This is a genomic window from Aliidiomarina sanyensis, from assembly GCF_003987175.1.
Classification (GTDB): domain Bacteria; phylum Pseudomonadota; class Gammaproteobacteria; order Enterobacterales; family Alteromonadaceae; genus Aliidiomarina; species Aliidiomarina sanyensis.
In genome coordinates, this window is sequence record NZ_PIPM01000003.1 from 115,343 (window position 1) to 173,013 (window position 57,671).

Below are 57,671 nucleotides of genomic sequence, written 5' to 3' on the forward strand. Positions count from 1 at the left end.
CCGTGCACAGCGCAACTCAAGACAAGATCGAGTGACGTATCGTTCAGCGGTGTGAACACGATAACACCGCTATCCCACACTTCGACCGTGACACCATTGGGAAGGATTTGTTTCGCGTGGATCGCCACACCCCATTCATGGGTTCGCGTGAACGCTAAAAAATTACCCGCAGGCACTTCTGTCATCACTTCAGACACACCATAAACCTCGTATACGTTATAAATCGCCTTTTTGCTTCGGCCCTGGCTCGTAGCCGTGTGTGGCAAGAAGCGCACGCAAAACGCGCGAATTGTACTCGCGGCGATACAGGACAGCCACGACAATCACACTCGAAAGCATCAGCAGCCAAGGACTCACAAACCAACACAAATAGGCGAGTGCAAAATAATAGGCTCTCAACCCATAGTTATATTCGTGACCCGCCTGATCCAACACTTTCGCTGCATTCAGCGAGAACGCCTCACGTTGTTCTTTTTCAACGGTTGGTCGGGAGATAGACGGTGCCATCCCTAAAAGAATGGAAACAAAACCAAATTGTCGAACGGCCCAGGTAAATTTGAAGAAAGCAAACACCATGATGCCCGCGATTCCCGCTAATTTGAGAAGCACCAAGCCATGCGATTGCTCCGCCGTAAACGGAATTTGTTCCAAGACGCGAACGAATGCGTCGTTCGATGCAATCACAGTCAAAACACCCGCGAGCACGAAAATTGTCGAGGAGGCAAAGAAAGTTACGGTTCGTTCCACATTCCCAACGAGCGCAGCGTCTGCAATGTGATGCTCTTTATGTACGACCGCATTCATCCACTCAACCCGAAGCGTGCAAAGAATACTGGAGAGGCTGTGTTGCGTTTTGGCTTTTCGCCGCGCAAACAAGGAGTATCCGATCCAAAAAAATAGGAACCAGATAAAAGCGACGATATCCAACAGGGGAATGTTTAGCATGGTTGAACACCTTCAAGTGCGCCAAGAAGAATAGTTAAGTAGGCGTTTAGTGTAGCTTTTTTCCACCAAGAAAAAAGGGGCAACGCCCCTTTCTTCACGAAAGATTCACGTCGAATCTACCCATTGTTCCCTTGCGCTTTGAGTTCCGCGAACTCTTCCTTCGACAAGACCTCTTTGCGACCCAATCCAAATAACTGTTTGAAGTCATTTTGAACGAGGTACAAACACGGAATGAGAAGCAAGGTAATCACGGTCGCAAACAAGATCCCAAAGGCCAATGAAACCGCCATAGGAATCACCATCTGAGCTTGCAAGCTACGTTCGAGAACGATCGGCGTGAGGCCTAAGAAAGTCGTTAAAGAGGTCAACACAATTGCCCTAAAACGAGCAGCTCCCGCATTGACCACGGCCTCTCGTAGGTCTTTAAATTCCGATTTAGTTTTATTGACGTAATCCACCAAAATTAGACTGTCATTCACCACCACACCAGCGAGCGCAATGATACCGAAGAGACTCAAGAGACTGAGTGGCATGCCCAGCACGAAGTGTCCGAAAATCGCACCGATCACCCCAAACGGAATCACCGACATAATCAGCAACGGTTGCAAATACGATTTCAACGGAATCGCCATCAGTACATAAATACCAACCAGTGCAGCGAGAGCTCCCCATGCTAACGCGACCAATGCTTGCGCTTGCTCAAGACTAGCCCCCTCAAGACCAAACCGGACGTTTGGATAATTCTCAAGAATCTCAGGTAAGTAGTTATCGCGAATATCGCGGACAATCACACCCGGTTCGACTCGGTCTTTGTCAACACGGGCTCGCACGGTGACCGCCCGGACGCCATTAATTCGGTTGATGGTCCCAAAACCTTCGCCCATTTGGGCCACAGCCACTTCCCGGAACGGCACCTCACGACCATCCGCTGTTCGGATCATCATGCTTTCCAAGTTACCGATAGAGCGCCGCTCTTCGAGCGGGTAGCGGATCATGACCCGAACTTCTTCATCATTGCGCGGTAATCGCTGCGCCTCGGCCCCAAAGAAGGCTTGGCGCACTTGAAGCGCAACATCTTGCAGGGAGAGACCGAGGGCATCGGCTTGCGGTAATAGGTTCAGTTGGACCTCTTCCCGCGCAATCCCGAAGGTGTCGGTAATATCAAATACCCCACCATATTGCGCTAGTTCAGTTCGTAGCGCTCGTGCTGCACCTGCTAGCTCCTCAAGGTTCGTTCCACTCAGCAAAAATTCGACGTCATATCCACCGCCTGGGCCGAAGTTTGCCGAGAAATTGAGATCCCGTGCACCGGGTATCTCCGGGGTGCGTTCCCGCCACTCATTAATGACCGCAAAGCCATCAATCTCGCGGCGTTCACTCTTTTCTAATTCGATAAAAATGGTTCCAGTCTCGGGTGAGTTCAGGAATACGTTGACGTGGCGAACAAGACTTGAACCATACTGCGCTTCATATTCCTCATTCATCGCCAACATGACTTCGCGAATGGAGCGGAGATTTTGGATGGTCCGTTCTTCGTTGGTTCCCGGCTGCATCTCAAGATTCGCCTGGATAAAGTCACTTGGGAGATTCGGGAAGAACACAAATCGAACCAAACCACCGCCCAACAAACCAAACATAATAATCATTAACGCGATAAACGCGGAAATCGTCGTGTAGCGATGACGTAAGCAGAGCTCCGCAAAGGGTTTGTAGCGGTTTTCGACAAAACCTTTTAAGCCTTCTGCAAACGTATTCCGGAACCGTTGGAATCGATTTTGTTTAGCGTCCGGAGTTTTGGAATACTTCATCCCATTGATGTGGGCCGGCAGAATCCACTTTGATTCAATGAGTGAGAAAATAAGACAGAAAATGACCACATAGGCGATGGATTCCCAGATAGGAGCCTGGGTTCCCCCGACAAACAGCATCGGCATGAACGCAACTATGGTTGTCAAAACGCCAAAGGTCGCAGGCACTGCTACGCGTTTGGCCCCTCGGATCACGTTCTCTTCAGATTTTCCATACTTCTCTATTTCGGAGTAGGCACTCTCCCCAATGATAATCGCATCATCGACCACGATCCCCAGCACCAATATAAAACCAAAGAGTGAAATCATATTGATGGAAACATCAAACATGTTGAGGTTCATCATGGCCAATGCGCCAAGGAAACACACCGGTAGACCGATCATGACCCAGAAAGCGAGCCGTAATTGCAAGAACAACGTCAGCGCAATAAAAACCAACGCAATCCCGAAATACATGTTTTTCAACATGAGATCGAGTCGTCCCTGCAAGTAAAACGACCGGTCGCCCCAATAAGCAATGTTCACACCTTGCGGCATCGTGTCCTGCCGTGCGTCGACATATTCCTTCACAGCTCGAGCCACTGCGAGCTCGTCCTGATCACCGACCACGTCAACCCGAACGAAAGTCGCCCGACTGCCATCAAATTCAGCAAACGCGCGGCTTTCGACAAAGCCATCGTTGACCACCGCGATATCCCCAAGTCGCAACCGCGTTCCGTCGTCACGACGCAGCAGGATGATATCCTCGAAATCACGGCCGGTATAACCTTGCCCTTTGGCACGCAAAAGAATGTCGCCATTTGGCGTCCGAATGGATCCACCGGGAACATCAATCGAGGTGCCGCGGACCGCTTGCACCACATCATTGAAGGTCAGACCAAACTGACGCAAATCATGCTCAGAAATTTCAATCGCAATCTCATCGTTGCGCGCACCAACCACAGTCGCGCGACTAATGCCCCGTAAACTGCGAATGTCATCGCGTACCGATTTCGCCAAGTTCTTCCGAGAACGCTCATCAATGTCACCAAAAATTGAAACCCAAATTACCGCTTGTTGTGGTCGCATGCGGTAGACCAATGGCGGTTCAATTTGTGCAGGGAAACTCGCGATGCTGTCCACGTTCATACGAACTTCATCCATCACCTCTTGAGTTTCATATCCCGAAGCGACTTCAATTGTGACCGTGCCCATTCCCTCCCGAGAGGTACTGCGAATTGCCCGAATTCCCTCGATCTCGTCGATGGCATCTTCAATGCGGACAATGACGCCCTGCTCCACTTCCTGCGGAGCCGCTCCCGGGTAAATCACTCGAACCATAATGGTATTTGGTTCAATGGTCGGGAACATTTGTTTGCGAATCGTAAAAATAGATACAACGCCCGCAATGATAATGAGGAACATCAATAAATTGGCGGCTACTCGGTTGCGGGTGAACCAAGCAATAATACCGGTCTCACGGGCTTCCATTAGGAATCGCCTCCAGCATCAACCGCAATGGCCTCATTGTTCTCTGTCCGTGAACGCTCACGGTCACGCGGTTCAATATCATCAGGGATACGCACTGACATGCCCGGTAACGGAGTGTCTAGTTGTGTCAGCAGCACACGTTCACCCGTCTCGAGACCAGCTTGGATGTAGGCGTGATCTCGGTCGAGTCGGTAAAGCTCAACGGAGCGCAGCTCGAGCACGCGATCGTCCGTGATAACCCACACTTGGCGATTCGAGTTCACAGCGTAGCGCGGCACTTGGGCTAACTTGGCCACTTCAATGCCTTGCACGAAAGCCCGAACAAAGCGACCAAATGTAAGAGGAACCGGATGCAAGTCAGCACGGCGGTTATATGGATCATCCACGCGCACGACAGCAAATGTCACTCGGGTTCCCATATCGACCATTCCTTCGGTCCGCACGAGAGAACCTTCCCACTCGTGGGTGCGCCCAGCAACTTCAGCCCGCAGACGAACGCGCGGACCAGGGAACTCCTCCGCTGTCGCAACGGGAACATCGAGTAACGAGAGATCGAAATCCGTCAATGGAAGGCGAATTTCCGCCACATCTGTCCCCATCAGTGTGCCAATATTTGCATTCACGGACACGAATTGTCCTAGATTGACATGACGGTTTTGGAGTACGCCAGAGAACGGCGCCCTCACCTCAGTGCGCTCAACATTGCGACGCGCTTGAGCTAGACGCGCTTCTGCGCTCTGTAAATTGGCCAACTCACTCGCTAATTGTGGACGACGCAAACCAAGCTCAGGAACTTCACCAGCTTGAATGGAGCGCCACTCAGCTTCTGCAACCTGACCACGTGCGCGCTCTTCAGCGACCATCGCCTGGGCACGAGCCACATTCGCTTTCGCTTCTTCCAATGCAGTTTGGTAATCGAAATCCTCAATGCGTAACATGACTTCACCCGCATCGAAAAAGCCGCCTGCGACTAATTTTGGCGAGAGCCAAGCAATACGACCGCTGATCTCAGTCGTGATTTGTGTCGTGTACCGAGGGCTAACATTCCCTTGTGCAGGCACTTCAAATTGCACGGTATCAAATTGGACCGGAATATATTCCACCAGAGGTGGAAGACGCTGCATGGGCGTTCGATCAGGCGCAGGCCGCATCATTACAAGCGCCACAACAATTAAAATTGCTCCAAGGATTAACGCAATGGGAAGAAAAATACTTCTGGATCTGCTCGCCATGAAGGTGTCCTGCAAGTAACTAATTATTGTTATGGGAATAACATGCCGTTGAATACCTTATTATCCCGCGTTTAGATCCGTCCGTCATCGTACTAATTGCAGAATATTTGTGCATTCTTGTCACGAAAGTGTAAGCGTATGTGTCCGAGTGTGCGAATAAAGCTTACTTTTGTTACGTTATTCGTTACTCAAAGGCAGCATTCGCAGCCATTTTTGTTGACGAATGACTTCAACCGCACCCCAACGAATCCGCACACGGCGACCGCCTTTACTCCGCTGAACTTGTTGTTGAAGTTCTAAAAGGATGCGGTGGGACGGCAGCTGAACGCCTTGGATTTCAAACCAGCCGCGCAACAGCGCACGTTGCAGCATCGGCTCAACATCCCACCAGTCGGTCCCTAAATAAAAACCTTCCGGTAACACGCGCCGCTCAAGAAAGGGCCGCAATAAACGCTCGAGAAGTGCATCCTGCTCCGCACAGAGCGCGGCAGAGCGCGCAATCGTTGATTGTACCGTCGGCCAACGCTTCTCAAGCACGGGAAGGATTTCATGACGCATAAAATTGCGATCAATTTGCGTATCCGTATTGGTCTCATCTTCAATCCAACGCAAACCGCGCGCATTCGCATAATGATAAATCTCTGCCTTGGTGTGTGCCAGCAGTGGGCGGACCAACCGACGTTCACAGGCGGATGAAGCTTGCGGTAGTCGAGTACGCAGCTCGGAGACGGAAGCCATTGCAGCAAGGCCCTTAGGCCCCGCACCACGACGCATTTGGAGCAAGAACGTCTCAACTTGATCTGTTCGATGTTGCCCCAACAGAATGACTGCATCCGGTTCGGTTAACTCGGCCATGCGTTGATAACGCGCTAGCCGCCCTTGCTCTTCTTTGCTCTGTCGTGCGCCCTGCGGAACTTTCAAAGGCTCGACAATCGCATCGATCGATACGCGTTCGCATTCGTGGCGAAGGAATTCAGCCCACTCAGGCGAGTCTGGATGGAAAAAATGGTCTAAATGGATGGCAAGAAAGCGATACTGCGGATGGTCTTCTCGAAACCGCAGGGTGAGATCGAGGACGGACTGAGAGTCTGCTCCGCCACCGAGTGCAACGACAATTTGCTGACCCGCCTGCAATGCAAGCGAGTCCAGCAAATGAGTGTACGAGGCATAAAAATCCTCGACCACGGAGGATAGATTCAACAGGGATTGCCTTAGCAGTATCCAAACGACATCAGTTTCTTATATCGCTTATCCAATAGCTCTTGTTTGGACAGCGATGACAATGATTCCAAATCATCCACGAGACGACGCTTTAGACGCGCAGCCATTTCTTCGTAGTCACGATGCGCGCCACCAAGCGGCTCTGGGATGATTTCATCAATGAGGCCGAGAGCTTGCGAACTTTGTGCCGTCACGCCCATCGCCTCAGCTGCGAGTTCCGCCTTCGTTGCACTCTTCCATAGAATCGAGGCACAACCTTCCGGTGAAATAACCGAATAGGTGCTGTATTGCAGCATATTCACGCGATCACCGACCCCAATGGCCAAGGCTCCACCCGAGCCACCCTCACCAATCACGGTGCAGATCGTAGGTACTTTGAGGCGCGACATCACTTTCAAGTTGCGTGCGATGGCTTCACTTTGCCCGCGCTCTTCAGCGCCAATCCCTGGATAGGCTCCCGGAGTATCGATAAAAGTGATAATCGGCATATTAAACCGCTCGGCCATTTCCATTAAACGCAGCGCTTTACGATACCCTTCCGGTTTTGGCATACCAAAGTTACGACGCACCTTTTCTTTGGTTTCTCGGCCTTTTTGCTGACCGATAATCATCACAGGCTGCCCATTTAAACGGGCGATTCCACCTACGATTGCTTTGTCATCGGCAAACGCACGGTCACCCGCGAGCTCATCAAATTCAGTGAAGATCAACTTGATATAGTCGAGAGTGTATGGACGCAGAGGATGCCGTGCGAGCTGTGCGACTTGCCATGCACCTAAATCCGAGAAAATCTTCTCAGTTAATTCAGTTTTCTTCTTCTGTAGCTGTTTGATTTCTGACTCGAGATCGATATCAAGGCCACCTTTTGCGCCCACGGCTTTCAGCTCGTCGATCTGCGCTTGCAGTTCCGCAATGGGTTGTTCGAACTCTAAAAAATTCAAATTCATCAGTGCTTCCAGATGTTAGTTAAAGTTCAGTTGGACACCTTCCTCGCCCACCTGAATTCGTAATTGATAAATCAATTCATCACTTGGTTCGACATACCAGTCGACACCGGACTCGAGTGTAACGTTCGCTCCATCGATCGCACATAAAAAGCGTACCGGGCATGTGCCTTTCGGCGCATCCCGTAATGTGTTGACCAGTGCCTGCACCGGCGCGCGGCGTGACGCATCACTAGCTTGGATGGCGGTCCGAAGATTCAACGTCACATCCAATGAACTCACATATTGCGCCCGAGCTTGCTCTAGGGTCATGATTTCATTGATGGTCATTGTATTGCCACCGCTGAAAGAATCAAAGCGGACCTCTCCTTTTACCCACAGAATTTGATCTTTCTCGAGTAAGGGAGCATACCGCTCATACTCTTGATTAAACAAGCGTACATCTATCCGCGCACTTTTGTCGTCTAGGGTAACAAGCGCCCAACGTTGGCCCTTTTTGTTCACCATGCTTCGAACATCCAGCACCAAGCCAGCGACCGAGACATTATCGGCCTTGCGCATATCTTTGATATCAGCAATTCGACCGCTGGTGTATTTCGACAGTTCTTTCCGATAACGGTTCAGAGGGTGTCCCGTCAAATACAACCCAAGGGTCTCACGCTCGCCATCGAGCCAAACCCCCTCTGGCCATTCAGGAACATGTTCAAATTCATGTTCAATCGCATCCGGCTCTGCCGTTAGCACACCAAATAAATCATGCTGGCCCACAGCCTCCGCATGGGCATGCTGTTCCGCTTGCCGCATCGCTTTCTCTAAGCTGGCCATGAGTGTTGCCCGATGCGGGCCGAGCGAATCCATAGCACCCGCTTTAATCAACCTTTCCATCACGCGTCGATTAAGTTTCTTCAAGTCCACACGACAACAAAAATCGAATAAGTCACTGAATGGACCGCCCGCTTCCCGAGCAGCAATAATGGATTCAATCGGGCCCTCACCAACACCTTTGATCGCGCCAATGCCGTAAACCACCCGTTGTTCATCATCCACTGTAAACTTATAACGGCCCACATTGACATCCGGCGGAAGAATCGTCAGCCCCATCCGCTCACACTCATCCACGAGCGTCACAATCTTATCGGTATTATCCATATCGGCCGACATCACTGCCGCCATAAACTCAGCGGGATAATGGACCTTCATCCAAAGTGTCTGATAGCTCACCAATGCATAAGCAGCAGAATGCGATTTATTGAATCCGTAGCCCGCGAATTTCTCCACTAGATCAAAGATCTTCATCGCCAATTCAGGATCAATGTTATTTTGCGCCGCACCTTCACGGAAGACTTCCCGCTGCTTGGCCATTTCCTCAGGTTTTTTCTTACCCATTGCGCGTCGCAGCAAATCCGCACCACCCAAGGTGTAACCGGCGAGCACCTGAGCAATCTGCATCACCTGTTCTTGGTATAGAATGACGCCATAAGTCGGCTCAAGAATTGGTTTTAAGCTCTCATGCTGCCAAGTGACATCTGGGTAGGAGATTTCCTCTCGACCATGCTTGCGATCAATGAAGTTATCGACCATCCCTGATTGCAGCGGTCCGGGACGAAAAAGTGCCACCAGTGCGATAATATCTTCAAAGCTATCCGGCAACAGCCGCTTTATAAGCTCTTTCATCCCACGGGATTCAAGCTGGAAAACCGCAGTGGTTTCACCCGACTTGAGCAATTTAAAACAGGTTTTATCGGTTAGTGGAATCGATTCAATGCGAATCGGTTTTTCGTTACGCACCGAGCGGCGCGCATTGACCATATCAAGCGCCCACTGAATAATGGTCAACGTCCGCAAACCAAGGAAATCGAACTTCACCAAACCCGCGGTTTCTACATCATTTTTGTCAAACTGCGTAACCGGGTAACGCCCCTCGGAATCACAATAAAGTGGCGTGAAGTCGGTGATCTGGGTCGGTGCAATCACGACTCCACCCGCGTGCTTGCCAGCATTTCGTGTGACACCTTCTAAACGACGTGCCATATCAATGACTTCACGAACTTCGTCATCATCGTCATACAGCTCTTGCAGACGAGGTTCTTGCTCGAACGCCAAGTCTAACGTCATCCCAGGCGTGGGTGGAATCAGTTTAGAAATTCGATCCACAAACCCATAGGGATGCCCAAGAACCCGACCGACATCACGAACCACGGCTTTCGCAGCCATGGTTCCGAAGGTGATAATTTGTGAGACCGCCTCGCGGCCATACAGCTCGGCAACGTGGTCAATCACCTCATCGCGTCGGTCCATACAAAAATCGACGTCAAAGTCGGGCATCGAGACCCGCTCTGGATTCAAAAAGCGTTCGAAAAGCAAATCAAACTCAAGCGGGTCAAGATCAGTGATTTTCAACGCATAAGCCACTAACGAACCAGCGCCTGAACCACGCCCCGGTCCGACGGGAATCCCGTTGTCTTTACTCCACTGGATAAACTCCATCACAATTAAGAAGTAACCGGGAAAGCCCATGTTGTTAATGACCTCGAGCTCGATTCTTAATCGCTCGTCATATTCAGGGCGGCGTTGCGCTCGAATTTCAGGATCAGGGAACAAGAACGCAAGGCGCTCCTCAAGACCTTCTTGCGACTTTTGTACCAAAAACTCGTCTTCTGTTAGTCCACCCGTGGGAAAGTTAGGCAAGAAATATTCATGCAAACGAACAGAAACATTGCACCGCCGTGCAATTTCAACCGTGTTTGCCAGTGCCTCGGGAATATCCGCAAACAGCGCCACCATTTCATCGGCTGTTCTCAGATATTGCTGATCACTGTAATGCTTGGGTCGGCGGGGATCCGCCAGTGTGTATCCGTCATGAATCGCCACACGAATTTCATGGGCTTCATGATCTTCAGCCTGCAAGAACACTACATCATTGGTCGCAACGACCGGCAAATTCTGCTCGGTGGCCAACTCAACGGCTGCATGCAAGTAGCGCTCCTCATCCGGCCGCCCCGTTCGAATCAACTCAAGGTAAAACCGGTCAGGGAAGTGCTCTTGATAAAAGCCCACCGATTGCTCGAGCGCTTTCCGATTATTCCGCAGTAGCGCACGACCAACATCGCCTTGCCGCGCCCCTGAGAGCAGCAAAATACCCGCTCCATGTTCTGCAAGCCAGGCTTGATCAATACAGGGTTTATCGCAGCGATGCCCTCGGAGATACGCTTCAGAAATCAATACCGTTAAGTTCTTGTAGCCGGTATCGTTCATGCATAGGGCAGTTAATCGGAATGGTTCGTCTGGAAAGTCTTCGCTGAGAACATTGAGATCACACCCAATCAGTGGCTTAATCCCAAGACCTCGCGCAGTCTGATAATACCGCACCAAACCACAGAAATTCATTTCATCGGTGAGCGCCATCGCTGGCATTTCAAGATCAGCCACGCGATTGCACAACGGCTTCACTTTCTGCAAACCATCCACCATGGAGAAATCACTGTGGATTCGTAGGTGAACAAACGCCGGTGCCGTCATAAATTCCGCTCAACTCTTCTTGTTCTTCGAGCCGTTTATTGTGCCCATTCCTTCCGCCCAAAGCAATGCGTTGATGCCCTCAATCTCGGAGTCAATGTATGGTACCCAACGGTGCGTTGGAAAACGGGAATAGAGTCTGCTGATTGCCTAGCGTGGGTCAATCCCCGCTTAGCCTTCGGGGAGGATAGAACAAACAAAAAAATCCCACTCAAGGGATGCGAAATATCAGAACTGAAGGGAAAGTGGCGGAGCGGACGGGACTCGAACCCGCGACCCCCGGCGTGACAGGCCGGTATTCTAACCAACTGAACTACCGCTCCGCAGCAAAAATGCTGTTGAACACCGCTGCGCGAGGTAGTTCATCGTGCGCAGTGATGTGATTCAGGTCGGGTGCATTTCACGCTTTACTTCACTCGAGAATAAAGCAGAAATGGCGGAGCGGACGGGACTCGAACCCGCGACCCCCGGCGTGACAGGCCGGTATTCTAACCAACTGAACTACCGCTCCTGACCGTGAATCTGGTTGAAGGCGTTACAGCGACGTGGCGGAGCGGACGGGACTCGAACCCGCGACCCCCGGCGTGACAGGCCGGTATTCTAACCAACTGAACTACCGCTCCACGTGTCTCGCTTTGTAACGCGATTGAATGCTTAGGCATCCCCTCAACGCGGCGAGGATAATACGAGGCCGAATGCGCGGAGTCAACCCCTTTTTTTACACTTTTCCGCTCGATTGCTCAGCTTTAAACCAATTGCCGATTTCCCATCCAATCTCTGCCGAACAAATGCACAACTGCGTTGGCTACGATGCGTTGGCTACGATGCGTTGGGCGTGAGGGTTGGAGTCTGTGCCGTCGCCGGGTGTCTGCCGCAGGGATGCGGCAGCCAAGCCTACATGGATGTATACACGGCGTCCCGGTGAGGGCATGACTCCCTCCCGAGCAAAACCCAACGCATTGCGTTGGCTACGATGCGTTGGGTGTGAGGGTTGGAGTCTGTGCCGTCGCCGGGTGTCTGCCGCAGGGATGCGGCAGCCAAGCCTACATGGATGTATCCACGGCGTCCCGGTGAGGGCATGACTCCCTCCCGAGCAAAGCCCAACGCATTGCGTTGGCTACGATGCGTTGGCTACGATGCGTTGGCTACGATGCGTTGGGTGTGAGGGTTGGAGTCTGTGCCGTCGCCGGGTGTCTGCCGCATGGATGCGGCAGCCAAGCCTACATGGATGTATACACGGCGTCCCGGTGAGGGCATGACTCCCTCCCGAGCAAAGCCCAACGCCCCGTTACGGAACATGCGTTGGCTACGAGGAGCCTTGTGGCCATTTGACCTGAACGCCTTGAGCGGCGATCGCTTCGAGGTAGGCTTGATGTGCAGCCGCTTCCTCGCTGCTCGCTTTGATCACCCGAAGTTCAGGACGCTCACTCGAGAGCCGTTTAATACCCTGTTCTTGCGTTTGTCCTTTCTTTTTATTCGGGACGAATAGCTTGCGCTGCCCGCCCGTCATCATCAAATAGACGTCCGCCAAAATCTCGGCATCGAGCAACGCACCATGCAACGTTCGATGCGCATTCTCCACATCAAATCGCTTACATAGTGCATCAAGGCTATTACGTTGCCCTGGGAAACGCTCGCGCGCATAGGTCAAGGTGTCAAAAACCGTCGAGTAATCGGAAATTTGCCCCTTGTGAGAACCAAGCAAGCGTAACTCGTGATTCAAGAAACCCACATCAAAGGGCGCGTTGTGAATAACCAGCTCCGCCCCACGAATGTATTCAATAAAATCATCGGCTACTTGAGCAAATACCGGCTTATCTTGCAAAAACTCGTTAGTGATTCCATGCACGCGAATGGCTTCTTCTTCAACCAAGCGTTCCGGATTGAGGTAAACATGGAAGTGATTACCGGTCAGTTTCCGACCGATCATCTCAACGCATCCAATCTCGATCACCCGATGTCCTTTCTCAGGATCGATCCCAGTCGTCTCTGTATCCAAGATAACCTGTCGCTTGTGCGCATCTGCGTTCGTCTGATCCAATTCTTTACCCTACCCTCGTTTGTGTCCGTCCCCGTGCCCACGTATACTCGCATCACCTCGACGGTTTTCAGCCGTCAATTTGTATCATAAAGCGAACCACACGACAGAACAAATGACGAAAAAAAAAGAAGTGGTGATTTACACGGATGGTTCCTGCTTGGGCAACCCAGGTCCTGGCGGCTATGGAATTGTCATGAAATATGGCAAACATCGAAAAGAACTCGCGGAAGGCTACCAGCGAACCACCAATAACCGGATGGAACTTCTTGCGGCCGCAGTTGCGCTTGAAGCGCTTCTACGTCCCTGTGCAATTCAGCTATATACTGATAGCGAATATGTACGCCAAGGTATTACCCAATGGTTGGCTGGCTGGAAACAAAAGGGTTGGCGTACCAGTCAGAAGAAACCCGTGAAGAATGTGGACCTATGGCAGCGACTTGATGCTGCTCAAGCACGTCATACCATTGAATGGCATTGGGTCAAAGGTCACTCTGGTCATCCGGAGAACGATCGATGTGACGAGCTCGCAAGACAGGCGGCTACGCACGACGCCCATCGCGAAGATACCGGCTACATACCGGACTAAGGCATTTTATCCCTTTGCTGTACAAGATGGGCTGAGCGTGCGCTTGGGATCCGAGCACTTGCAGTCGCAATCTCCGTGCTCTGTCGTCGGGCCCGCTGCAAACGAACCGGTGTAATCGGCCACTCACGTTTGCGTGCAATTAAATAATATCCCCCGCTCAAACGAGGCCATGAGCGGAGCAGCCATCCCCACCCCCGCTCCGGATCGCGGACCGTTGGAATAGGAGCTCCTGCGGCGAAATATCCATCGTGAATGACCTCATAGTGCATTAAATCTAGCCAGTCCGTTACACGGTTTTTGCTAAATAAACGACTATTCATTAGCCCCGATTCACGCCAACTCGGCCACAGCCGAGGCAAAATCGTTGGACTCCACGGATTGGTCAGGGCAAGAATCAGATGCCCGTCCGCTCGCAACATCCGATCCACCTCACGAAGAATTTCATGGGGGTCTTCGGCGTATTCTAAAACATGCGCCATTAAGACAGCGTCAACCGTATTTTCCTGAAACGGCAATGCGCTCAAGCGCGCTTGAATATCTGCTGAGTCAAAGGTACCAACCGTGTATTGTTCCCGAATTCTGCAATCGTTCGGGAGTTTGGCACTTAATGAGCCTAGCTTTATAAGATAGTGACCGAACAAGGTTTCCCAATGAGGTTCGAGCGCTCGCGCTAACGAATCACGCCACCACGCACCGTGGGGCATCGAATGCCACCCTTTCGGCGGTTCCGGAGCATGTTCAATACGAGCGGGTTTAAACCACATAGGATTTCCTTTTATACTGACCAAAACAGCATAACAGGTCGAGGTGAGAAATGCGTATTCATCCAGTCGCTGCTTTTCAAGATAATTATATCTGGATCATCGACACCGCTGCCAAGGGTTCGGACCATGAACCCTGTGTGATCGTCGACCCCGGCGATGCCGAACCCGTTCTTGCCTACCTCGAACAAGAGAGACTGCGCCCAGAGGCGATTCTCCTTACCCACCATCATTGGGATCATACGGGCGGCGTTAATAGTATTTTGGAACACTTCCCGTGCCCCGTATACGGTCCTTACAGCGATAAAATCCCACAAGTAAGCCATCGATTAACTGAAGGTGACCGGATTAGCCTGCTTGCCGGAGCATTAAATCTCGAGGTAATCGCATGTCCGGGACACACCCTCGATCACATCGCATTTTACGGTGATGAGCGCTTGTTTTGCGGGGATACTTTATTTGCTGGGGGATGCGGTCGTATGTTCGAGGGGCACCCTGCGCAATTTTGGGAATCTTTGCAAAAACTAGCAGTACTTCCCGAGAAAACCAAGGTATATTGTGCCCACGAATACACGGCTGCAAACTTACGCTTCGCGGCTCGCGTTGAGCCCAACAATGAAGCAATTCAGGCCCGCTTAGCGCAGGTTGAACAGTTACGAGCCGATGGTCAGGTGACACTTCCGTCGGTTCTTGCCGATGAGCATGCCACCAACCCTTTTTTACGAGCAGAAAAAAGTTCTGTTCGTAACGCTGCAGAAACAAAAGAAAAACACCCTTTGGCCACGCCAACCGAGGTGTTCGCAGCAATTCGGCGCTGGAAAGATAGCGCTTGAGTGATTAAAATGTGCGCAATTTAGGTTTACCTGCCCCTTTGCAGGGATGCCGATAAATAATTAAGAACTAACGTTAGGGGACTTCATGAAGCGAGTGCTTATCGCCGCCTCTGCTTTGTTTGTTTTGAGTGGCTGTCAATTGACCGGCTCGGATACTGACCAAGCAGCAACACCCACAAAAGAATATCCACTTCAGGAAGGATTACACCGCTATGCATTGGTGCATCCGGTACTGGTTGAATCTACTAGCCGTGATGAAGAACTTCCTGCACAGTTACAAGCCGACATCTGGGACCGCATCCGTTTGCAGATGAGTCTTGAGGTGCCTGATCATCCATTGGTTCAAACGCACCGAGATTGGTATTTGCGTCATCCCGGTTACATTGATCGCGTGGCGCAACGTGCAGCGCCGTTCCTACATATGATCGTGGAAGAAATCGAAAAGCGGGATTTGCCTGTTGAATTGGTCTTAGTGCCCGTGATTGAAAGCGCTTTTGATACCTTCGCGTATTCCCATGGTCGAGCGAGCGGGATTTGGCAGTTTATTCCTAGCACAGCCCGTTTTTATGGCCTAGACATTAACTGGTGGTACGACGGTCGCCGTGACGTTATGGCTGCTACCACAACAGCATTAGACTACTTTGACCGCCTTGGACAAACGTTTGATGGCGATTGGCTCCTGGCGTTAGCTGCCTACAACGGTGGGCAAGGTCGCGTGCTCGGTGCCGTCCGTCGGAACGAACAAGCAGGCCGGGGCACAGATTTCTGGTCATTGGATAGTTTGCCGCGCGAAACGCGCAACTATGTCCCTAAAATTTTAGCCCTCGCCAGTCTTTTAAAAGATAGCGAAACCTACGCCGTGACTTGGCCCTACATTCCAAATCAGCCCGTGATGGAAATGGTCGATGTCGGTCAACAGATCGACTTAGCACTCGCAGCCGAGATGGCTGGGCTCAGCCTGGAAGAATTGCATCGCTATAATTCAGGGTACAATCGTTGGGCGACCGCTCCCGATGGTCCGCACACACTCCTCCTCCCGATCGAGCGTGCGCGCCAATTTCAAGATGCGCTCCAGAACACCGACCCGGCGGAGTGGCTTGCGTGGGAGCGCCATCAAGTTCGTTCCGGTGAAAGCCTGATTACCATCGCACGACGCTACAACACAACCCCAACGGCCATTCAGCAGTTTAATAACTTGAGTGGCACCATAATTCGTCAGGGGCAATACCTCTTGATCCCGGTCGCCAGTCAAGACCTCGAGCGGTACACGTTAAGCGCTGAACAGCGATTGGCGAGCACGCAAAATCGCCAGCAAGGCACCCGAGTTGAACATCGCGTAACGCGCGGTGATACCTTGTGGGATCTCTCGCGCACCTACGGAGTGACAGTGGCAAATTTAGCGCGTTGGAATAATATGGCCCCAGGCGACATGCTGCGGCCTGGCCAAACCTTGGTCATTTGGCAGAATCAACAGACCGCGACAACGGCAAGCACGAGTGGCAGCACGCCTGTCATGCGCACTATTCAATATCAAGTCCGCTCGGGTGATTCATTAGCGCGTATCGCCTCGCGCTTTCGTGTCACGGTTGCTGACATCGAGCGCTGGAATTCCATCAGCCGCGATCGGTTTTTGCAACCCGGTCAACGGCTCACCCTGCATGTCGATGTCACACAAGTGAATATTTAATTCCTGAGTTTGAACCGACAAAAAAGAGCGCTTTTTAAGCGCTCTTTTTGTTTGCCGAGGTGCTGGCATTCTTACTGGTAGGAAGCAAGGAGCGCCTGAAGTTCGTCTTCAGACAGAATGGGGACCCCCAGACTTTCCGCTTTCGCGAGCTTTGATCCTGCGGCTTCACCTGCAACAACTGCTGTCGTTTTCTTCGACACGCTACCGGCCACTTTCGCACCCAATGCTTGCAACGCAGCTTTCGCTTCGTCCCGCGTCATTGTGGATAAAGTACCGGTCAATACGTAGGTGGTACCCGCAAGGGGCTGCTCCTCCGCCGATTTAACTTCAATATCAGGCCAGTGAACCGGCTTTTCGCCCTGAGTAAGCGCGGCAATCACATCACGATTATGCGGTTCACGGAAGAAGTTAAAAATATGCTCAGCGACCACCACGCCAACATCAGGAACCCCTTGCAAGGATTCCTCAGTGGCATCCATCAGTGCTTGTAGACTACCGAAGTGCTGCGCGAGATTCTGAGCTGTCGCTTCACCTACCTCACGAATACCCAAACTATAAAGAAACTTCGGTAACGTCGTTGCACGTGATTTCTCAAGGGCCTGGACAAGATTCTCTGCAGATTTCTCCCCCATGCGCGGGAGGGAGGCTAATTCACGCACGGTGAGTTGAAAGAGGTCCGCTGGGTGCTTAACCCATTCACGCTCGACCAGCATATCAACGAGCTTGTCCCCCAAGCCCTCCACATCGAGAGCTTTACGTGATGCAAAGTGTTTGATCGCCTCTTTGCGTTGCGCGGCGCAGAACAGACCACCAGTACACCGCGCGACCGCCTCGCCCTCGACCCGTTCGATCGCAGAATCACAGACCGGACAGGTTTCTGGAAATTGGACAGGTTGGGTTTGTTCTGGTCGATCATCGAGCACGACCCCAACAATCTGCGGAATCACATCGCCCGCACGACGAACGATCACGCGATCGCCAATTCGCACCCCAAGACGCTCGATTTCGTCCGCGTTATGCAAGGTCGCATTTGACACCACCACACCGGCAACCTCCACCGGCTCAAGCCGTGCAACCGGTGTCACTGCGCCGGTCCGACCGACTTGAAAGTCTACACCACGGAGCCAGGTGAGCTGTTCTTGGGCAGGAAACTTGAAAGCAATTGCCCAGCGCGGCGCACGCGAAACAAAACCAAGATCCTCCTGCAACCCTATGGAGTCGAGCTTAAAGACCACTCCGTCGATCTCATAAGGCAACTGATCCCGTTTCTCGCCGATACGCGCGTAGTAATCAAAACACGCTTCACTTGAGTTGAGCCGCTGAACTTCAGGGCAGACGGGCAGGCCCCATTCTCTTAATTGTTGAAGCCGTTGATAATGACTGTCATCGTCCAAACGACGCTCCGGCACCACGGTTCCCATGGCATATGCGTAAAAACTTAATGGCCTTTTCGCGGTGACTCGCGAGTCTAATTGCCGCAAACTCCCCGCTGCCGCATTTCGTGGGTTGGCAAACACTTTTTCACCATGAGCCCGTGCGTGTTCATTCATCGCTTCAAAGCCCGCACGAGTCATAAATACCTCACCACGCACTTCCACACGCTCAGGAAAGTGACCACGAAGCCGCAAGGGAATAGCGCGGATCGTTCGCACGTTCGCGCTGATGTCCTCGCCTTGATAACCATCTCCTCGCGTGGCTGCGCGCACCAATTTGCCCTGCTCATACAATAAGCTGACCGCGAGACCATCTAGCTTTGGTTCGGCGCACCAGGCCAGTGCCTCTGGAGACTCCCCCGACCGTTCACTCACGCGGCGGATAAAAGCGCGCATCTCATCGGCATCAAAGGCGTTATCGAGGGATAGCATGGGGACTTCGTGGAGCACTTCAGCGAAAGCCCCTGCTGGGGGTGCACCAACCCGTTGGGTCGGTGATGTATCCGATTGCAACTCCGGATGTTCCGCTTCGATGCGCTGCACTTCCCGAAACAGCCGGTCATATTCCGCATCGGGAACGCTCGGCTGAGCGAGAACATAATACTCGTAGTTATACTGATCGAGTCGCTCACGCAGCGACTCAAGACGCTGTGCCACGTCCGCGTGATCTGTCTCTGTCATGACTTCATTCGCTTATTCTATTGGGACGAGCGCAATCCGGCGAGTCGCGCTTTGCGTTCAAACTCACGAATTCGTTGATACGTGTGCTGGACCGACTGTTTGGTCATTGGGTTGCGGTTGTGATCCAAGACTGCAGCCCGCGGCATGGCATCCGCAATCTTATTTGCGGCGTTATACATCATGGTAAATGCTTTGTGCCCGTCATATTTAATGGGTAATGCCATAAATAACACCACGCCTCGGGTACGGAAGCTGTCGATGTCATCGAGATCGAAAGTACCTGGGTTGTACATGTTGGCCATACGAAATAACAGAGGGCCACGACCAGAAGGCTGCTCGTACCGATGGAAAATATCCATATCCCCAAACTTGAGGCCTAGTTCAGTCACAGTTTGGAGCAATAAAGGCCCCTGAATGTCACCTGAAACGTAAAGTGTAATGACTTCTTCTTTTGGTGGTTCCTCTGATACGTCTTCGAGGTGATCTTCCGGAAGACCAATCGCAAGCTGTTCAACCTCGCGGGGATCCTGATTTGCAGTCATGGCAGCAGATTCCGCTTCACCGCTTTCCCGTTCCGCGCGCATGGGTTGGGCTGGTACATCACTTGGTTTGCTATTTTCTACAGAACCACGGTCCGCCCGTAACGATGGCAACTCCGGTTCATCATCCAATGCTTTCGCGCGCACCGGCGCGTCCGCACCATCCACCTCATGCAGGTTTTGATTCGAAATCGTTTGAACTTGCGACTCACCTTCTGGCTGCTCGGGCGCAGCTGCGCTCTTTTTCTTTAACCGAACTTTGCTCAACCCCAGTTCGTCGAAACTATCTGGCGCCTCTCGCTCATCCGCGTGCGGATCATCGGCTCCCGAGAGCAGGTCCGCTTGTGCTCCTTTTTGGCGTTTATTCGCGCCCTGATGTTTATCAACTTTACCTTGAGCACGTTGCTGATTACTCCGCAACGTCCAGAGGCCATGGGCCACCAAACCAATGATGACCGCAATCCCTAGCAAAATCAGTATGACTCGAAAACTATCCATTGCTGCTACCTGTTATCCGTCAGCGATTGCATTGATTGTAATGGGTTTATGCAACAAACACACCCGTATCTCAAGGAATTTATAGTAAGGTTACGCTTCGGCCATCGCCAACGCTTCCTCAACATCGACTGCCACTAAGCGCGATACTCCCGGCTCCTGCATGGTCACACCCGAGAGGTGTGTTGCCATTTCCATCGCAATTTTATTGTGGCTGATATAAATAAACTGAACACTTTCTGACATTTCAGAGACCAACCGACAGAAACGACCCACGTTCACATCATCAAGTGGTGCATCCACCTCATCGAGCAGACAGAATGGTGCTGGATTTAGACGGAAGATGGCAAACACCAGCGCCAAGGCCGTCAGCGCTTTTTCTCCACCCGACAGCAAATGAATCGTGCTGTTCTTTTTACCCGGCGGACGAGCCATGATCGTGACCCCGGTTTCCAACAAGTCGTCATCAGTCAATTCCAGATACGCATGCCCGCCTCCGAAGACTTTCGGGAATAGCTTTTGTAAGTCTGAATTAACTTGATCAAAAGTAACTTTGAAACGCTGCCGGGTTTCACGATCGATTTTCTTAATAGCATCTTCAAGCGTTTGCAGGGATGCACTTAAGTCTTCATGTTGTGCATCGAGGTACGCCTTGCGCTCAGCTTGCACTTCCACTTCTTCGAGGGCTGCGAGGTTGATTGCACCCAGTTGAGCAATTTTCCGACTGGTATCTTCAAGGCGCGCTTGCCATGTCTTTTCTTCCGCTTCCTCGGGCATCGTCTCAAGGACCGACTTCAGACTCACATTCATGTCTTTCAGTCCATCGAGCAACGCATGACCTCGTTCACGGGCCGCAGCCAATTCCATTTTTCCGCTCTGCACACGTTCTTGTTGTCGGGCGATCTTCTCTAAAACAGCGCTCTGTCCTTGATTCAAGATACCCAGTTCACCGGAAACTTCCGCTAATTGCTCACGAATCTCGCGCAATGAGCCTTCCACAGACTCTCGTTGCACCAGTTGCTCCGCCAAGTCTTCTTCAAGTAAGGCTATCTCTGCAACGGCTTCATCAATATCCGCAAGTTCTGCAAGGCGCTGCTCCAAATCCCTTGTCTGCTGCTGTACCCGGCGCAATGTTTGCTCGGTATGTTCTTGCTTACTTTGAAGCTGCGACCGTTGCATTTGTCGCTCATGTTGTTGCTGTTGAATCGATTGGTATGTATGTGCCGCTTGCTGTCGAGCGGCTTGTAAGGTTTCGCCTTCACGTAGCGCTTGTTCAAGTGCCGGGTTATCGTTTTGTTGTTCTTCCTTATGACGCTCTAACCTTTCAGAACCTTGAATCTGTTTTTCGACTAAAACATCCCGCTGCGATTCAAGCTCTTCTTGCTCTTGCTGCAATCGAGCCACGCGAAGTTCCTGCTGAGCGTGCTCCCGTTCTGCAGTTTGCAAACGCTCTTGCAACTGCACCAAACGCGTTCGAGCTGCTTGTTGGGTCTCTTGGCAATGCTCAAGCGCATGGCGATACTCACTAAGCGCCTGCTGCGCCTGCTCGACTTTGGCTGTTATCTGTTCGAGGGATACTCTCAGTTCCGACTGTCTGTCGATCAACGCATCCCGTTGCGCTTGCCAGTCTAGTTGCGATCCCTCATGGCCTCCAATCAACACCCAATCCCGGCCACGAATCTGCCCCTCGGGCAACGCCACTGCCAGAATATCTGTTTGGGTATCAAGGAGTGCGAGTGCATCCTCGGCGGTATCCGCGTATCCAAATCGGGTTAACAGACTCAATGATTTCACATCAGCCCGCGCAAAATGAGCGAGAGTGGATGTTTGATCGGTTCGGTCGGTAACCGGATGAACACTTAACACATTCACGTTTATCGCGTCACGCGGAAGCGTTTCCTGATAAACAGGCGCAGTAAGCCAAGGGTCTAACAGCTGCTCGACGGCCGGTCGAAAACGCTCCGGTACGTCAAGAAATTCCCGTAGTCGACCCAGCGCGGTTTTATTCCCTTGCCAAGGGTCCAACTCACGCTCCTGAGATGTAACGCGGCTGGCCAGCAAGTCATTCAAGGAATCGATCCGACCTTGCATCTGCGTTGACTCATTCTGCACCCGTTGTTGCTCCATTTGATGCACTTGGAGCTGAGCTTCTACATCAGCAATTTGGGCTTTCTTGCTATGGACCATCTCCACGCAGTCATCGAGCACTTGCATCTGTTCTGTTACTTGATTCGCCAACTCAGTGCGATGCAGGTCATCCGCTGGGGGTAATTCAGCACGTTCTTCTGCAATCCCCGCCAAACGACGTCGCACGCGCGCTTCAAGATCGGCAGCAGACTGCAGCTCAGCCTCCAACAGTGAGATTGCACGCAAGCGCTCCGCATGCTGTTCCCGCAGCTCTTGGACCGTTTCTTGCCAGGCTTCATAGGCAAGCTCTGCTTCTTCTCGCGTTATCTGAGCAATTTGAAGTTGTTCGCTCACTTCTTGCAGCTGGAACGCTTGCTCTGCCATTTCCTCAGAGAGTAACAGCAACATGGCCTCGTCTTGTGCTGCTTGTTCTTGTAGCTGTTGGCGCTGCGCACGGTATTCGTGTCCTTGTCGCTCGCGTTGCTGATTCATCTGACGCGTATGCTGGATCTGTTGTTCGAGTTTGGTGATTTCCGTATTCACGAGGTAGAAGGTCTGCTGTATCTCATCAACCTGAGATTTTAAGTCAGCTTCCCGCTCACGCAGCTCCGTCTGTCCCCGTTCACTGCCGCGCTGTTCTGCAACCCATTTCTGAAGTTCCGCTTCTTCCTTCTGAACTTGATGTTCAAGGCGATCACATTGATTTTGATACTGAGTCCAGCGCAGGGCTTGCAGTTGCGCTTTGAGCTCACGTTCTTCTGCTTTTAAGGTCTGATAGCGGCGAGCCGCCGCTGCTTGGCGTTGTAATTTAGCTAATTGTTGTCCGAGTTCCTCGCGCACGTCAGCGAGACGTTCGAGATTATCCCGAGTGCGGTTCATTCGGCTCTCGGTTTCTTTACGTCGCTCTTTATATTTAGAAATCCCTGCTGCTTCTTCAATAAATACACGCAATTCTTGCGGACGAGACTCAATCAGACGAGAAATCATGCCCTGTTCAATAATCGCATAACTGCGCGGACCGAGCCCGGTCCCGAGAAAGAGATCCGTGATATCACGTCGGCGGCATTTGGTGCCATTTAACAGGTAGGTTGACTGGGCATCGCGTGTGACCACGCGCTTTACCGAGATTTCATTAAAACTTGCAAACTCTCCCTGCACACGTCCGGAGGTATTATCAAAAACCAATTCGACACTAGCTTGAGAAACGGGCTTTCGCGCTTGAGAGCCGTTAAAAATAACGTCTGTCATGGCATCGCCACGCAAGTTTTTTGCAGAGCTTTCTCCCAGAACCCAGCGCACCGCATCAATGACATTTGATTTGCCACAGCCGTTTGGCCCGACAATACAGGTCATCTGCTCGGGAAAAGCAACTTTGGTCGGGTCAACGAATGATTTAAAGCCCGCTAGCTTAATATGTTTTAATCGCATGACATCCGTATTCCTCGGTGTTCGCAATTCTCAGTGTAAAGCGAAAAGGGAAGCCGATACAACATATCTAGGCCCGTTAGAACGCACAAAAGACGTAAATCTCTACATTTTCCTTACACGATAATTCTTGCTCTGATCATCGAGGATTCGTAAGATCGTGGTCTGATCTGCTTGTTTTGAGCGTATGAAAAAGGCCATTCGTAATCAGGCGATATAGGCTGCGACGTCTCGACCTGCGGTTCAAGAGGTAAGAATCCACGTCAATTACTGACGTTTAAGTTGATTGCGGTCTACCGAAAAAGGAGTCCAAGCACGTGAAAAAGCACGCGCTTATGCATGGAAAATTACTCACATCGATGGCATTTACATCCGTGCTTTGGGCGCAGGCCGCGCAAGGCAGTGAAGTTGATCCCGATGATTTTCGTTTTCAAGTGCATACCTCCCTTTGGACCACTCACTTTAACCCAAAGCCTGAACATAACAACACCCAGAATCTGATTGGGTTTGAATGGTACGGCGACTCCTTCTCCCCACAGTATCTGGAGCCGTTCCACGACTACATGGGGAACGCGCGCCCGTTTATTGGGGGAGCATGGTTCCGGAATTCATTTGATCAAAAATCTATCTACCTGTACGGCGGGATTCGTCAAGAGCTTCTCGCGTATGCGGTCGGCCAGCGTGAAGTACAAACATACGCCAAAGTAACCGCTGGTGTTATTCACGGATATCGCGGTGAATTTCGCGACAAAATCCCGTTTAACCAATTCGGGATTGCACCAGCCGTGATTCCTATGATTGGGGCGCAGTATCGCAATGCAGCCGCTGAGCTCACATTCTTTGGCTTCAGCGGCGTGATGCTTACCGTGGGATATACATTCTAAGATTTTTCGTCGAGTGCCGGACTCTCATCCTCGTCATCATCGTTCAATAAGGCCGAGTCAATCCGTTTCGCGGGGTTCACCCCAAGCTGCCTAAATTTCTCCACCCGACCAACAATGTTTCCTCGTCCCGTCGATAACTTATTCAATGCATTTTCGTAGTGCTTGCGAGTGGTATCCAAAGACCCACCGATCTTGTTGAGATCTTCCAAGAAGCCAACAAATTTGTCGTAGAGCTTGCCGGCATCTGCTGCAATTTTCTGCGCGTTTTGACTCTGATGCTCGTATTGCCAGATGTTGTGTACGGTTCTCAGTGCGACCAACAAATTGGTCGGACTCACTAACATAATCTGGTTATCAAGCGCCAACCGAATGAGTTCTGGATCACGATCAACCGCAAGTAAAAAAGCGGGTTCAACCGGCACGAACAACAAAACGTAGTCTAGGGTACGCACCCCTTCTAGCTGTTGGTAATTCTTTTTCCCCAACTCACGAATGTGATTACGCAATGACGCGACGTGGTCATCTAAGTGTTTTTCCCGCACACCGTCATCGTCTGCATTAAAATAGCGCTCATAAGCCGCCAAACTGACTTTGGAGTCAATAATTACATCCCGCTGATTTGGCAAATGGACAATCACGTCGGGCTTGTAGCGTTTACCTTCGTCACTCTGATGCTGCCCTTGCGTGCTGTATTCCTGCCCTTCACGTAATCCCGATTGCTCCAAAATACGTTCGAGGACCAGCTCGCCCCATGCGCCCTGCTGACGACTATCGCCTTTCAAAGCGCGGGTTAACGCCTCTGCCTCTGAGGCCATTTGCTGATTGAGTTCCTTGAGCGTCAATATCTCGCGCTGCAAACTCGAGCGTTGTTTTGTTTCTTCGGTGAATTGCTCATTCACCTGCTTTCGGAAGGTATCGAGATGCTCTTTGAGCGGCTTGAGGGTCGCGGTCAGAGTTTGTTGTTGACGCGTTTCAAAGGCTGAGGATTTTTGCTCAAAAATCCGATTCGCTAGATTTTCAAACTCTTTTTGCAAGCGCACTTCGCTCTGTTGCAGAAGCGCCAGCTTTTCCTCCAAATGTTTTTGCTCTCGTTCGGCACCCAAGCGAGTCTTTTCTAGCTCGGTAAAAAACTGATGACTCTCCCGTTGCACCTGTTCAAGGCGTTCACGCAACGCGTGGTGCTCATCCCGCAAACGGTGCTCAACATCTTTCTGACGTTCAAGCTCGTCCCGCGCCCGTTGTACCTCATCCCGCTCACGCTGCACCAACATTCGCATACTCAGGCCCACGAGACCACCGCCCACAACGAGCCCCGCAGCACCCGTGATGACCATCCAAATAACGCTATCTGCACTCATCATCAATGATTCCGTGTGTTCAAACAGGTAAAAGTAAAAACGAGGTGCGAACACCTCGTTTTGATCTCAGCGGTTAACTTTCAAGTTCCGCAATCTTCACTGCCCAAATGGCAGGGCCTGCCTCATGCGCATTCGAGCCCGTGCTATCGACTGCAACCGTGACTGGCATATCCTCGACTTCGAATTCGTAAATAGCTTCCATTCCGAGGTCTTCAAACGCCACCACTTTGGCTTTCTTAATTGCTTTTGCCACGAGATACGCGGCACCACCCACAGCCATCAAGTAGACGGCTTTATGTTTCGCGATACTTTCAACGGTTGCCTTACCGCGCTCAGCTTTTCCAATCATGCCAATAATGCCGGTTTTTTCAAGCATCAGGTCCGTAAACTTATCCATCCGAGTTGCTGTCGTCGGGCCCGCTGGTCCCACAACCTCATCGCCAACCGGATCCACAGGGCCGACGTAGTAGATAAACTTATTGGTAAAATCAACCGGCAGCGGCTCGCCTTTGTCGAGCATGTCCTTGATGCGCTTATGAGCTGCATCTCGCCCCGTGAGCAACTTGCCACTTAGTAATACCGTCTCACCCATTTTCCAGTCCTGCACGTCGGCAGCGGTCAGCGTATCAAGGTTAACGCGGCGTGCATTATCGCCCACTTCAAACGTAATATCGGGCCAGTCTTCCAGTTTCGGTGGCTGCAAATCGGCCGGGCCGGAACCGTCAAGATGGAAATGCACATGACGTGTTGCCGCACAGTTTGGAATCATGGTTACCGGTTTTGAGGCAGCATGGGTTGGCATGGATTTCACCTTCACATCCACCACAGTGGTGAGCCCGCCGAGTCCTTGCGCCCCAATTCCCAGCTTGTTGGCACGCTCGTAGATCTCGAGGCGTAGTGCTTCATCGGCATTTTGTGGGCCCCGCGCGATGAGCTCCTGAATGTCGACCGGATCCATCAACGATTCCTTTGCCAAGACCGCTGATTTTTCCGCTGTACCACCAATTCCGATCCCTAGCATGCCGGGTGGACACCAACCTGCACCCATTTTAGGGAGCGTCTCAACCACCCAATCCGCAATGGAATCGCTTGGATTCAGCATGACCATCTTGGTTTTATTCTCAGAGCCACCGCCTTTGGCAGCAATCATCACTTCCACTTCACCACCCGGCACCATGTCAATATGAACGACAGCCGGCGTGTTGTCCTTGGTATTCTTGCGCGCACCGTTGGGGTCTGCAACAATCGATGCCCGCAGCGGGTTGTCCGGATTCAAGTAGGCTCGGCGCGTTCCTTCATCCACCATTTCTTGCACAGTCAGGTCGGTTTTATCCCAGCGCACATCCATCCCAACTTTAACGAAACACGTCACGATTCCAGTATCTTGACATAACGGTCGGTGCCCTTGAGCGGACATCCGTGAATTCACCAGCATTTGAGCAATGGCGTTTTTTGCGGCTTCGGATTGTTCTTTTTCGTAGGCTTCAGCGAGCGCATTCACGAAATCGAGCGGGTGATAATATGAAATAAACTGGAGCGCATCTTCGATGCTGTCGATGAAATCTTGCTGTCGAATTGTTGCCATCGGAAAACCTCTTGCGGCCAATCAAGCGTATACTGAAAAAACGCTCGCTATGATACTCTCTTATCCTAAGAGTCGCCAGTTTAGCCAGACAGGAACCATGTCAGAATCTGTAGCTTTTCATTCATTACCCTACGCCGATTGGCACGATGCACTTGCAGTGTTTGCGCCCTTTGCCAATGAGCCGTGGGCTCTGTTGTTAGATTCCGCGGGTGCGGAGCACCCAAATAGCCGGTTTGCCATCCTGCTCCGGCAACCGGACAAGACCTACACCTATACCCACGATGCACTGAATGAAGCAACCGGCGACGATCCATTTACCTTCCTCAGTCAGTGGCTCCCTGCTCGCTCCGAGCAGTCCATCGCGAATGAAGATATCCCGTTTCAAGGCGGGCTCGCCGGGTTATTCGGTTACGATGCTGGACGTGCCATTGAACGCCTTCCCGCGCATCAAAAGCGAGACCTGCCCATTCCTGATATCGCGGTTGGCTTTTACCGTTATGCACTGGTGATTGATCATAAACTAAAACGCGTCACCGCCGTCACACCGGCAGAATGCAAGGTTTCACCGAGCGAATTCTGGACTGCGTCCACGCCGCATTTCTCCCGTTTTCATTTACGCTCGTCCTGGCAAAGTAATCTGAGTGAAACGCAGTACCACGCGAGAATCAACCAGATCCATGACTATCTGCGAGCTGGCGATTGCTATCAAATCAATCTCGCTCAGCGCTTCGCCGCAGATTTCGCGGGCCATCCATGGCTCGCCTATGTCGCACTACGTGATGCGAACCAAGCGCCATTTTCTGCCTACTTTAATCTGCCCGAAGGTCAGATCTTGAGTGTCAGTCCTGAACGTTTTCTCGAAGTCAGTCCCAGCGGTCTCGTGGAAACACGACCGATCAAAGGCACCCGTCCACGCTACGCAGATCCGCGCGCAGATCAAGCCAGCAAAGAGGCCTTGCAAGCGTCCGCCAAAGATCAGGCAGAAAACCTGATGATTGTAGATTTACTGAGAAATGATTTAAGCCGAGTTTGTCAACCAGGAAGTGTGCACGTTCCAGAGCTCTTTAAGATTGAGTCCTTTCACGCAGTCCATCACTCAGTAAGTACGGTGCGCGGACAACTCGCCCCGACTGAAAACGCTCTCACACTGATCAAAGCTGCGTTTCCTGGCGGCTCGATTACGGGCGCGCCAAAAATTCGTGCAATGGAAATTATTGACGAGCTTGAACCCCATCGTCGGTCGGTCTATTGCGGCAGTATTGGCTATTTTAGTCAACACGGCCACGCGGATACCAGTATTACCATTCGGACACTGTGTGCTGCAGACCAAACGCTCTATTGTTGGGCCGGTGGAGGCATTGTGATCGATTCTGATGCCGCGAATGAATATCAGGAGACCTTTGATAAGGTGGCCCGTATTCTTCCCGTTCTTGCAGAACTATCTGGGCCTTTGTCGCTATCGACGAAGTGAGGCTATCTATGCATCGTGAGCAGTTTCTACAAAAATTTTATTTGCGGCCTCAGCCAAACGTCCCATGGCAATCGCCCGAAATGCAGCACGGATTCCGTCCGTCTGCTGTGCTTGTTGCACTGCAAGAACGCGATCATGGTCTGGATCTGATTCTAACCCGGCGTTCAGCCAATCTTCGTTTTCATGCTCATCAAATCTGTTTCGCCGGCGGCCGCCGCGATGATGAGGATCCTCATTTAATGGCCACCGCATTGCGGGAAGCAGAAGAAGAAATTGGTCTTCGACCAGACCAAGTCGAAGTCATCGCAACTTTACCGCCACAACCGGTGTTAACTCGGTATATGATTCACCCCTATTTGGGTTTTATTGCGCCTGATGTTCAACTCGCGCCCGAGCCGGGTGAGGTGCAAGAAATTGTGCGCGTGCCACTTGCCCGCGTACTTCAGCATGAGCAACATTTTATTCAGCCTATTGATCGGGCCATCTATCACGAACTCGTGTTTATTCCCTTGGATGGGCAAGTGATTTGGGGCGCAACTGCTGCTATTATTCGCCGTCTCGCGGATCACCTCTACCCTGAGCGACAAGCGCTGTACCGACCAGTCCGCTAGGACTTGCGAACACGCGCGAGAATCCCCACACTACTGACATCAAATTGATTGGAGTACCACACGATATGATCAGTGTATTCGACATGTACAAAGTCGGCATCGGCCCCTCGAGCTCGCATACTGTCGGCCCGATGCGTGCCGCCCGTGAGTTTCTCCTTCAAGCCGAGCGTGAAGTCGGACTCGCAGATGTCACGCATGTGGAAGTCGAGCTGTTTGGCTCCCTTGGGCAAACCGGCAAGGGCCATGGCACGGGGAAAGCAGTGATCCTCGGTTTGGCTGGAGAATCGCCTGAAACGGTGGATACAACCCGCGTCGATGCATTCCTTGCCGAAGTGGAAAAAAATGAACAACTTGCGCTGCTTGGTAAATTCCCAGTGCGCTTTCCGAAGCAAGGTGCCATTGTTTTCCATCGACGAAAAACCAAACCGAAACATGCCAATGCAATGGAGTTGCGCATTTATCAAGACGATAAAGTGCTTTTCAAAGACCTTTACTACTCCATTGGGGGTGGCTTTATTGTGCGGGATAAAGACTTCGACGACACACTCGAAGAAGCCATTGAGCAGGACAGCAAACCAATACCCTATCCGTTTGATAGTGCTGCCGAGCTTATTGCTCAGTGTAAAGAGCATGGGCTTCGCATTAGCTCTCTGATGTTAAAGAACGAGTTGGTTTTCCGCAGTGAAGCTGACATTCGTCAAGGACTGATGCACATCTGGAAGACAATGGATGAATGCATAGACCGTGGAATTCGCACAGAAGGCATTTTGCCCGGCGGGCTCCGTGTGAAACGTCGCGCCCCTGATTTGTACCAAACCCTAAAAACTGAAAAATCAGCCGATCCCATGCAAGTGATGGATTGGGTCAGTTTATTCGCGTTGGCTGTCAACGAAGAAAACGCGGCTGGCGGACGTGTGGTCACCGCCCCAACAAACGGTGCAGCTGGGATTATTCCAGCCGTTATGAAATATGCCGACAAGTTCATCCAGCCGCTCGATGAGGACGCTGTAACCCGCTTCCTGCTGACTTCAGCGGCAATTGGCATTTTGTACAAAAAGAATGCTTCGATCAGTGGCGCGGAAGTTGGGTGTCAAGGTGAGGTTGGCGTCGCCTGTTCAATGGCTGCGGGTGCCCTTGCCGAACTCATGGGTGGAAACGTTGACCGTGTCGAGAATGCCGCAGAGATTGGTATGGAACATAATTTGGGCTTAACCTGCGATCCCGTTGGGGGGCTGGTTCAGGTGCCCTGCATTGAGCGAAATGCAATGGGCGCTGTCAAAGCCATCAACGCAGCCCGCCTTGCATTGCGGGGCAGTGGCGACCATAAGGTATCCCTCGACAAAGTGATTAAAACAATGTGGGACACCGGAAATGATATGAAAACCAAATATAAAGAGACCGCTCGGGGCGGTCTCGCGGTGAACATTATCGAGTGTTAGTCGGTTTTGACTGAATGATAGATCAAGGCGCTGCTCAGTAGGTGGGCAGCTCTTTGTCTTTAAACATCGCTTCAATGTCTTCATGATTGCGTAAAGCAATCGCCTTATCCACCACATCACGCGTGAGATGTGGCGCGAACTCTTCAATAAAATCATACATATAACTACGTAAAAAGGTACCTCGCCGAAACCCAATCTTAGTGGTGCTGTGGCGGAATAGATGCGCTGCATCAATCGCGACGAGATCGCTATCTTTTTGCTTCTCATACGCCATGGTTGCCACCACACCAATTCCCAACCCCATCCGCACGTATGTTTTTATGACGTCCGCATCGGTCGCGGTAAAAACGATTTGCGGCTTCAAGCCTGCATCATTAAAGGCTTGATCCAACCGAGAACGACCGGTAAAGCCGTAAACATAAGTCACCAATGGATGCTTCGCTACATCTTGAATGCTGACATGTTCCAGCTTGGTTAATGGGTGATTTGGTGGGACAAGAATGCTGCGGTTCCAGTGGTAGCACGGCAACATAATCAAATCCTGATACAAATGGAGCGCTTCCGTGGCAATCGCAAAATCCGCATGCCCTTTTGCCGCCGCCTCAGAAATTTGCTGAGGGCCGCCCTGATGCATATGCAACGAAACGCTCGGATATTTCTCAATAAAGCGGCGAATGACTTTGGGCAATGCGTAGCGCGCTTGGGTATGGGTTGTGGCCACATTTAATTTACCTTGATCCGGACGCGTGTGTTCCGCCGCAACCGCTTTGATCCCCTCCACTTTCGAAAGAATTTCTTGGGCAATCCTTATGACATCCTGTCCGGCCGGCGTTACGTGAGTGAGGTGCTTACCACTACGCCCAAAGATTTGAATACCGAGCTCATCTTCAAGCATACGGACTTGCTTTGAGATCCCAGGCTGAGACGTGTATAGGCTCTCTGCCGTGGCTGAAACGTTTAAATTATTGTTGAGGACTTCAACGATGTAGCGCAGTTGTTGCAGCTTCATGAGAATATTGGCCTGTTACCTGAATTCGGGTGCGAACATTGCCCCTGAAATTCGTTATTCTATTATGGACTAAGATTGTCAGTATCTATTCATTCTGTCAAACTTACGCGCCATCATTCCATGTGATGACTCGTCAAGAAGAGGTGCCATCGATGTCGTTGAAAGACCAACTGTCTCAACTCGTGTATTCTACCGATGCCGGTCGAATTGAACCCGAAGCCGAAGAAGAACGTCCTCCGCGCGGTGACGGCGTGGTCCGTATCCGCCGGGAGACCAAGGGCCGGAAAGGAAAAGGTGTAACAACTATCGCGGGAATCGAGCAGTCTGAGGCAGAGCTCAAGCAGCTTGCCAAAGCATTAAAACAACGCTGCGGGGTTGGCGGCAGTGTAAAAGATTTCGTCATTGAAATTCAGGGGGACCAGCGCGAAGCGTGCAAAGCTTATCTGGAACAACAAGGGTTCACAGTCAAGCTGGCTGGGGGTTAAATGTCCTCCAAGGGGACAGAAAACTCAATACAGCGTCCTTCCTCGGTCCAACGCAAATCCCGAGTCAGCTCACGAATTAAATGCAGGCCTCGCCCAAACGTTGTTTCTCCCCGATGTTGGTCGAGTGCATCACACGCCATTTCATCAAAACGAAAGCCCGTGCCACTGTCGCGGACTTTCACCTGAATAGCTTGAAGCTTAGGCTCGTACCTCAATTCAATGTCAATCTGTCCCCGTTGTAGGCGCGATAGACGCTTTGAGCGCTCAAGGTAGTAGTTTTCAAAGCCGTTATCTTCCCCTTTACTTTTCGAAGACATTCTCAACACGCCGTGCTCAAGCGCATTATTGTACGCCTCGGAGAGCACCGTGTAGAGACGTGGACGAAACCGCTCCATCCCATCAAACTGAGATAAACCACGCAAAATTGCGGCAATCGGGTCGAGCGTGCGTGCTTCATTTGGCCCCACTGTAACTTTCAGAGCGAATGGCAGTTTCGTCAGGTTATCCTTGCCTTTTTGCTCATGAAATCCGGTGGGTGAGCAAGTTAGCATAACCACCGAGAGATCATCTTGGGGAGCAGTCTCTGCGAGCTTGTCTTCAATCCATTCAGTCATTCTGGACATGTCCCAGTCATTTTTTTGACCGGCCGACAGCAGTTGCTCGATCTGCAATGGCTTCCCCTCATGGATACCTAATTCGATTAATCCGTCGGTAAAAGCAAGAATGCGCGTCCGATGGGGTACTCGCATTGAAATAATACCGCTGTCAAATTCAGCAGGACCTAAAACACCGAGTGGAACATGCTGCGGCTCCAAATAGCTTACTTCATGAGAATCGGGTGCAACCATCACTGCAGGCGGAATCCCGCCACTCCACCAATTAATCCGGTCTCCCGTCGCTGACATCTCAAGAATCAGTGCACAGCAAAACATATCGCTTGGCAGCAATTGGTATAGCTGGCGGTTAATCTCCTGAGCCATTTGACTTACGGGGGCCGAGCGTTTGGCCATCGCAAAAAAGGTTTGCGATGCGGGAATGGTACCGATCGCGGCCGCTAATCCGTGCCCAGTAAAATCTCCAAGCATAAAGTAGAGGCTTCCGCTGCCTCCCCGAGCTAAAAGAAATAGATCCCCATTGAAATTCGAAAGCGGCCGCAAAAATGTTTCAACATGGTCGTCATCGACCAAGTGTCGACTAAATGCATTCGCAAACATGTTCTGAACAATATTATGCTCTTGAACCATGCGTTCACGATGCCATGTCAACCGACGGGCTTGATCCGCATTCGTCGTCTTCGCCTCGCGTAACGACCGATAATTTCGGATGCGAATTTCAAGCTCTATTCGCGAACATGGCACACAGATTATGTCGTGAACGTCGGGGACGTGCGATTCGGCTACCGTCTCGTCTGAATCTAGCCAAATCACCAACTCGGGTTGATTCAACGAGTTGACGGATGATCGTTGCGGTCCGCGATTTTTTTCACGCCATTGCGTGAAGTCGTCCAACTTGGAATACGGCAGGAAAATAATATCAAGCGGAGGTCCAAACCCATCGCTCTCGAGTGCAGGAGGTTGGGCGCTGATTATCACGTCCAACGTGAGGTCGGCCAACATCGCTGAAAATTCAGCTATCCATGAATCACCGGAATCGAACAGGAAAACGCGCACAAGGTCTATTCAATCACGAAAAGCTTATCGAAGCGCGAGATATCTAAGATCTTTCGTACTTCCGGCCGACAATTAATTAAATGAATGGTCCGGGTGCCCGCACCGAGTGATTTTCGCATGTTCAGTAGCATGCCAAGGGCCGAGCTATCAATGTACTCAGTCTCACGAAAATCGACTACAACCGAACTGACGCGTTCGGTAAGTCCTTCATAGGATTGCCGGAAATCATGTACCATCCCAAAATCAAATTTGCCCTTCACATGAATGACAAACTGCTTTCCGTCATTCGCAAATTCTGTCAACAAACTCATGATCGCTTTCCTATGCTTAGAAGATTGTTTATGGGGTGTCGTCCATCCACTGTATGACGCATTTCATATTTGTTCTAGTCGTTTTTAAGAATCACTGCAACTATTCGTTCTTATTGAGTGATCGGGCCCCTCAAACGGAACGAAAAAGAGCGCCGACTTGGGCGCTCTTTGCGAGGAACGATAAGACCACACTATTCAGCGTTCAAACGTTCACGATATTTCTCATAAAGCTGACGATGGCGATTGCTCAAATCCACTTCACGACCATCAATGAACATGTAGGAAATGCGCTGTCCTAAATGATCAAGGACATCGCCTTCCGAGACAATCAAAGTCGCCTGCTTGCCTTCGGTAATTGAACCAATCCGATCCTCAACACCGAGAATCTTCGCCGGCCCATAGGTAATGGACGTCACCGCAGCATCATAATCCAAGCCAAAGGCCACCGCATGCCCTGCAGCAAACGCGAGGTTTCGGGTATCCCAAAAGCCCGGATAGGCAATAGCAAAATCGACTCCAGCGGCAGCGAGCTTCGCCGGTGTGGTGAACGCGGTGTCGTAGGCATCATCTACGCGCGTCGGAAGCCCATAGGGCGCACCAAACACCACAGGGACGTTCGCTTCAGCCAGAGCCTCAGCGATCATCCATGAATCACGGCCTCCCATGATCACCACATCAAAACCATGCTCGCGATTGAACGCAAGAACCTGTTCAATTTGACGTCGATCATCCGCATGCACAAATAGCTTTTTCTCACCGGTAAAGAGCCCTCGCATGGCTTCCCACCGCTGATCAATCCGATTTTGGGCACCCGCATCGCGCGCCTTATGGTACGCCTCGGCTAGCGCGAACGTCTCTTTCAAGGTTTCAAGCTGCTCAGCATTTGCTCGTCGTTGCGCTTCGGGGGAGCGTCGCTCCCACCACGCGGTATTAAGACCCGCACGAGGCCACGTCAGATGGACTCCCAATGGCCCAGCTTCGAGGCCATCGCGGTAGTTCCATGCGTCGAGCTGCATCAAACTCGATTGCCCTCTCAACATTGGCCCTTGTGGCACAATTTGCGCGTGGGTAATTCCGTTATATCGGACCGTCGGAATAATCTCAGAGTCTGCATTGAAGGCATGATGCGCAAGAACCTCGGGGGTAATGTTGCCGACTTCATTGGTATCCACCGTAGCGCGTACTTGAGACATTTCCACTAAGCCAAGGGTTGTATCTAGGGCGATAATTCCCGGGTAGACATATTGCCCGCGAATATCAATGACTCGCGCCCCCTCAGGTGCTTCAAGATTTTGCCCTATCGCGGAGATTTTGCCATCAACCAGCAACACATCAGTCTGCGCCAAGGTTCCTCGGGTAACCGTATGGACTGTTCCCCCTTGCAGTAAAACTGCCCCATCTTGCGCAGCACCCGGTACCACATTGTGAGCCTGAGCCAAGCCAGCACTGCATGCTAGCGCAATTACTATCGCTAATTTTTTCATTCGTGCGCTCCTCCTGCGTGGTTGTGTCCGTGTGTATGTCCATGTGCACCAAACCAATCCAACCAAACATCGTGGTTATCTTCGCAGTGCCAGGTAGGTTGTTGCTGACGGTAATTTGATCGGTTACCACGGTTCGCTTCCGCACCCGCCGCCAGAACCTTCTGAATCAACGCCTGCCGCTCTTGTTCTAGCGCTTCGCGTTTCGCTTGATCTTCCTCACGGTCAAAGAACTTCCGACCTTCAATCCATGTCTGCTGGACTTGCGCGTATGCCGACAACGGATGGGCGTTCCAGAACACTAAGTCTGCGTGCTTGCCTGCGGTGATGCTACCCACGTAGCGATCGATCTCAAGCTGTTTCGCTGGATACAACGTGATCATCTTAAATGCTTCGTGTTCATCCATACCGCAGTAACGAACAGATTTCGCTGCTTCAGTATTCATCCGACGCTGTAAATCATTGCTGTCCGAGTTAATGCTGGTCAGAACACCTGCATCCATCATCAAACACATATTGTGAGGAATCGCATCGTAAGCCTCGAATTTAAAGGCCCACCAGTCCGCAAAGCTCGATGCACGTGCGCCATGCTCTGCCATTTCCTGAGCAACCTTATACCCCTCAAGAATATGAGTAAATGTGTGAATGCGGAAGCCGAGCTGCTCAACCACGTCCATCAACGCCAGCACTTCTGAAGCGACATAGGAGTGCACGTGCGTATGACGCTCGTTGTCTAAGATTTCAGCCAAGGCTTCCAAGCGGTAGTCCGTGCGTGGCGGCGCAGTGCGGCGGCGCTCTGCACGGCTTAAACGCTCATAGTCCCGTTTCGCTTGCTGATATTCGCGAGCTTGCTGGAATGCGTCTTGAATCAATGTAGCAACCCCCATGCGAGTCTGCGGGTAGCGTACGGTATACAGATCACCCCAGTTGCTTTGTTTGACGTTCTCACCCAGTGCCATCTTGATGGTTGGAGGGGTTTGAGTGAACTTCATGTTTTCCGCACTCTCACCCCAACGGAGTTTGATCGTTTGCCCCTGTCCACCAATCGGGTTGGCCGAGCCATGCAGGAGATGCGCAACCGTTGTACCGCCCGCTAAGGAACGATAGATGTGGATATCATCTGGATTTACAACATCACCAATCCGAACTTCGGATGTAATGGCTTCAGTGCCCTCATTCACACCCCGTGAAATAGCAATGTGTGAATGCTCGTCAATAATTCCAGGCGTAACATGCATCCCCGTGGCATCAATAACGGTGTAGCCACGCGGCGTTGACAAGTTTTGTCCCACTCGCTGGATTTGGCCGTTCCGCACGATGATATCTGCGTTTTCAAGAATACCTTGATCATCTGCTGTCCATACGGTTGCATTCCGGATGTGCAGATTTTGCTGTTCAGGGGTTGCCGTGCGGCCAAAAGCAATGTTCGGGAACGTCATTTGACCGACATATTCTGGACGTGATGAAGTGCGCTCTGAGGACGTTGACTCCTCACGAGCCTCGCCACTTGCTTGTGCGCTAACCCCATGCACACGTCCCATCGCATCTTGCACGGTTCCTGTCAGTTGATTCAAGGCACTGGATTCTAACGAGAAGCGGAAAATACCTGGCATACCCAACTCAGTTAAGTCTGCACTGAACCGCACGCGGTCGTCCGATTTCGCGGCGTTCAGTAAGCGGGTGCTCTCATCACCCACTTTCAACGAACCTTGCAGGCGGTCGTTATCTTGCAGTTCGAGGGTAAATTCGACGCTATCAAAACTGAATGTGTAAGTACCCGACACATCACTCGGATGCATCGCCTTCAGACGGGTTTCTTCTCCACGCAACCAAACGGAGACAATTTCTCCATCCTCAAACAAGTTACCGCGCGCGACAACAAAATCAGCGTGGAAGCCAGGTGCGATTTTACCGCTCTGATCAGCCACTCCGGCCATTCGTGCAGGCACGGTCGTCAGTGCGGCGAGCGCACGTTGCTCACTCAAGCCATGTTCGACCGCTTTACGCACGTTCGGCCAAAAGTCCTGACGACGCTCCATCCCATGCAGCGTAAACGCGAATTCAATTCCTTCACCTGCCAGAATTGCAGGGTTCGCAGGAGCACGTTCCCAATGACGCAAATCAGCAATCGGCACGTCAAGTTCCGAGAATTGCTCGGATAGATCCGGTGCTGCAGGGAAGTCCAACGGGAGAATCAAGCGTGCGTTGCTCGCCTTGATCTCTGCCACACGCGAGTATTCAAAGCCCGAACCAACGGCAGTGATCGGTACCTCAAACTCGCCAAAGACCCGAGCTGCACGCAACAAGTCTTGCTCGTTCGTGGTATGGAAAATAACACCTTGCTCTTGCAGGTTTTGCAACGCCGCAAGCGCTGCGTTGAATTCGATACGTCCCTCACTGCCTTGGAGACCTTGTGATTGGCCGTACCAACGGGCATCTGACAGTGTCTGACGAATCAATGCAATGCTTCCCATCAGGGAATTTGGATACTGTTGCGTTGAACTTCCTTTGTCGAAGGAAGCAAATTGACGTGTGCGCGGGTTGTAGATTGCGAAATTAGGTAACGTATCGGCTAATGAAACCGTTGTGCCGCGCCCTTGGAAGATTCCATCAAGACGCGCGCTCTGGACCGTGGTAAAGCCTTGCTCTACATATCCTTTCGCGCTGTCTTTATCCGCTTTGAACGTACTAAACCATTCCCGCTCAGCATGGATCGCCATATTTGACGCATTGCCACCTTCACGCTCGTTGGTGTATTGCGGTGCCGTACTCCGGCCCGTATTTTGCGAGCGGCCCGGTGCAGCAACCCCATAATTCGAGAAAGGATCAACAAAGCCAGGATACAGCGTGTACCCAGAAGCATCGATCACGCGCGCTCCCGCTGGAGCACGATTATTCCGTTCGATGGAACGGATCTTTCCGTGTTCGATCACAAGTGTCGCGTTCTCGATTCGTTGGCCGGGCTCGGTGACCAAGCTTGCATTGGTTAATGCAATCAGGGTTGGGTTGTGTTGATAGAGGCCTTGCACTGGCGTCGTTTGTCCTGCGGCACTTGTCCATGCCACAGTCGCTGCCAATACGGTGCTCCCCAACAAAGCTCCAGTTCGCTTCATGGTATGCATCCTGTGTGAGTATCGTTATTGTGATGTTGCGTCTTAGGAATCGGTCATTTAAACGCGTTCTGTGCCTATGTTCAACGCTTGCATAGACCAAATGACAAGAACAGGCGACCAACCCCCAACGAATTTATAACGAAAATAGAACGGAATTGGGATGTCTTGCGTATGAAGTTTTTGCATAATGACAACAAATCGACCCGACAAGATAAGGATCACTCCATGAAAAACACGCAACCTGCCCGTTCGTTGACCGTTCGTGTCCTGCTAGCGAGTATGGCTGGCCTCACTCTGCTGACCGGCGCTGCCGTGGGAATCAACACTGCGCAAGCCAGTGCGTTTACGAATGCCAGCGATGCGGTTGAATATCGTCAAAAGACCTTTTCACTCATTCGCGAGAACTTCCAGTACATGGCCAGCATGGTCCGCGGCGAGCGAGATTTTGATGCCGAAATGTTTAAGACGCGTGCAAACACCCTCTATCATTTGAGTCATGTGCCTTTCGAAGCATTCACGGGTGCTGGTGAAAATGCGACAGCAAACAGTGACGCCCTGCCAGTCATTTGGGAGAACTGGAGTGACTTTGAAGCGAAACGCGACACCTTCCAAGCCGCCGTAAAAGAATTAGTTGCTGCTGCCGAAAGTGAAAACATGCGTGAGATTCGTCCCAAATTTATGGACACCGCACGCAGCTGCCAGCAGTGTCATCAAGGATATAGAGCAGACTAATCTGCGTTTATTACCACTTTAGGGATGAAAACACATGGTGATTAAACTGTGGGATGGGTTTATTCGCAGCTTTCACTGGCTGCTCGTGCTGGCCATCGCTGGGCTTTGGTATACCGGTGGCAATATTGACTATATTGACTTACACCATCGACTCGGTGTTTTCGTCCTCGCGCTAATTCTTACCCGCATTCTGTGGGGAATTTTTGGCAGCGAATCAGGCCGGTTTTCGCGTTTTGTGAGGTCTCCAAAAGCGGTGGTTTATTATCTAAAAGCCCCGTTCGCGAGCACATGGCTCACCCACAACCCAATCGGAGGTTGGGCCGTCATCCTGATGCTCGCCGCACTACTCGCGCAAGCCGTTTCAGGACTTTTTACCGACGACGCCATTTTCTTCCGTGGACCACTCGCGCATCTTGTAAGCCAAGATTGGGTGCGGACCCTCACGAGCTTCCACAAGCAACTGTTTGACTGGATTCTTGTGCTGCTCGCCTTGCACATTCTCGCCAACATCGTGTATGCCGTGCGCGGTAAGAACTTGATTACGCCCATGATTACCGGGAATCTGAAAACAGAAAAAAACGATCTAACACCACCAAAACAAGTGCATCCAGGTTTTGGTTTCATCTTGTTTGCCATCAATGTAACCGTGTTGTTCTGGTGGCTCACCTGACATTTCATCCGCAGGGTTCGTCGCAACGAGCCCTGAAAATTGACAGACATTCGGTCCCGTGGCAGTCTGCCCGTAAGCGCTGACTGCAATAACCGCAGTCGAAAGCCTCTGAAAGAAAAGGAATCACGCAAAGGCACCCCATGAAAAAGGTACTGATTGCAGACGACGATTTTATTAGCCTTGAAGTTCTCAAAGCGATGTTAAGTGCATTTCCGGTTGAAGTCATTGCGGTATCCAATGGAACAGACGCCTTAACTCAAGCACGCGATGCTCAGCCAGATCTCTGTATTCTTGATTATGAAATGGATGACATGACGGGCGCAGAGGTCTGTGCGACCTTGCGCGCAGAAGCGGCCTTCGTCGAAACCCCGATTGTTGCCCTCACCGGCCATCAAAGCCAAACTGAGCTGGATCGCTGCCGGAGTGCCGGGATGAATCAAACATTGCACAAGCCCGTCGCGCCGGACGCCCTAGAACAACTCCTCAGCACCCACAACCTTCTCCCCTGAGCACCGCACCGTAGCCAACGCACCGTAGCCAACGCACCGCGTTGGGCTCAGGGCGCGTACCTTAATGGTACGTAACCGATTGAGGCACGTTTATAACGCAGCACCGTAGCCAACGCACCGCGTTGGGCTCAGCGCGCGTACCTCAATGGTACGTAACCGATTGAGACGCGTTTATAACGCAGCACCGTAGCCAACGCACCGCGTTGGGCTCAGGGCGCGTACCTTAATGGTACGTAACCGATTGAGACGCGTTCATAACGCAGCACCGTAGCCAACGCACCGCGTTGGGCTCAAGGCGCGTACCTTAATGGTACGTAACCGATTGAGACGCGTTTATAACGCAGCATCGTAGCCAACGCACCGCGTTGGGCTCAGGGCGCGTACCTCAATGGTACGTAACCGATTGAGACGCGTTCATAACGCAGCGAGTGAGGAGTTCTGACAAGCTAGCTCCGGGAGTCGGAGGTGTGTTGTAGGAGGTTTATACTCTCGCGCAAAAACCCCTCCGCATAAGGCCCAAACCACAAGGCTACCTTTTCAAACTCACGAACGAAACCCTCACGCCCTTCCGTTTCAAGAAGCTTTAAGACATCGTCGAATCGTTTCAAGTAACGGCGAACCATACTCAGTTTATCTTGATCCGATTGAATGATGTCCGCATAGAGCTCACCGCTTTGGGCAAACAAGCGTCCGACCATCATCAGTTCGAGCCGATAAATAGGAGAGCTCAACTGCACGAGCTGCTCAAGATCTGGATTTTCTTTACTGAGGTGATATCCATATACAAAACTGGATAAGTGGCGCATCACCTGAATCATGGACATCGCTTTATCGTGTTGTTCGGCCGTCAAGCTGTGCACTTGCACGCCCCAAATAGCGAACTGCTGTATCAACCAATCGGAAGCGGCATGATCTCGCCCAGGCGTGACTAAGATGGTTTGCTTCGCCAGCGTCGGGACGGACGGACCAAACATGGGATGCAATCCAATAACCGGACCAGAATGCCTTGCAAGCATCGCCTGAAGTGGCTTTTGCTTAATCGACGTGACATCTGCAAGCACACAGTCACTGGGCAGTTCCGGCAAATTCGCAATCACGTCTTCAGTTTGTGCAACAGGCACAGCAATAAGTACAAGTAAGGCGTCACTTACGGCAGTCGGCAATTCGTTCTGGTTGTCTTTATCAATCACGTGCACGGCGTAACCAGACAGTTCGAACCATTTCACAAACAGTTGCCCCAACGCACCTTTTCCACCCACAACCACGATTGGACGTTGATCAGGATTCACTCGCCGGAAACCTTGGTGCTTTTGTCGTTGATACGACTCGCGCATCGTGCGACGCAAGATGTCTTCGATCAGGTCACCGGGTAGTCCCGCATGCTCCGCATCGGCGCGTCGGCCGGCAATGAGTTCGGCTTCTCGGGAAGGTACATAAAGGGGCTGGCCTAACTCGTGCTTCAACTGACCTATCTCACGAGAAATCTCCAGGCGTTTTGCCAGTATGCGAACAAGCTCGGCATCAGCAGCGTCGATCGCGTCCCGTAATGCAGCTAATCGTGGATCCATGGTGTGTACTTCTCTTTCTACTTCTCAGTCAATTCAGTGTAAAACAAAGAAGGCTGCAAATCATAAAAATGTCTGGATGCGAGGACAAAAAAAGGCCTCCAAATGGAGGCCTTGATTCTGTCGTCTGCGATCAAAAAGCTTAGTTAAGCTTTTCTTTGATCCGCGCAGATTTACCACTGCGCTCACGCAGATAGTACAGTTTCGCACGACGAACCGCACCGCGACGCTTCACAGATACGCTGTCGATCAATGGGCTGTGCGTTTGGAATGTACGCTCAACACCTTCGCCGTTTGAAATTTTACGCACGGTGAAAGCACTGTGCAAACCACGGTTACGCTTACGAATTACAACGCCTTCAAAGGCCTGTACACGCTCACGCTCACCTTCTTTAACCTTTACATTGACGATAACAGTGTCACCCGGCGCGAACGCGGGGACATTTTGTTTGAGCTGCTCATCTTCGAGCTGCTTCAAGATATTCTTGCTTACTTTAGCCATGATAATCTCCGCCTAGAATATACTACCCGAGTGTCTGTTCCTGGTCCGCGATAAACGCGTCGAGGAGCTTTTGTTGCTCGTCAGTCAGAGCTAGGTTATTTAACAATTCTGGTCGCCGTTGCCAGGTACGCCCAAGCGCCTGTTGCAACCGCCACCGCCGTATTTCTTCATGATTTCCACTCAGTAATACTGGTGGAACTTGCTTGCCATCAAGAATTTCTGGCCGCGTGTAATGTGGACAATCAAGTAATCCATTCACAAAAGAATCTTCTGTGGCTGAATCTTGATGCCCCAACACACCCGGGACTTCCCGTGCGAGCGTGTCGATGAAAACCATGGCTGGCAATTCGCCTCCCGAGAGCACAAAGTCTCCGATGGACCATTCTTCATCGATATCCGCTTCAATCACACGTTCATCAATGCCTTCGTATCGGCCTGCCACAAGAACAAGCCCTTCATACTGAGATAACTCGCGCACACCGGCTTGATCTAACTTGCGACCTTGCGGTGACAAATAGATAACCCGAGGCTCCGTTCCACTGCGTTCCCGAATACCCATTTTGGCTTCGTGAATCGCTGCGCGCAAAGGAGCGACCATCATCAGCATCCCGGGACCACCGCCATACGGCCGGTCATCCACGGTCCGATGCTTATCTTGAGCGTAATCGCGAGGGTTCCAAGGAGTCACCGTTAAGAGCCCTTCTTGCACCGCTCGGCGTGTTACGCCAAAGTCAGTAATCGCGGCGAACATCTCTGGAAAAATAGAGACCACGCCTACGTGCAGTTTGTTTGCCATCAGAAATCCGCTGGCCAATCTACCGTAATCAGCCCTGCTTCCTTATCTACCTTCACAATGTATTGTGATTGGATAAATGGAATCAGGCGTTCGCGTTTACCAAATGCATCGTTACTATTTGCATTCACAACCAACACGTCGTTTGCAACGGTTGGCATCAGGTGATTCACGATTCCCATGTCGTAATTTTCTTTATTCACAACACGCAAACCAACTAAATCACGCCAATAAAATTCATCTTCAGCAAGCTCCGGCAATGCATCTGCCGGCACAGCGATTTCAAGTCCGGTCAGTTGCTGAGCAGCATCCCGGTCATCCACCTCTGCGAATTTGGCTACGAGCCCATTATTGTGCCAGCGCCATTGGCTGACTTTGGCCTCGCGCCATTGTCCATTGTGACCAATCAGCCACGGACTGTAATCAAAAATGCCTTCTTGATTCTCGGTGTATGCGTTAATCCGCAACCAGCCTTTAATTCCATACACTGCACCGATGGTGCCGAGTACTACAGGACTATGCTGTTGAGAATCCGTCATGTGCGTTTGACCACCTAGTAATTACGCTGCTTTACGCGCGTCTTTAACCAACTTAGCAACACGATCAGACAGGTTCGCACCTTGACCCAACCAGTGATCAACACGGTCTAGATCGATACGAACTTTCTCTTCCTGACCACGTGCTACCGGGTTAAAGAAACCGACATTTTCAATGAAACGTCCATCACGGGCGTTCCGGCTGTCGGTAACTACCATTTGGTAGAATGGACGCTTTTTCGCGCCACCACGTTGTAAACGAATGGTTACCATTACCGTCCTCTATACTTTTTTCAATGTTTTCAAAGGTTAAAGAAACCCACCCGACACAAGGTCAGGGGGCCGCATTATTCTACGGATTTCCCCCGCAAATGCAAGAAAGAATGCATGTTCTAGCGACCGGGGAACATCCCAGGAGGTAACTTCCCTCCCATTTGCCGCAGCATTTTTGCCATGCCACCGCCTTTCATTTTCTTCATCATCTTTTGCATTTGTGAAAACTGCTTCAGCATCTTATTCACATCTTGCACTTGCACACCAGAGCCCACTGCGATTCTGCGCTTCCGTGAACCTTTAATGATATCGGGGTGTTCACGCTCTTGTGGCGTCATCGAATTAATAATCGCTTCCATCCGAACGGTCATCTTGTCGTCGAACTGACCCGGCATTTTGTTGGCCATTTGGCCCATGCCTGGGATCTTATCCATCAGTCCCATCATGCCGCCCATATTGCGCATTTGTTGGAGCTGCTCACGGAAATCTTCAAGACTGAACTTGCCACTTTTCAATACTTTCTTCGCGACTTTTTCGGCTTTATCCCGGTCAACCTTGGCTTCTACTTCTTCAATCAGAGAGAGCACATCACCCATGCCAAGAATGCGCGAGGCAATGCGATCGGGGTGAAACGGCTCAAGCGCGTCATTTTTCTCACCGACCCCCAGAAACTTGATGGGCTTGCCCGTGATATGTCGAATCGACAACGCTGCACCGCCACGCGAGTCCCCGTCGACCTTGGTGAGGATCACCCCAGTAAGCGGCAGAGCCTCGCCAAACGCTTTGGCGGTATTCGCGGCATCTTGCCCCGTCATCGCATCGACCACAAAGAGCGTCTCGATTGGATTGATCGCGGCATGCAACGCCTTGATTTCATCCATCATGGCTTCATCGATGGCAAGACGACCCGCAGTATCCACTAAGACCACATCAATAAATTTCTTCTTGGCGTGGGAAATCGCCGCATGAGCAATATCGACCGGCTTCTGTTCAACTGTCGATGGGAAAAATTCCACATCAACGTCCGCGGCAAGGCGTTCCAACTGAGCAATCGCCGCCGGACGATACACGTCCGCACTAACCACCAAGACTTTTTTCTTCTGCTTTTCCTTTAAGAAACGCGCTAACTTACCAACCGAAGTTGTCTTACCCGCACCTTGCAAACCCGCCATCATCATAACGGCTGGAGGCTGCGTCGCTAAGTTGAGAGGCACATTTGCCTCTCCCATCGCGGCCTCAAGCTCGGTCCGAACAATCTTTACAAAGACTTGGCCTGGGTTCAGGTTCTTATTGACCTCGGTGCCAAGTGCTCGCTCTTTAACTTTCGCGATAAATTCTTTGACCACGGGCAACGCGACATCCGCCTCAAGCAAGGCCATTCGCACTTCTCGCAGCGTGTCTTTAATATTGTCTTCGGTCAGACGACCGCGTCCGCTGATATTTTTCAGCGTATGCGTCAGTCGTTCGCTCAGGTTTTCAAACATGCGATCTTCCTGTCAGCAGAGTTTCAGGTATTATACCGGAATAAGGTTGGGTTTGGCGATGCAAGCGCCTATGATAGAACAGGAATAAGGGCAGTTCTGCCGAAAAACAAGGTCTTGCACCTGAACACTCGACGACTCGCTATCGCTAACAGAAGGAACGGGCAACCCGCATGTTTACGCTCTTGATTGCCATCAGCATCATCGCCTATCTCACCGGCGCTGTCATTGTCAGTCAGCGAATGACCGGCCCCAGTACCATGCAGCGCCGCTCAATGGCGATAAGCGCAATTGCGTTGATTACGCACTTCGCCATACTCGGATATCAGTTCACGTCCAACGGATTAGTGCATCTCAATCTATTTACCACCCTAGCGATGATTACTTGGCTCCTCGCATTCTTTAATACCCTGCGCGGCGATCACCCAGCGAGCTTGTTACTCCGCCCCGCTATTTTCTCCCTCGCCGCGGTTAGTATCATCGCAGTATTCCTCGTTCCCGACCATGTTGGACGTCCGGTCGACATGACACCGGTTTTTGCCCTCCACATCAGCCTGGCATTGCTCGCTTCCGCGCTATTAACCCTTGCCACCCTATACGGTGTGCAACTGCTTTATCTCAACAAACTGCTCAAAAAGCGCAGTGCAAAAGCGCTTTCGGATCGGCTACCGCCTTTGATGTCTGTTGAACGTTACTTTTTCCACCTCCTCACCGCCGGAACCATACTTCTGACCTTGGCTATCATCGTTGGCTTTATCTATCTTGATAACTGGTTCGCGCGAGGACAACTCCACAAAACTATCCTGTCATTGCTCGCGTGGGTCAGCTTCGGCTCCATCCTGATTGTGCACTATTGGCGTGGCCTCCGTGGCCGGCTCGCGGTTTATTACACCCTGATTGCCAGCGCCCTCTTAATCCTTAGCTATTTTGGCAGCCGCTTCGTCCGCGATATTTTGCTTTAACGCCCCGTTACGGAACATGCGTTGGCTACGATGCGTTGGCTACGTTGCGTTGGGTGTGAAGGCATGACTCTCTCCCGAACAAAGCCCAACGCCCCGCTACGGAACATGCGTTGGTTGCCGCAGCTTTATCGTATTTTATACTTGACTTCGGGGGCTACGCCCCTACATTAGAAGTCTTGCGTTTCAACATAGGGTAAACACTTGGACGACATATCGACGAGTACGTTATTTATCGTACTGTTTGTTCTGATTCTGATATCAGGATACTTCTCCGGTTCCGAGACTGGCATGATGTCGGTGAACCGATACAAACTTCGACATCTCGCTCAAAGTGGCAACAAAGCAGCACGCCGCGTGTTGCAAATGCTTGATCGCCCTGATCGCCTGATTGGCTTGATTCTAATTGGCAACAACCTCGTTAATATTGCTGCTTCTGCGATCGCGACCATCATCGGTATGCGCCTCTACGGAGACTACGGCATTGCCGTTGCGACCCTCGTGCTGACCCTCGTTATTCTGATTTTTGCCGAGGTTACGCCGAAAACAGTTGCAGCCCTTCATCCTGAACGCGTCGCTTTCCCAAGCTCGATTATTCTCAACCCGCTGATGAAGATATTTTATCCGCTTGTTGCCGGCGTGAACTTTATCACCAATAACATGATGCGCTTGATTGGGATTAACCCAACCGCAGCGAGCAAAGATACCCTGACCGCTGAAGAGCTTCGCACCGTTGTACATGAAGCTGGCTCGTTGATCCCCTCACGACACCAAGAAATGTTACTCAGTATCTTGGACCTCGAGAAGGTAACGGTTGATGACATCATGATCCCCCGCAATGATATTGCTTCGATCGACATTAACGACGACCTAAACGCCATCCTCAAGCGATTGAGTAACATGCAACATACCCTCGTCTTGCTGTATCGCAACGAAATTGATGACGCCATCGGCTTCTTACATGCTCGGGATATGCTGCGCTTACTGACCCGGCATAACGCCGAGCCTGATAAAGCATCATTGGTGCGCGCGGCGCGGGATATCTACTTTATTCCTGAAGGCACGCCACTCAGCGTGCAGCTCATCAAGTTTCAACACAATAAAGAGCGGATTGGCCTCGTTGTCGATGAGTATGGTGATATCCAAGGATTAGTAACGTTGGAAGATTTGCTCGAAGAAATCGTCGGCGACTTTACCACCACAATTGGTGGACAGCCTCACGAACATGTGAAGAAGCAGGCCGATGGCAGCTTCCTCGTCGAAGGTACCGTGAACCTTCGAGATCTCAACAAAGAAATCAAAATTAGTTTGCCTACCGACGGTCCGAAAACATTGAATGGACTCATTATCGAGATGTTCGGAGATATTCCTGAACGCCCAATGTGCTTAAAGATTGCGGGCTACGGTATCGAAATATTGGAAGTGACCGACAACCGCGTCGAGAGCGTCCGAATTCGCCCCAAACCCAAGCGGCGCCGCAAAAGCTAATCCAACGAAAAAGGCCTTGAAGCGGGAACTTCAAGGCCTTTTTGCTAAACACACATCAATGCTTCCGTCTCAGCTTAGCCGAAAAATAGGCGGCGGAACCATCCGCGATCGAGCCGATCACGACACTCATTTAATTGGTGAGCATAGCGATTCGAACGCGCGTCTACCCGACGGGAAACATCAATTAGCCAAGCCTTCTGAGCATAGGTTCGGCGCTGGAAACCGCCCCACCCCTCATGATAATTGAGGTATTGGTTATATGCGTCATGCTTTGAAACGCCATTGATCGTGTGGGTTTTGTTCATATACCAGCCAATAAAATCAATGGCATCACCGAAATTGTCACGACGTGCACGACGATTCCCAGTCTCTTTGATGTAATCATCCCAGGTCATCGTTTTTGCTTGTGCATAACCATAGGCATCGCTTAATCGACCCCATGGAATAAAGCCCAGTACATAGCGACGCGGAGGTCTCGCGCGCGCTTGGAATGAACTCTCTTGATACATAATGGCCATAGGCACATGAATGGGAACATCCCAGTTTCGATTCATTGATTTCGCAGCGCGCCACCAAGAACGGTTTTCTTCAAAAATATTACAAATATTCTCGGGATCACGCGGCGGTGACGATGCACAACCAACGGTTAGCAAGGCGACACATGCGAGAACCCCGAAACGGATTGCAAGTTTTTTTCGTCCCTGATGAAACTTTTTCTTTACGGTAGGCTCTGAATCAGTACATGCAAGATTCATTTCATGTTATCCCCTGGTAAGAACACCTTCACGCGCCTACTATGGCGCGTTTTTTTTATCTAAAGCGCGTGCAAAATACGTGTCTAAAAACGCAGCGTACGTCCCCTCAGACGCAGCCTCTATCGCCTCTTGTTCCACAATGGATTCAGCGGCCAACTGCGCAAAGTAATCCGCGTCATAATACTCAAACGGCGTCTCAATCAGCTCATTTTTGTAGTCGGTTGCGAGACGCATCCCAAGCTGTTGATACGCTGCTACCGCCGCATGATACTCGCGCAGTAACCGAGCGGAGTACGTTTGCTCTGGATCAGAAATTGCCGGCGCAAACAAGGCGAGCGCTCGTGTATACTGCTGTTCTACGTTTTCCTGATTTTCGGTCGCACCGTCAAGCAAACTTGCAATTTCTTTGAGTTCGTCAAACAATAAGGTTAATCGCTCGACGATTGAATGCTCCCCCGATTCATCCCGTAATTGCAGCCCTGGCTCACGACCACGTAAAACAACCGTATTTACATTTTTCTCAGTCTGCTGTTGAGCCTCCACGGGTAATTCCGGGCTGTCGCTTAATAAACAGTACAGTAGAAACAAATCCAAAAAGCGCATTTGCTCTGCCGTGATCCCCACAGGACTGAAGGGGTTTACATCAATCGCGCGCACTTCAATATACTGCACTCCACCCCGTTCAAGAGCTTGGGTTGGTGTCTCCCCTGACTCGGTCACGCGCTTAGGACGAATCGGCGAATAGAATTCATTTTCAATCTGCAAAATATTGTCATTCAATTGCAGCCAGTGATCGCCCTCACGCACACCGATGCTTGCAAAATTCTCTGACCGCGTAAAAACCGCGTTTCGAAGCCCGTCTACATAGCTCTGCAATGAGTTATAGGTAATCTTGAGCGCCGATTGTTCCTTATTTGTGTACCCGAGATCACTCATTCGTAGCGACGTTGCATAGGGAACAAAAACCATTCCGTTACCCAGCTCGCGAAAATCAAAGTCGGCGCTGCTGTGTTTTAAAAATGACTTGCATAAAACCGGTGAAGCACCAAACAAGTAGGGAATGACCCAGGCCCATCGTTTAAAGTTACGCAACAAACCAAAGTAGCCTTCCGAACGGAACTCAACGGAGTCCTTTACTCCATTTCGTTCAGCTAAAATCGCCCACAGCGCGTCACTGACCGACCAGTTAAAATGAACGCCCGCAATGGTCTGCATGACCGCACCATACCGATGGGTCAGCCCTTGCCGATAGGTTGTCTTCATTCGCCCAATGTGCGATGTGCCATAATCCGCAAGATGGATGTCCGATACCTCATTGAGATAGCATGGCATACTTAGAGGCCACATCAGCTCGTTGCCCATCGCATGATAGGTCGCACGATGCACATCACGCAGTTGCGCCAAGGTCGTTTCAATCTCCGTACTCACGGGGGTGATGAATTCGAGGAGCGACTCTGCGTAATCTGTGGTGATCAGTGGGTGTGTGAGTTTCGAGCCCAACGCTCTCGGGTGCTGCGTGGTGGCGAGACGCCCTTCAGGCGTAATGCGCAAACATTCGCGCTCGATTCCTCGGTTCATTGTCGCGAGCGCACGGCGCCCGACATCATCACGCAATTGCGATAAACGCGTCGATAATAAAATGGACAAGGCTACATCCCGGAATTTGTCTGATATGATGGGGCTAGTGTGCCACAATCATCAGAAAAAAGCAGCGAAAGGTACGTCCATTGAAGAAACTGAATTTCTCGCTCACCCCCACACTTGGGCGGCGCTTGAGCCTCATTATGCTGATTGCCGCAGGGTTCGTTCTGATTCTTCCCGCTCCCTGGCATGTAGTGCCCTTGTTGGTCCTTATTGGCTGCGGTGTATGGCTTTGGCATTGCAGCCAGTCGCAAGCCCCTGCTCCCGAAGGTGTCATAGAGGAACAACCGGCCTTATCTGAAGTCAATGGGCACCTTTTAGCACAAGTCTTTAACGACCTTCCCATTCGTGTGTATTGGCGTGACGCCGATATGCGTTTTATTGGCGCAAATCCTGGTTTTCTGCGGGACTTTGGGATTGAGACCGTTCAGGGGCTGCGGGATGAGGATATTCCTCAGCTCAAGGCAAATAAAGGGCTTAGAGGGCGCGATTTACAAACCTTTAGCCTCCGCTCTGCCGCATGTAACCAAGAGATGCAATTGAAATTTCATGATGCCGAAGGGGGTGTTCGTTGGGTTGAACATTCGAGCGTGCCGCTCTACAACGAAACTGGGGAAATCGTTGGAATTCTTGGCAGCTACTACGATATTTCATCTATTAAACGCGCTACCGAGGAAATGTCACAGGCACGGGAAACCGCCGAACAAGCCCGAGCCGAAGCCGAAGCTGCAAACCTCGCGAAGAGCGATTTTCTGGCCAACATGAGTCATGAAATCCGAACGCCTATTAATGCCATCGTCGGCATGGCGAACCTTGCACTGAAAACTGACCTAAACGACAAGCAACGTCGCTATGTGAAAGTGATTGAATCGTCCTCGCAAGCGCTACTCGGTGTCATTAATGACATACTCGATTTCTCGAAAATCGAAGCCAATAAACTAACTATTGAGAGAATTCCCTTTGATTTAGATGAAGTACTGGGGACCCTTGCCGACATGTTTGCTTATAAAGCTTACGACAAAGGGCTCGAATTCATCATTAATCTCCCAGCGAACATTCCGACGCTGCTCGTGGGTGACCCCCTGCGGTTACAACAAGTCTTGATAAACTTAGTCAGTAACGCGATTAAATTTACCGAGGACGGCGAAATCAATGTGTCCTGTACTTTGCTTGACCGCACCGAGCACAAAGTGTGGTTGCGGATCGAAGTGAAAGATACGGGAATGGGAATGAGCGCAGAACAAGCTGCCCGTCTCTTTAATGCATTCACCCAGGCGGATACCTCAACCACGCGTAAGTTTGGCGGTACCGGTCTTGGTTTAACGATTTCACGCCGCCTTGTCACATTAATGGAAGGTGACATCGGGGTCAGCAGCACTCCGGGTCAAGGTTCTAACTTTTTTATTGAACTCGTCTTGCCACTGCAAGAAAGCCAAGATACGTCCCATCACCAGCTGCTCCTCGAGCGCTTGGCGGGCACACGGGTTCTGGCGGTAGACGACAACACCAGTACGCGGGAAATGTTAAAGGAAACGCTTCGCTCCTACGGCATGGAAGCTCATACCTGCCACAGTGGTGAGCAAGCGCTTACCTTGCTGAAAAAGGCTGCGCAAGATAAAAAACCATTCCAACTCATGCTGATCGATTGGCGTTTACCTGGCATGGATGGACTGACACTCGTTGAGCGTATAAAAGGCAAATTCAACGATGAGACGCGACCCCGGATGATTCTTGCGACTGGGTATTACGCTGAGGAATTGGCAGAAAAAGCGCGTGTAGTCGGCACCGATGATTTCATTACCAAGCCATATACCACCGCGACTCTGGCCCGAGTCATGACCTCCGCGCTGTTTGGTAAAAAGACCGCCGTGGGCTTAGAAGAGAAAAAGCTCACCATTCCCGAAAACCTGCACGGCGCACCACTCCTCTTGGTCGAAGACAACGAAATTAATCAACATGTTGCCAAGGAGATATTGAGTGGTCACGGATTTCGGGTGGATATCGCAGAAAATGGTGAGGTTGCTGTCGATAAAGTCCGTCAAAATACCTATGCATTAGTTCTGATGGACATTCAGATGCCGGTCATGGATGGCTACCGTGCCGCCGAGACCATACGCCAATATTACTCATATCAGCAGGTGCCAATCCTCGCCATGACCGCAAATGCGATGAGTGGCGATGCAGAGCGTTCTCTCGCTGCGGGGATGCAAGGACATATTCCAAAACCCATTGATGAGGCCTTGCTGATCAGTCAAATTAACAAATGGGCACTTCCAGGGCCTTACGACGCGCCCCCTCCTGCACCGAGCGACATGGAAACAGAGGATAAGCCGAGCAGTACCCCGCGGCGTTATCCGCAAAATAAAGGGATGGATCTTGATCAAGCGTTGGCGCGTTTAAATCACAACATTGATTTGTACGTCCGATTACTAGAGCAGCTAGTGGCGACGTATCGAGGAAGTGCTGTGAAAGTGTCCGAATTTATTGCGCGAGGTCAGCACGATGACGCACGCCGCCATTTTCACTCCCTGAAGGGGGCGGCAGCCAATCTAGGGATGCTCGCTCTAGCGCGGAAAGCTGGCGCTTTGGAACTTGCGGTTCAAGAACGCGATGTCGGTAAGGTTGCTGACGAGATTACTGGCCTCGAAGGGTTACTTGACCAAGCAGAACAAGCCATCCAAGATCTGCGCAGCACGCAGAGCTTAAATGCGGAATCATAGGGAGCTAGACCATGGTGCGATTTTTATTTCTTATCCCGTTAGTCCTTATCTTGCTTTGGACGCTTTGGTTGCAACTCAACGGATATCGCGTCCGTGATGGACTGCAAGGCTACAAGTATATTTTGATTACGAGTGCAGTGATTGCCGGCTTTTACACCCTCATGTGGTGGGTGACCTGACGACGCTCACATCAGCGTCGTCTCGATCGTGAGCTCACGGCACTTATCCACCCGCAAGCGCAAGCAAAATACCGGCCGCAACGGCAGAGCCGAGTACCCCCGCTACATTTGGCCCCATTGCATGCATCAACAAGAAGTTGTGTTGATCTGCACGTAACCCCTCTTTATTGACGACTCGCGCTGCCATAGGCACGGCGGACACGCCTGCTGCACCAATCAGTGGGTTAATCGCTTGCTTACTGAATAGATTGAGTAATTTCGCCATTAAAATTCCCGCGGCCGTCCCGAAGACGAACGCCATGGCGCCAAGGAGCAGAATTCCGAGTGTTTCAACAGTCAAGAAGGAACCGGCGCTAAGCTGTGCGCCGACAGCCAACCCGAGGAAAATTGTGACCAAATTAATCAATTCATTCTGAGCAGACTTGCTTAATCGATCCACAACACCCGACTCACGCATTAAGTTACCCAAACAGAACATACCAACTAATGGTGCTGCTGTGGGCAACAACATGACCGTCAAGATCAAGACGAGCAAAGGAAACAGAATCTTCGCGCGCTTCGAGACAGGCTTTAGTTGCTCCATTTTAATTGCGCGTTCTTTCTTGGTAGTCAATAAGCGCATAACCGGAGGCTGCAAAACAGGCACCAGCGCCATGTATGAATAGGCTGCAACGGCTATCGCACCGAGTAATTCGGGTGCGAGTTGAGAGCTTAAATAAATGGCTGTTGGACCATCAGCCCCCCCGATAATCGCGATCGCCGCCGCTTGCTGAAGCGTAAACTCCACACCCGGCACCCAATTTAGAGCAATAGCGCCAATGAGTGTTGCAAAAATACCAAACTGCGCTGCGGCACCTAATAACAGCATTCGCGGATTGGCCAACAAGGCACTGAAGTCCGTCATCGCACCGACCCCGAGGAAAATCAGTAACGGGAAGATCCCGGTCGCAATTCCGACCTCATATAACGCATACAGGACACCTCCTGCCTCGTTCATACCCGCGAGCGGAATATTGGTCAGAACCGCCCCAAAACCGATGGGCAAGAGCAGGAGAGGTTCAAACTTATGAACAATCGCAAGATAAATTAAGATTAAGCCCACACCTATCATGACCAACGCACCCCAGGTCATGGCAGAAAGTCCCGTGTTTTGCCACAAGGTCAGCATGCTTTCCATGCAATTAGGCTCCTTTTAACGTGAGCAGCACATCACCCGAGATCACACTGTCGCCTTCCCGAGCGGTGAGCTCAGCAACTGTTCCCGCGCGATCAGTCCGAACTTCAGTTTCCATTTTCATGGCTTCCAGAATAACCACAACGTCACCCGCTGCAACCTTCTGTCCGGCTTTCACTTGATACTTCCACAAGTTTCCAGACAGTGGTGCAGTCACCGGGCGAACATCGCCGTCGTCTTGGCTCGACTTTGCGGTTGATTTTGCTTGGGATGTTTCCGATTCTTCCTCGGCTTTAGGCATTTCACTTTGTTGGGCCTGCAAACTCCCATCAGGCCCAACTTCCACCGAGAAACACTCACCTGAGATGCATACATCGTAGCGCTCAATACTGTTATCGCCTGTTTCCGCTTTGCGAACGGGACGATCTGTTTCCAAACTTGGAGCCGGCTCAAAGGCCTCCGGGTTCCCGCGATTTTTGAGGAATTTCAATCCAACTTGCGGGAACAACGCATAGGTTAGAACATCATCATCGATATTTTTTGCAAGCTCAATGGATTCCGCTTTCGCTTTGGTTTTAAGCTCCTTCGTAAGTTCTGGGAGCTCATTGTCCAATAAGTCCGCTGGGCGGCACGTAATAGGCTCAGCATCGCCAAGGACCGTTTTCTGAAGCGCCTGATTAACCGGTGCAGCGGTCGCGCCATACTCACCTTTGAGTACACCAGCAGTTTCTTTCGAGACAGACTTATAGCGTTCGCCGGTTAAAACATTTAGCACGGCCTGCGTCCCGACGATCTGAGATGTTGGAGTCACTAATGGAATAAAGCCTAAATCTTCACGAACCCGCGGAATTTCCTCTAGAACGGCATCAAACTTATCGAGCGCCTTTTGCTCACGAAGCTGATTTTCCATGTTTGTCAGCATCCCCCCGGGCACTTGAGCGAGAAGAATGCGAGCATCCACTCCCTTCAAAGAGCCTTCGAAGCGTGCATACTTGCGCCGGACACCGCGGAAATATGCGGCGATCTCTTCGAGTGCTGCCAAATCAAGTCCAGTATCGCGTTCGGTCCCCTCAACCGTTGCGACTATGGTCTCTGTTGCGGTGTGACCATAGGTCATGCTCATCGAGGAGATTGCGGTATCAAGGATATCGATGCCCGCATCGATCGCTTTCTGATAGGTTGCCGTGCTGAGCCCCGTGGTTGCATGACACTGCATGGCGATGGGAACAGATACCGCTGATTTTAATGCCCGAATAAGCTTTTCAGCTTCATAAGGGCGCAGCAATCCAGCCATATCTTTAATACATATTGAGTGACACCCTAAGTCTTCTAGTTTTTTTGCCATATCCACCCAGGTATCAAGGGTATGGACTGGGCTCACGGTGTAAGCCAGCGTTCCTTGCGCATGGCCATCATTGGCAATCGTCGCTTTAATCGCTGTCTGTAAATTCCGCACATCGTTCATCGCATCAAAAATGCGAAATACATCGACCCCATTTTCCCGGGCACGTTCCACAAAACGCTCAACAACATCGTCTGCGTAATGGCGGTAACCCAATAAGTTTTGTCCACGCAACAGCATCTGCTGTTTGGTTTTTGGCATTGCTTTCTTAATTTCGCGGAGTCGTTCCCAGGGATCTTCCCCGAGATAACGAATACACGCATCAAAGGTCGCGCCACCCCATGACTCCATGGACCAATAACCGACTTCATCCAACTGCGCCGCAATTGGCAACATATCCTCTAATCTTAGGCGTGTTGCGAGCAGTGATTGATGTGCATCACGAAGAACGAGCTCGGTTAGTAATAAAGGTTGAGTCATGCATTACTCCTTGGAGCGATCGGCACGTCCTCGTGCCTGACGGTATTTTTGGACAGCGACAGTCACCGCAGCGAGTTTAGCGGCTTGGGAAGGGCCTTTGGGGGGCGCAGGTTGTGACGCGCTAGAATCACTCGAATTCACTGGTGTTTCTGGACAAAGACGAGTCAGCAAGGCAACAACACCGGTCAGGATCAGCAAAAACGTGAAGACGACCCCCATACCGGCGAGCATCAATTCAAACGCTTCTTGAAACAATTCCGCCATTGCTACCTCCCTGCGATGATTCGATTTGAAAAGACACGGGTCGTCGACCCGATCATGCACCTCTGAATCACGTAGTCCTTCCGTGATCGGTGCCTCATAATTGTTAGTTAATTGTAGAGTTCAGTGATGGGAAAGGAAAGCGCTTTTACGTGCGTTCCCTATGCAGCAAATTGATAGGCGATATTCGATGGAATGATTCGTTGTACGAGGTCTGGAAATAAACAGCAATCAAGGATACGCGGACTCGTGCCACATGCTACACGGATTTTAAAGTAAAAAAGAAGGAATAGTAGCGTTGGAAAGGCGATGCGAAGAGAAAGCGTGGCGCGCTCGGGAGGACTCGAACCTCCAACCGCCTGGTTCGTAGCCAGGTACTCTATCCAGTTGAGCTACGAGCGCGTTGCTTGTTTTGAATGTCTGAAATGGCGCGCTCGGGAGGACTCGAAC

At 51.2% G+C, this 57,671-nt stretch carries 45 protein-coding genes and 5 tRNA genes (2 of these 50 running past the window's edge); 15 read left to right on the forward strand and 35 right to left on the reverse strand.

The annotated features are described in order from the left end of the window. From astE to dnaQ, 11 genes are all read right to left on the reverse strand, one after another. Nucleotides 1-185, reverse strand: the beginning of a protein-coding gene (gene astE / locus CWE11_RS04250) for a succinylglutamate desuccinylase (RefSeq protein WP_126776545.1). 859 nt of this gene lie to the left of the window's left edge; 185 of the gene's 1,044 nt are visible here — the first part of the coding sequence; it begins with the start codon at nt 183-185; its stop codon lies off the left edge, out of view. Nucleotides 186-216: 31 nt separating this feature from the next. Continuing rightward, entirely contained in the window at nt 217-945 is a 729-nt protein-coding gene (locus CWE11_RS04255; protein ID WP_126776372.1) for a DUF599 domain-containing protein, read from the reverse strand. Between the two features lie 116 nt (nt 946-1,061). After that, complete coding sequence (locus tag CWE11_RS04260) at nt 1,062-4,223, reverse strand: efflux RND transporter permease subunit (RefSeq protein ID WP_126776373.1); 3,162 nt, start codon at nt 4,221-4,223, stop codon at nt 1,062-1,064. Then, complete coding sequence (locus tag CWE11_RS04265; protein ID WP_126776374.1) at nt 4,223-5,455, reverse strand: efflux RND transporter periplasmic adaptor subunit; 1,233 nt, start codon at nt 5,453-5,455, stop codon at nt 4,223-4,225. Before CWE11_RS04265 ends, CWE11_RS04260 begins: the two co-directional genes overlap by 1 nt. Nucleotides 5,456-5,632: 177 nt before the next feature. Then, entirely contained in the window at nt 5,633-6,655 is a 1,023-nt protein-coding gene (gene tilS, locus CWE11_RS04270) for a tRNA lysidine(34) synthetase TilS (RefSeq protein WP_126776375.1), read from the reverse strand. Between the two features lie 11 nt (nt 6,656-6,666). Beyond that, a complete protein-coding gene (accA, locus tag CWE11_RS04275; protein ID WP_126776376.1) occupies nt 6,667-7,623 on the reverse strand; it encodes an acetyl-CoA carboxylase carboxyl transferase subunit alpha in 957 nt (318 codons plus the stop codon). 15 nt (nt 7,624-7,638) lie between these two features. Next, nucleotides 7,639-11,139, reverse strand: coding sequence for a DNA polymerase III subunit alpha (dnaE, locus tag CWE11_RS04280; protein WP_126776377.1), 3,501 nt, complete (start codon nt 11,137-11,139; stop codon nt 7,639-7,641). 243 nt (nt 11,140-11,382) lie between these two features. Beyond that, nucleotides 11,383-11,459: transfer RNA gene (locus tag CWE11_RS04285), tRNA-Asp, on the reverse strand. A gap of 111 nt (nt 11,460-11,570) precedes the next feature. Continuing rightward, nucleotides 11,571-11,647, reverse strand: a tRNA-Asp gene (locus CWE11_RS04290). A gap of 35 nt (nt 11,648-11,682) precedes the next feature. Further along, nucleotides 11,683-11,759: transfer RNA gene (locus CWE11_RS04295), tRNA-Asp, on the reverse strand. Between the two features lie 683 nt (nt 11,760-12,442). Next, complete coding sequence (gene dnaQ, locus CWE11_RS04300) at nt 12,443-13,177, reverse strand: DNA polymerase III subunit epsilon (protein ID WP_126776378.1); 735 nt, start codon at nt 13,175-13,177, stop codon at nt 12,443-12,445. 112 nt (nt 13,178-13,289) lie between these two features. Between dnaQ and rnhA the strand changes: the two genes are divergently transcribed. Beyond that, nucleotides 13,290-13,763 (forward strand): ribonuclease HI, encoded by a 474-nt coding sequence (gene rnhA, locus CWE11_RS04305; RefSeq protein ID WP_126776379.1) that lies wholly within the window; start codon nt 13,290-13,292, stop codon nt 13,761-13,763. On the opposite strand, the gene CWE11_RS04310 is transcribed toward rnhA, so the two are convergent. Further along, nucleotides 13,760-14,527, reverse strand: a complete 768-nt coding sequence (locus CWE11_RS04310; RefSeq protein ID WP_126776380.1) for a class I SAM-dependent methyltransferase — start codon at nt 14,525-14,527, stop codon at nt 13,760-13,762. The two genes, rnhA and CWE11_RS04310, sit on opposite strands and share 4 nt — an antisense overlap. 50 nt (nt 14,528-14,577) lie before the next feature. Here CWE11_RS04310 and gloB point away from each other — a divergent pair, with 50 nt between their 5' ends. Next, complete coding sequence (gloB, locus tag CWE11_RS04315; RefSeq protein WP_126776381.1) at nt 14,578-15,357, forward strand: hydroxyacylglutathione hydrolase; 780 nt, start codon at nt 14,578-14,580, stop codon at nt 15,355-15,357. 85 nt (nt 15,358-15,442) lie between these two features. Further along, nucleotides 15,443-17,044 carry a LysM peptidoglycan-binding domain-containing protein gene (locus CWE11_RS04320; RefSeq protein WP_126776382.1) on the forward strand — a complete coding sequence of 534 codons (1,602 nt, stop codon included), beginning with the start codon at nt 15,443-15,445 and terminating at the stop codon, nt 17,042-17,044. Nucleotides 17,045-17,115: 71 nt separating this feature from the next. Here CWE11_RS04320 and ligA read toward each other — a convergent pair whose 3' ends face one another. The 3 genes from ligA to smc form a co-directional block, all read right to left on the reverse strand. Further along, complete coding sequence (gene ligA / locus CWE11_RS04325; protein WP_126776383.1) at nt 17,116-19,158, reverse strand: NAD-dependent DNA ligase LigA; 2,043 nt, start codon at nt 19,156-19,158, stop codon at nt 17,116-17,118. 17 nt (nt 19,159-19,175) lie between these two features. Then, nucleotides 19,176-20,195, reverse strand: a complete 1,020-nt coding sequence (gene zipA, locus CWE11_RS04330; protein ID WP_126776384.1) for a cell division protein ZipA — start codon at nt 20,193-20,195, stop codon at nt 19,176-19,178. A 90-nt stretch (nt 20,196-20,285) separates the two neighbouring features. Next, nucleotides 20,286-23,747, reverse strand: a complete 3,462-nt coding sequence (gene smc, locus CWE11_RS04335; RefSeq protein WP_126776385.1) for a chromosome segregation protein SMC — start codon at nt 23,745-23,747, stop codon at nt 20,286-20,288. Between the two features lie 314 nt (nt 23,748-24,061). On the opposite strand from smc, the gene CWE11_RS04340 reads away from it, so the two are divergent. After that, nucleotides 24,062-24,628 carry a sn-glycerol-3-phosphate transporter gene (locus tag CWE11_RS04340; RefSeq protein ID WP_241971722.1) on the forward strand — a complete coding sequence of 189 codons (567 nt, stop codon included), beginning with the start codon at nt 24,062-24,064 and terminating at the stop codon, nt 24,626-24,628. Here CWE11_RS04340 and rmuC read toward each other — a convergent pair. Beyond that, complete coding sequence (rmuC, locus tag CWE11_RS04345; protein WP_198675592.1) at nt 24,625-25,989, reverse strand: DNA recombination protein RmuC; 1,365 nt, start codon at nt 25,987-25,989, stop codon at nt 24,625-24,627. The two genes, CWE11_RS04340 and rmuC, sit on opposite strands and share 4 nt — an antisense overlap. Nucleotides 25,990-26,059: 70 nt before the next feature. Beyond that, a complete protein-coding gene (locus tag CWE11_RS04350) occupies nt 26,060-27,571 on the reverse strand; it encodes a fumarate hydratase (RefSeq protein ID WP_126776386.1) in 1,512 nt (503 codons plus the stop codon). 97 nt (nt 27,572-27,668) lie between these two features. Here CWE11_RS04350 and pabB point away from each other — a divergent pair, with 97 nt between their 5' ends. The 3 genes from pabB to CWE11_RS04365 all read left to right on the forward strand — a co-directional run bounded on the left by pabB (nt 27,669) and on the right by CWE11_RS04365 (nt 31,092). Continuing rightward, a complete protein-coding gene (pabB, locus tag CWE11_RS04355; protein ID WP_126776387.1) occupies nt 27,669-29,042 on the forward strand; it encodes an aminodeoxychorismate synthase component I in 1,374 nt (457 codons plus the stop codon). An 8-nt stretch (nt 29,043-29,050) separates the two neighbouring features. After that, nucleotides 29,051-29,653, forward strand: a complete 603-nt coding sequence (locus tag CWE11_RS04360) for a CoA pyrophosphatase (RefSeq protein ID WP_126776388.1) — start codon at nt 29,051-29,053, stop codon at nt 29,651-29,653. Nucleotides 29,654-29,718: 65 nt separating this feature from the next. After that, nucleotides 29,719-31,092, forward strand: coding sequence for an L-serine ammonia-lyase (locus CWE11_RS04365; protein ID WP_126776389.1), 1,374 nt, complete (start codon nt 29,719-29,721; stop codon nt 31,090-31,092). A 34-nt stretch (nt 31,093-31,126) separates the two neighbouring features. On the opposite strand, the gene cysB is transcribed toward CWE11_RS04365, so the two are convergent. Then, a complete protein-coding gene (cysB, locus tag CWE11_RS04370) occupies nt 31,127-32,101 on the reverse strand; it encodes an HTH-type transcriptional regulator CysB (RefSeq protein WP_126776390.1) in 975 nt (324 codons plus the stop codon). Nucleotides 32,102-32,253: 152 nt separating this feature from the next. Between cysB and yciH the strand changes: the two genes are divergently transcribed. Then, a complete protein-coding gene (gene yciH, locus CWE11_RS04375; RefSeq protein WP_126776391.1) occupies nt 32,254-32,586 on the forward strand; it encodes a stress response translation initiation inhibitor YciH in 333 nt (110 codons plus the stop codon). On the opposite strand, the gene CWE11_RS04380 is transcribed toward yciH, so the two are convergent. From CWE11_RS04380 to CWE11_RS04395, 4 genes are all read right to left on the reverse strand, one after another. After that, nucleotides 32,583-34,256, reverse strand: a complete 1,674-nt coding sequence (locus tag CWE11_RS04380; RefSeq protein ID WP_126776392.1) for an ATP-binding SpoIIE family protein phosphatase — start codon at nt 34,254-34,256, stop codon at nt 32,583-32,585. The genes yciH and CWE11_RS04380 overlap by 4 nt on opposite strands. A gap of 5 nt (nt 34,257-34,261) precedes the next feature. After that, the gene (locus CWE11_RS04385) at nt 34,262-34,567 is read right to left on the reverse strand and encodes an STAS domain-containing protein (RefSeq protein ID WP_126776393.1); all 306 of its coding nucleotides are present in this window, start codon (nt 34,565-34,567) and stop codon (nt 34,262-34,264) included. Nucleotides 34,568-34,758: 191 nt separating this feature from the next. Next, nucleotides 34,759-36,051 carry an amidohydrolase family protein gene (locus CWE11_RS04390; RefSeq protein ID WP_126776394.1) on the reverse strand — a complete coding sequence of 431 codons (1,293 nt, stop codon included), beginning with the start codon at nt 36,049-36,051 and terminating at the stop codon, nt 34,759-34,761. Then, the gene (locus tag CWE11_RS04395; RefSeq protein WP_126776395.1) at nt 36,048-39,161 is read right to left on the reverse strand and encodes an amidohydrolase family protein; all 3,114 of its coding nucleotides are present in this window, start codon (nt 39,159-39,161) and stop codon (nt 36,048-36,050) included. The genes CWE11_RS04390 and CWE11_RS04395 overlap by 4 nt, the downstream gene beginning before the upstream one ends. 225 nt (nt 39,162-39,386) lie before the next feature. Between CWE11_RS04395 and CWE11_RS04400 the strand changes: the two genes are divergently transcribed. The 3 genes from CWE11_RS04400 to CWE11_RS04410 all read left to right on the forward strand — a co-directional run bounded on the left by CWE11_RS04400 (nt 39,387) and on the right by CWE11_RS04410 (nt 41,072). Further along, complete coding sequence (locus tag CWE11_RS04400) at nt 39,387-39,893, forward strand: c-type cytochrome (RefSeq protein WP_157981286.1); 507 nt, start codon at nt 39,387-39,389, stop codon at nt 39,891-39,893. A gap of 34 nt (nt 39,894-39,927) precedes the next feature. Beyond that, the gene (locus CWE11_RS04405; RefSeq protein ID WP_126776397.1) at nt 39,928-40,563 is read left to right on the forward strand and encodes a cytochrome b/b6 domain-containing protein; all 636 of its coding nucleotides are present in this window, start codon (nt 39,928-39,930) and stop codon (nt 40,561-40,563) included. Nucleotides 40,564-40,703: 140 nt separating this feature from the next. Next, the gene (locus tag CWE11_RS04410) at nt 40,704-41,072 is read left to right on the forward strand and encodes a response regulator (RefSeq protein WP_126776398.1); all 369 of its coding nucleotides are present in this window, start codon (nt 40,704-40,706) and stop codon (nt 41,070-41,072) included. Between the two features lie 446 nt (nt 41,073-41,518). On the opposite strand, the gene tyrA is transcribed toward CWE11_RS04410, so the two are convergent. From tyrA to ffh, 6 genes are all read right to left on the reverse strand, one after another. After that, a complete protein-coding gene (gene tyrA / locus CWE11_RS04415) occupies nt 41,519-42,640 on the reverse strand; it encodes a bifunctional chorismate mutase/prephenate dehydrogenase (protein ID WP_126776399.1) in 1,122 nt (373 codons plus the stop codon). Between the two features lie 139 nt (nt 42,641-42,779). Then, on the reverse strand, nt 42,780-43,139 hold the full coding sequence (gene rplS / locus CWE11_RS04420) for a 50S ribosomal protein L19 (protein WP_126776400.1): 360 nt from the start codon (nt 43,137-43,139) through the stop codon (nt 42,780-42,782). A gap of 22 nt (nt 43,140-43,161) precedes the next feature. After that, a complete protein-coding gene (gene trmD / locus CWE11_RS04425) occupies nt 43,162-43,923 on the reverse strand; it encodes a tRNA (guanosine(37)-N1)-methyltransferase TrmD (RefSeq protein ID WP_126776548.1) in 762 nt (253 codons plus the stop codon). 11 nt (nt 43,924-43,934) lie between these two features. After that, nucleotides 43,935-44,471: a ribosome maturation factor RimM gene (gene rimM / locus CWE11_RS04430; protein ID WP_126776401.1), complete on the reverse strand. Its 537-nt coding sequence runs from the start codon at nt 44,469-44,471 to the stop codon at nt 43,935-43,937. Between the two features lie 21 nt (nt 44,472-44,492). Further along, a complete protein-coding gene (gene rpsP / locus CWE11_RS04435) occupies nt 44,493-44,741 on the reverse strand; it encodes a 30S ribosomal protein S16 (RefSeq protein WP_126776402.1) in 249 nt (82 codons plus the stop codon). A gap of 119 nt (nt 44,742-44,860) precedes the next feature. Further along, complete coding sequence (gene ffh, locus CWE11_RS04440) at nt 44,861-46,225, reverse strand: signal recognition particle protein (RefSeq protein ID WP_126776403.1); 1,365 nt, start codon at nt 46,223-46,225, stop codon at nt 44,861-44,863. A gap of 170 nt (nt 46,226-46,395) precedes the next feature. Here ffh and CWE11_RS04445 point away from each other — a divergent pair, with 170 nt between their 5' ends. Together CWE11_RS04445 and CWE11_RS04450 are read left to right on the forward strand one after the other, a co-directional pair. Continuing rightward, complete coding sequence (locus CWE11_RS04445) at nt 46,396-47,184, forward strand: cytochrome C assembly family protein (protein ID WP_126776404.1); 789 nt, start codon at nt 46,396-46,398, stop codon at nt 47,182-47,184. 201 nt (nt 47,185-47,385) lie between these two features. Beyond that, nucleotides 47,386-48,669, forward strand: a complete 1,284-nt coding sequence (locus CWE11_RS04450) for an HlyC/CorC family transporter (protein ID WP_126776405.1) — start codon at nt 47,386-47,388, stop codon at nt 48,667-48,669. 74 nt (nt 48,670-48,743) lie between these two features. Here the strand turns inward: CWE11_RS04450 and CWE11_RS04455 are convergent, their stop codons facing one another. Continuing rightward, nucleotides 48,744-49,424 (reverse strand): transglycosylase SLT domain-containing protein, encoded by a 681-nt coding sequence (locus CWE11_RS04455; protein WP_241971723.1) that lies wholly within the window; start codon nt 49,422-49,424, stop codon nt 48,744-48,746. 39 nt (nt 49,425-49,463) lie between these two features. Continuing rightward, nucleotides 49,464-51,071: a glutamate--cysteine ligase gene (gene gshA / locus CWE11_RS04460; RefSeq protein ID WP_241971724.1), complete on the reverse strand. Its 1,608-nt coding sequence runs from the start codon at nt 51,069-51,071 to the stop codon at nt 49,464-49,466. Between the two features lie 80 nt (nt 51,072-51,151). Between gshA and CWE11_RS04465 the strand changes: the two genes are divergently transcribed. Both CWE11_RS04465 and CWE11_RS12090 read left to right on the forward strand, forming a co-directional pair. Further along, on the forward strand, nt 51,152-53,785 hold the full coding sequence (locus CWE11_RS04465; RefSeq protein WP_241971725.1) for a response regulator: 2,634 nt from the start codon (nt 51,152-51,154) through the stop codon (nt 53,783-53,785). Nucleotides 53,786-53,796: 11 nt separating this feature from the next. Further along, nucleotides 53,797-53,964 carry a hypothetical protein gene (locus CWE11_RS12090; protein WP_198675593.1) on the forward strand — a complete coding sequence of 56 codons (168 nt, stop codon included), beginning with the start codon at nt 53,797-53,799 and terminating at the stop codon, nt 53,962-53,964. 43 nt (nt 53,965-54,007) lie between these two features. On the opposite strand, the gene CWE11_RS04470 is transcribed toward CWE11_RS12090, so the two are convergent. The 5 genes from CWE11_RS04470 to CWE11_RS04490 all read right to left on the reverse strand — a co-directional run. Next, nucleotides 54,008-55,141, reverse strand: coding sequence for a sodium ion-translocating decarboxylase subunit beta (locus tag CWE11_RS04470; protein WP_126776406.1), 1,134 nt, complete (start codon nt 55,139-55,141; stop codon nt 54,008-54,010). A gap of 4 nt (nt 55,142-55,145) precedes the next feature. Further along, a complete protein-coding gene (oadA, locus tag CWE11_RS04475) occupies nt 55,146-56,960 on the reverse strand; it encodes a sodium-extruding oxaloacetate decarboxylase subunit alpha (protein WP_126776407.1) in 1,815 nt (604 codons plus the stop codon). 3 nt (nt 56,961-56,963) lie between these two features. Next, nucleotides 56,964-57,224: an OadG family protein gene (locus tag CWE11_RS04480; protein ID WP_126776408.1), complete on the reverse strand. Its 261-nt coding sequence runs from the start codon at nt 57,222-57,224 to the stop codon at nt 56,964-56,966. A 322-nt stretch (nt 57,225-57,546) separates the two neighbouring features. Next, nucleotides 57,547-57,623, reverse strand: a tRNA-Arg gene (locus tag CWE11_RS04485). 24 nt (nt 57,624-57,647) lie between these two features. After that, nucleotides 57,648-57,671, reverse strand: a tRNA-Arg gene (locus CWE11_RS04490) (it continues 53 nt past the right edge of the window).

Excerpts from the sequence above, each read along its gene's own strand:
- rplS (WP_126776400.1), bottom strand. The coding sequence starts at position 43,139 with ATGGCTAAAGTAAGCAAGAATATCTTGAAGCAGCTCGAAGATGAGCAG.
- CWE11_RS12090 (WP_198675593.1), top strand. The coding sequence starts at position 53,797 with ATGGTGCGATTTTTATTTCTTATCCCGTTAGTCCTTATCTTGCTTTGG.
- rpsP (WP_126776402.1), bottom strand. The coding sequence starts at position 44,741 with ATGGTAACCATTCGTTTACAACGTGGTGGCGCGAAAAAGCGTCCATTC.
- pabB (WP_126776387.1), top strand. The coding sequence starts at position 27,669 with ATGTCAGAATCTGTAGCTTTTCATTCATTACCCTACGCCGATTGGCAC.
- dnaE (WP_126776377.1), bottom strand. The coding sequence starts at position 11,139 with ATGACGGCACCGGCGTTTGTTCACCTACGAATCCACAGTGATTTCTCC.
- cysB (WP_126776390.1), bottom strand. The coding sequence starts at position 32,101 with ATGAAGCTGCAACAACTGCGCTACATCGTTGAAGTCCTCAACAATAAT.
- CWE11_RS04385 (WP_126776393.1), bottom strand. The coding sequence starts at position 34,567 with ATGAGTTTGTTGACAGAATTTGCGAATGACGGAAAGCAGTTTGTCATT.
- CWE11_RS04395 (WP_126776395.1), bottom strand. The coding sequence starts at position 39,161 with ATGAAGCGAACTGGAGCTTTGTTGGGGAGCACCGTATTGGCAGCGACT.
- rimM (WP_126776401.1), bottom strand. The coding sequence starts at position 44,471 with ATGACGGATTCTCAACAGCATAGTCCTGTAGTACTCGGCACCATCGGT.
- CWE11_RS04445 (WP_126776404.1), top strand. The coding sequence starts at position 46,396 with ATGTTTACGCTCTTGATTGCCATCAGCATCATCGCCTATCTCACCGGC.
- CWE11_RS04360 (WP_126776388.1), top strand. The coding sequence starts at position 29,051 with ATGCATCGTGAGCAGTTTCTACAAAAATTTTATTTGCGGCCTCAGCCA.
- CWE11_RS04470 (WP_126776406.1), bottom strand. The coding sequence starts at position 55,141 with ATGGAAAGCATGCTGACCTTGTGGCAAAACACGGGACTTTCTGCCATG.
- CWE11_RS04400 (WP_157981286.1), top strand. The coding sequence starts at position 39,387 with ATGAAAAACACGCAACCTGCCCGTTCGTTGACCGTTCGTGTCCTGCTA.
- yciH (WP_126776391.1), top strand. The coding sequence starts at position 32,254 with ATGTCGTTGAAAGACCAACTGTCTCAACTCGTGTATTCTACCGATGCC.
- CWE11_RS04255 (WP_126776372.1), bottom strand. The coding sequence starts at position 945 with ATGCTAAACATTCCCCTGTTGGATATCGTCGCTTTTATCTGGTTCCTA.
- ligA (WP_126776383.1), bottom strand. The coding sequence starts at position 19,158 with ATGACAGAGACAGATCACGCGGACGTGGCACAGCGTCTTGAGTCGCTG.
- CWE11_RS04265 (WP_126776374.1), bottom strand. The coding sequence starts at position 5,455 with ATGGCGAGCAGATCCAGAAGTATTTTTCTTCCCATTGCGTTAATCCTT.
- gloB (WP_126776381.1), top strand. The coding sequence starts at position 14,578 with ATGCGTATTCATCCAGTCGCTGCTTTTCAAGATAATTATATCTGGATC.
- CWE11_RS04455 (WP_241971723.1), bottom strand. The coding sequence starts at position 49,424 with ATGAATCTTGCATGTACTGATTCAGAGCCTACCGTAAAGAAAAAGTTT.
- zipA (WP_126776384.1), bottom strand. The coding sequence starts at position 20,195 with ATGGATAGTTTTCGAGTCATACTGATTTTGCTAGGGATTGCGGTCATC.
- CWE11_RS04480 (WP_126776408.1), bottom strand. The coding sequence starts at position 57,224 with ATGGCGGAATTGTTTCAAGAAGCGTTTGAATTGATGCTCGCCGGTATG.
- accA (WP_126776376.1), bottom strand. The coding sequence starts at position 7,623 with ATGAATTTGAATTTTTTAGAGTTCGAACAACCCATTGCGGAACTGCAA.
- CWE11_RS04350 (WP_126776386.1), bottom strand. The coding sequence starts at position 27,571 with ATGGCAACAATTCGACAGCAAGATTTCATCGACAGCATCGAAGATGCG.
- CWE11_RS04310 (WP_126776380.1), bottom strand. The coding sequence starts at position 14,527 with ATGTGGTTTAAACCCGCTCGTATTGAACATGCTCCGGAACCGCCGAAA.
- CWE11_RS04365 (WP_126776389.1), top strand. The coding sequence starts at position 29,719 with ATGATCAGTGTATTCGACATGTACAAAGTCGGCATCGGCCCCTCGAGC.
- oadA (WP_126776407.1), bottom strand. The coding sequence starts at position 56,960 with ATGACTCAACCTTTATTACTAACCGAGCTCGTTCTTCGTGATGCACAT.
- CWE11_RS04320 (WP_126776382.1), top strand. The coding sequence starts at position 15,443 with ATGAAGCGAGTGCTTATCGCCGCCTCTGCTTTGTTTGTTTTGAGTGGC.
- ffh (WP_126776403.1), bottom strand. The coding sequence starts at position 46,225 with ATGTTTGAAAACCTGAGCGAACGACTGACGCATACGCTGAAAAATATC.
- CWE11_RS04390 (WP_126776394.1), bottom strand. The coding sequence starts at position 36,051 with ATGAAAAAATTAGCGATAGTAATTGCGCTAGCATGCAGTGCTGGCTTG.
- CWE11_RS04410 (WP_126776398.1), top strand. The coding sequence starts at position 40,704 with ATGAAAAAGGTACTGATTGCAGACGACGATTTTATTAGCCTTGAAGTT.
- tyrA (WP_126776399.1), bottom strand. The coding sequence starts at position 42,640 with ATGGATCCACGATTAGCTGCATTACGGGACGCGATCGACGCTGCTGAT.
- smc (WP_126776385.1), bottom strand. The coding sequence starts at position 23,747 with ATGCGATTAAAACATATTAAGCTAGCGGGCTTTAAATCATTCGTTGAC.
- rmuC (WP_198675592.1), bottom strand. The coding sequence starts at position 25,989 with ATGATGAGTGCAGATAGCGTTATTTGGATGGTCATCACGGGTGCTGCG.
- rnhA (WP_126776379.1), top strand. The coding sequence starts at position 13,290 with ATGACGAAAAAAAAAGAAGTGGTGATTTACACGGATGGTTCCTGCTTG.
- CWE11_RS04405 (WP_126776397.1), top strand. The coding sequence starts at position 39,928 with ATGGTGATTAAACTGTGGGATGGGTTTATTCGCAGCTTTCACTGGCTG.
- CWE11_RS04260 (WP_126776373.1), bottom strand. The coding sequence starts at position 4,223 with ATGGAAGCCCGTGAGACCGGTATTATTGCTTGGTTCACCCGCAACCGA.